The sequence below is a fragment of the Pedococcus sp. P5_B7 genome (genome assembly GCF_054049895.1).
This window is the reverse complement of record NZ_JBFULM010000004.1, coordinates 113,711-170,743: the sequence shown is the minus strand read 5'-3', so window position 1 is coordinate 170,743 and position 57,033 is coordinate 113,711. Positions and strand designations below refer to the sequence as shown.

The 57,033-nt window shown below is 70.8% G+C and carries 51 protein-coding genes, 1 tRNA gene and 1 riboswitch (2 of these 53 only partly in view); of the genes, 31 read left to right on the top strand and 21 right to left on the bottom strand.

Annotated features, from left to right (window positions below; genetic code table 11):
* From ACXJKD_RS11390 to ACXJKD_RS11380, 3 genes are all read left to right on the top strand, one after another.
* Positions 1–653, top strand: the 3' portion of a protein-coding gene (locus ACXJKD_RS11390; RefSeq protein ID WP_457254667.1) for an iron dependent repressor, metal binding and dimerization domain protein. 46 nt of this gene lie to the left of the window's left edge; 653 of the gene's 699 nt are visible here — the last part of the coding sequence; its start codon lies beyond the left edge, outside the window; it ends in the stop codon at positions 651–653.
* A gap of 240 nt (positions 654–893) precedes the next feature.
* A riboswitch (cyclic di-AMP (ydaO/yuaA leader) is annotated at positions 894–1,096 on the top strand.
* A 2-nt stretch (positions 1,097–1,098) separates the two neighbouring features.
* Positions 1,099–1,827: a C40 family peptidase gene (locus ACXJKD_RS11385; protein WP_457254666.1), complete on the top strand. Its 729-nt coding sequence runs from the start codon at positions 1,099–1,101 to the stop codon at positions 1,825–1,827.
* A 256-nt stretch (positions 1,828–2,083) separates the two neighbouring features.
* Positions 2,084–2,803, top strand: a complete 720-nt coding sequence (locus ACXJKD_RS11380; protein WP_457254665.1) for a DsbA family oxidoreductase — start codon at positions 2,084–2,086, stop codon at positions 2,801–2,803.
* 43 nt (positions 2,804–2,846) lie between these two features.
* Here ACXJKD_RS11380 and ACXJKD_RS11375 read toward each other — a convergent pair whose 3' ends face one another.
* Entirely contained in the window at positions 2,847–3,383 is a 537-nt protein-coding gene (locus ACXJKD_RS11375) for an O-acetyl-ADP-ribose deacetylase (protein ID WP_457254664.1), read from the bottom strand.
* Positions 3,384–3,469: 86 nt separating this feature from the next.
* On the bottom strand, positions 3,470–4,612 hold the full coding sequence (locus tag ACXJKD_RS11370; RefSeq protein ID WP_457254662.1) for a calcium:proton antiporter: 1,143 nt from the start codon (positions 4,610–4,612) through the stop codon (positions 3,470–3,472).
* 53 nt (positions 4,613–4,665) lie between these two features.
* Here ACXJKD_RS11370 and ACXJKD_RS11365 point away from each other — a divergent pair, with 53 nt between their 5' ends.
* Positions 4,666–5,493 (top strand): DUF1028 domain-containing protein, encoded by an 828-nt coding sequence (locus tag ACXJKD_RS11365; RefSeq protein WP_457254661.1) that lies wholly within the window; start codon positions 4,666–4,668, stop codon positions 5,491–5,493.
* Positions 5,494–5,513: 20 nt separating this feature from the next.
* On the opposite strand, the gene ACXJKD_RS11360 is transcribed toward ACXJKD_RS11365, so the two are convergent.
* The 3 genes from ACXJKD_RS11360 to ACXJKD_RS11350 all read right to left on the bottom strand — a co-directional run bounded on the left by ACXJKD_RS11360 (position 5,514) and on the right by ACXJKD_RS11350 (position 9,300).
* Entirely contained in the window at positions 5,514–6,020 is a 507-nt protein-coding gene (locus ACXJKD_RS11360) for a PLDc N-terminal domain-containing protein (protein WP_457254660.1), read from the bottom strand.
* 71 nt (positions 6,021–6,091) lie between these two features.
* A complete protein-coding gene (locus tag ACXJKD_RS11355) occupies positions 6,092–7,810 on the bottom strand; it encodes a glycoside hydrolase family 13 protein (protein ID WP_457254659.1) in 1,719 nt (572 codons plus the stop codon).
* Positions 7,811–7,947: 137 nt separating this feature from the next.
* Positions 7,948–9,300, bottom strand: coding sequence for a DUF222 domain-containing protein (locus ACXJKD_RS11350; protein WP_457254658.1), 1,353 nt, complete (start codon positions 9,298–9,300; stop codon positions 7,948–7,950).
* A 117-nt stretch (positions 9,301–9,417) separates the two neighbouring features.
* On the opposite strand from ACXJKD_RS11350, the gene ACXJKD_RS11345 reads away from it, so the two are divergent.
* Positions 9,418–9,636 (top strand): hypothetical protein, encoded by a 219-nt coding sequence (locus ACXJKD_RS11345; protein ID WP_457254657.1) that lies wholly within the window; start codon positions 9,418–9,420, stop codon positions 9,634–9,636.
* An 11-nt stretch (positions 9,637–9,647) separates the two neighbouring features.
* Here the strand turns inward: ACXJKD_RS11345 and ACXJKD_RS11340 are convergent, their stop codons facing one another.
* The gene (locus ACXJKD_RS11340; RefSeq protein WP_457254656.1) at positions 9,648–10,130 is read right to left on the bottom strand and encodes a MarR family winged helix-turn-helix transcriptional regulator; all 483 of its coding nucleotides are present in this window, start codon (positions 10,128–10,130) and stop codon (positions 9,648–9,650) included.
* An 87-nt stretch (positions 10,131–10,217) separates the two neighbouring features.
* Here ACXJKD_RS11340 and ACXJKD_RS11335 point away from each other — a divergent pair, with 87 nt between their 5' ends.
* Positions 10,218–10,403, top strand: a complete 186-nt coding sequence (locus tag ACXJKD_RS11335; RefSeq protein WP_457254655.1) for a hypothetical protein — start codon at positions 10,218–10,220, stop codon at positions 10,401–10,403.
* Here the strand turns inward: ACXJKD_RS11335 and dacB are convergent.
* The 3 genes from dacB to ACXJKD_RS11320 form a co-directional block, all read right to left on the bottom strand.
* The gene (dacB, locus tag ACXJKD_RS11330; protein ID WP_457254654.1) at positions 10,397–11,716 is read right to left on the bottom strand and encodes a D-alanyl-D-alanine carboxypeptidase/D-alanyl-D-alanine endopeptidase; all 1,320 of its coding nucleotides are present in this window, start codon (positions 11,714–11,716) and stop codon (positions 10,397–10,399) included. The two genes, ACXJKD_RS11335 and dacB, sit on opposite strands and share 7 nt — an antisense overlap.
* 197 nt (positions 11,717–11,913) lie before the next feature.
* Positions 11,914–12,201 (bottom strand): DUF1905 domain-containing protein, encoded by a 288-nt coding sequence (locus ACXJKD_RS11325; protein WP_457254653.1) that lies wholly within the window; start codon positions 12,199–12,201, stop codon positions 11,914–11,916.
* A 29-nt stretch (positions 12,202–12,230) separates the two neighbouring features.
* The gene (locus ACXJKD_RS11320) at positions 12,231–14,585 is read right to left on the bottom strand and encodes a TIM-barrel domain-containing protein (protein WP_457254652.1); all 2,355 of its coding nucleotides are present in this window, start codon (positions 14,583–14,585) and stop codon (positions 12,231–12,233) included.
* Positions 14,586–14,727: 142 nt separating this feature from the next.
* On the opposite strand from ACXJKD_RS11320, the gene ACXJKD_RS11315 reads away from it, so the two are divergent.
* Complete coding sequence (locus ACXJKD_RS11315; RefSeq protein WP_457254651.1) at positions 14,728–15,171, top strand: SRPBCC family protein; 444 nt, start codon at positions 14,728–14,730, stop codon at positions 15,169–15,171.
* A 47-nt stretch (positions 15,172–15,218) separates the two neighbouring features.
* On the opposite strand, the gene ACXJKD_RS11310 is transcribed toward ACXJKD_RS11315, so the two are convergent.
* The 3 genes from ACXJKD_RS11310 to ACXJKD_RS11300 are packed head-to-tail and all read right to left on the bottom strand — an operon-like array spanning position 15,219 to position 17,333.
* Entirely contained in the window at positions 15,219–15,974 is a 756-nt protein-coding gene (locus ACXJKD_RS11310; RefSeq protein WP_457254650.1) for a YqjF family protein, read from the bottom strand.
* Positions 15,975–15,983: 9 nt separating this feature from the next.
* Positions 15,984–16,670 carry a maleylpyruvate isomerase family mycothiol-dependent enzyme gene (locus tag ACXJKD_RS11305; protein ID WP_457254649.1) on the bottom strand — a complete coding sequence of 229 codons (687 nt, stop codon included), beginning with the start codon at positions 16,668–16,670 and terminating at the stop codon, positions 15,984–15,986.
* A 30-nt stretch (positions 16,671–16,700) separates the two neighbouring features.
* Entirely contained in the window at positions 16,701–17,333 is a 633-nt protein-coding gene (locus ACXJKD_RS11300) for a mycothiol-dependent nitroreductase Rv2466c family protein (protein WP_457254648.1), read from the bottom strand.
* Between the two features lie 74 nt (positions 17,334–17,407).
* On the opposite strand from ACXJKD_RS11300, the gene ACXJKD_RS11295 reads away from it, so the two are divergent.
* From ACXJKD_RS11295 to ACXJKD_RS11270, 6 genes are all read left to right on the top strand, one after another.
* The gene (locus ACXJKD_RS11295) at positions 17,408–17,842 is read left to right on the top strand and encodes a MarR family winged helix-turn-helix transcriptional regulator (RefSeq protein ID WP_457254647.1); all 435 of its coding nucleotides are present in this window, start codon (positions 17,408–17,410) and stop codon (positions 17,840–17,842) included.
* Between the two features lie 176 nt (positions 17,843–18,018).
* Positions 18,019–22,377, top strand: a complete 4,359-nt coding sequence (locus tag ACXJKD_RS11290) for a patatin-like protein (protein ID WP_457254646.1) — start codon at positions 18,019–18,021, stop codon at positions 22,375–22,377.
* 231 nt (positions 22,378–22,608) lie between these two features.
* Positions 22,609–23,322, top strand: coding sequence for a hypothetical protein (locus tag ACXJKD_RS11285; RefSeq protein WP_457254645.1), 714 nt, complete (start codon positions 22,609–22,611; stop codon positions 23,320–23,322).
* A gap of 211 nt (positions 23,323–23,533) precedes the next feature.
* Positions 23,534–23,836 (top strand): putative quinol monooxygenase, encoded by a 303-nt coding sequence (locus tag ACXJKD_RS11280; RefSeq protein ID WP_457254644.1) that lies wholly within the window; start codon positions 23,534–23,536, stop codon positions 23,834–23,836.
* 41 nt (positions 23,837–23,877) lie between these two features.
* A complete protein-coding gene (locus tag ACXJKD_RS11275) occupies positions 23,878–24,630 on the top strand; it encodes an AraC family transcriptional regulator (RefSeq protein WP_457254643.1) in 753 nt (250 codons plus the stop codon).
* 37 nt (positions 24,631–24,667) lie between these two features.
* Entirely contained in the window at positions 24,668–25,183 is a 516-nt protein-coding gene (locus ACXJKD_RS11270) for an SMI1/KNR4 family protein (protein ID WP_457254642.1), read from the top strand.
* 629 nt (positions 25,184–25,812) lie between these two features.
* On the opposite strand, the gene ACXJKD_RS11265 is transcribed toward ACXJKD_RS11270, so the two are convergent.
* The 3 genes from ACXJKD_RS11265 to ACXJKD_RS11255 form a co-directional block, all read right to left on the bottom strand.
* Positions 25,813–26,481, bottom strand: coding sequence for a potassium channel family protein (locus tag ACXJKD_RS11265; protein ID WP_457254641.1), 669 nt, complete (start codon positions 26,479–26,481; stop codon positions 25,813–25,815).
* A gap of 94 nt (positions 26,482–26,575) precedes the next feature.
* The gene (locus ACXJKD_RS11260; RefSeq protein WP_457254640.1) at positions 26,576–27,043 is read right to left on the bottom strand and encodes a hypothetical protein; all 468 of its coding nucleotides are present in this window, start codon (positions 27,041–27,043) and stop codon (positions 26,576–26,578) included.
* 152 nt (positions 27,044–27,195) lie between these two features.
* A tRNA-Arg gene (locus ACXJKD_RS11255) sits at positions 27,196–27,271 on the bottom strand.
* Between the two features lie 202 nt (positions 27,272–27,473).
* Here ACXJKD_RS11255 and ACXJKD_RS11250 point away from each other — a divergent pair.
* The 9 genes from ACXJKD_RS11250 to ACXJKD_RS11210 all read left to right on the top strand — a co-directional run bounded on the left by ACXJKD_RS11250 (position 27,474) and on the right by ACXJKD_RS11210 (position 42,981).
* Positions 27,474–28,382, top strand: coding sequence for an SDR family oxidoreductase (locus ACXJKD_RS11250; protein WP_457254639.1), 909 nt, complete (start codon positions 27,474–27,476; stop codon positions 28,380–28,382).
* Between the two features lie 560 nt (positions 28,383–28,942).
* Positions 28,943–29,521: an OsmC family protein gene (locus ACXJKD_RS11245; protein WP_457254638.1), complete on the top strand. Its 579-nt coding sequence runs from the start codon at positions 28,943–28,945 to the stop codon at positions 29,519–29,521.
* A gap of 62 nt (positions 29,522–29,583) precedes the next feature.
* Positions 29,584–30,870 carry an NAD(P)-binding domain-containing protein gene (locus tag ACXJKD_RS11240; protein WP_457254637.1) on the top strand — a complete coding sequence of 429 codons (1,287 nt, stop codon included), beginning with the start codon at positions 29,584–29,586 and terminating at the stop codon, positions 30,868–30,870.
* A complete protein-coding gene (locus ACXJKD_RS11235; protein ID WP_457254636.1) occupies positions 30,867–32,090 on the top strand; it encodes an NAD(P)/FAD-dependent oxidoreductase in 1,224 nt (407 codons plus the stop codon). The genes ACXJKD_RS11240 and ACXJKD_RS11235 overlap by 4 nt, the downstream gene beginning before the upstream one ends.
* Before the next feature lie 29 nt (positions 32,091–32,119).
* Positions 32,120–35,287, top strand: coding sequence for an ATP-binding protein (locus ACXJKD_RS11230; RefSeq protein WP_457254634.1), 3,168 nt, complete (start codon positions 32,120–32,122; stop codon positions 35,285–35,287).
* Positions 35,288–35,482: 195 nt separating this feature from the next.
* Positions 35,483–36,241 (top strand): matrixin family metalloprotease, encoded by a 759-nt coding sequence (locus ACXJKD_RS11225; RefSeq protein WP_457254633.1) that lies wholly within the window; start codon positions 35,483–35,485, stop codon positions 36,239–36,241.
* A 392-nt stretch (positions 36,242–36,633) separates the two neighbouring features.
* A complete protein-coding gene (locus ACXJKD_RS11220; protein WP_457254632.1) occupies positions 36,634–37,167 on the top strand; it encodes a hypothetical protein in 534 nt (177 codons plus the stop codon).
* 216 nt (positions 37,168–37,383) lie between these two features.
* Positions 37,384–38,736: an MFS transporter gene (locus tag ACXJKD_RS11215; protein WP_457254631.1), complete on the top strand. Its 1,353-nt coding sequence runs from the start codon at positions 37,384–37,386 to the stop codon at positions 38,734–38,736.
* A gap of 9 nt (positions 38,737–38,745) precedes the next feature.
* On the top strand, positions 38,746–42,981 hold the full coding sequence (locus ACXJKD_RS11210; protein ID WP_457254629.1) for an AAA domain-containing protein: 4,236 nt from the start codon (positions 38,746–38,748) through the stop codon (positions 42,979–42,981).
* A gap of 75 nt (positions 42,982–43,056) precedes the next feature.
* On the opposite strand, the gene mscL is transcribed toward ACXJKD_RS11210, so the two are convergent.
* From mscL to ACXJKD_RS11185, 5 genes are all read right to left on the bottom strand, one after another.
* Positions 43,057–43,416, bottom strand: a complete 360-nt coding sequence (gene mscL / locus ACXJKD_RS11205) for a large conductance mechanosensitive channel protein MscL (RefSeq protein WP_457254628.1) — start codon at positions 43,414–43,416, stop codon at positions 43,057–43,059.
* 88 nt (positions 43,417–43,504) lie between these two features.
* The gene (locus ACXJKD_RS11200; protein ID WP_457254627.1) at positions 43,505–44,251 is read right to left on the bottom strand and encodes an SAF domain-containing protein; all 747 of its coding nucleotides are present in this window, start codon (positions 44,249–44,251) and stop codon (positions 43,505–43,507) included.
* 10 nt (positions 44,252–44,261) lie between these two features.
* Positions 44,262–45,095 (bottom strand): S-methyl-5'-thioadenosine phosphorylase, encoded by an 834-nt coding sequence (locus ACXJKD_RS11195; protein WP_457254625.1) that lies wholly within the window; start codon positions 45,093–45,095, stop codon positions 44,262–44,264.
* 119 nt (positions 45,096–45,214) lie between these two features.
* Positions 45,215–45,529, bottom strand: coding sequence for an FmdB family zinc ribbon protein (locus ACXJKD_RS11190; RefSeq protein ID WP_457254623.1), 315 nt, complete (start codon positions 45,527–45,529; stop codon positions 45,215–45,217).
* A 106-nt stretch (positions 45,530–45,635) separates the two neighbouring features.
* Positions 45,636–47,324: a potassium/proton antiporter gene (locus ACXJKD_RS11185; RefSeq protein ID WP_457254622.1), complete on the bottom strand. Its 1,689-nt coding sequence runs from the start codon at positions 47,322–47,324 to the stop codon at positions 45,636–45,638.
* 47 nt (positions 47,325–47,371) lie between these two features.
* Here ACXJKD_RS11185 and ACXJKD_RS11180 point away from each other — a divergent pair, with 47 nt between their 5' ends.
* From ACXJKD_RS11180 to ACXJKD_RS11170, 3 genes are all read left to right on the top strand, one after another.
* Positions 47,372–50,020: a penicillin acylase family protein gene (locus tag ACXJKD_RS11180; RefSeq protein ID WP_457254621.1), complete on the top strand. Its 2,649-nt coding sequence runs from the start codon at positions 47,372–47,374 to the stop codon at positions 50,018–50,020.
* A gap of 242 nt (positions 50,021–50,262) precedes the next feature.
* Positions 50,263–50,790, top strand: a complete 528-nt coding sequence (locus ACXJKD_RS11175) for a hypothetical protein (RefSeq protein ID WP_457254620.1) — start codon at positions 50,263–50,265, stop codon at positions 50,788–50,790.
* Positions 50,790–51,077, top strand: coding sequence for a hypothetical protein (locus ACXJKD_RS11170; protein WP_457254619.1), 288 nt, complete (start codon positions 50,790–50,792; stop codon positions 51,075–51,077). The genes ACXJKD_RS11175 and ACXJKD_RS11170 overlap by 1 nt, the downstream gene beginning before the upstream one ends.
* Before the next feature lie 73 nt (positions 51,078–51,150).
* Here the strand turns inward: ACXJKD_RS11170 and ACXJKD_RS11165 are convergent, their stop codons facing one another.
* On the bottom strand, positions 51,151–51,723 hold the full coding sequence (locus ACXJKD_RS11165) for a 5-formyltetrahydrofolate cyclo-ligase (RefSeq protein WP_457254618.1): 573 nt from the start codon (positions 51,721–51,723) through the stop codon (positions 51,151–51,153).
* 29 nt (positions 51,724–51,752) lie between these two features.
* Here ACXJKD_RS11165 and ACXJKD_RS11160 point away from each other — a divergent pair, with 29 nt between their 5' ends.
* From ACXJKD_RS11160 to ACXJKD_RS11135, 6 genes are all read left to right on the top strand, one after another.
* Complete coding sequence (locus tag ACXJKD_RS11160) at positions 51,753–53,165, top strand: UTP--glucose-1-phosphate uridylyltransferase (protein ID WP_457254617.1); 1,413 nt, start codon at positions 51,753–51,755, stop codon at positions 53,163–53,165.
* Positions 53,162–54,382 (top strand): molybdotransferase-like divisome protein Glp, encoded by a 1,221-nt coding sequence (gene glp, locus ACXJKD_RS11155; RefSeq protein WP_457254616.1) that lies wholly within the window; start codon positions 53,162–53,164, stop codon positions 54,380–54,382. Before ACXJKD_RS11160 ends, glp begins: the two co-directional genes overlap by 4 nt.
* Positions 54,383–54,507: 125 nt before the next feature.
* Positions 54,508–54,939 carry a cyclic pyranopterin monophosphate synthase MoaC gene (gene moaC / locus ACXJKD_RS11150; protein WP_457254855.1) on the top strand — a complete coding sequence of 144 codons (432 nt, stop codon included), beginning with the start codon at positions 54,508–54,510 and terminating at the stop codon, positions 54,937–54,939.
* Positions 54,936–55,505, top strand: coding sequence for a MogA/MoaB family molybdenum cofactor biosynthesis protein (locus ACXJKD_RS11145; protein WP_457254615.1), 570 nt, complete (start codon positions 54,936–54,938; stop codon positions 55,503–55,505). Before moaC ends, ACXJKD_RS11145 begins: the two co-directional genes overlap by 4 nt.
* Positions 55,505–56,167 (top strand): GNAT family N-acetyltransferase, encoded by a 663-nt coding sequence (locus ACXJKD_RS11140; RefSeq protein ID WP_457254614.1) that lies wholly within the window; start codon positions 55,505–55,507, stop codon positions 56,165–56,167. The genes ACXJKD_RS11145 and ACXJKD_RS11140 overlap by 1 nt, the downstream gene beginning before the upstream one ends.
* Before the next feature lie 10 nt (positions 56,168–56,177).
* Positions 56,178–57,033, top strand: partial view of a hypothetical protein gene (locus tag ACXJKD_RS11135; protein WP_457254613.1) — the 5' portion only. It continues 116 nt past the right edge of the window; only the first 856 of its 972 coding nucleotides appear in the window; it begins with the start codon at positions 56,178–56,180; its stop codon lies beyond the right edge, outside the window.

The window sequence follows — 57,033 nt, the reverse complement described above, 5'->3', positions numbered from 1 at the left end:
TCGAGCTCGAGGAAGAGGGCATCACCCCCCTGCGCGCCCGCATCGCCGAGCGGCTGGGCCACTCCGGCCCGACCGTCTCGCAGACGGTGGCCCGCATGGAGCGCGACGGCCTGCTGAGCCTCGCGGGCGACCGCCACCTCGAGCTGTCCGACCACGGCCGCCTGCTCGCCACGCGGGTCATGCGCAAGCACCGGCTCGCCGAGCGGCTGCTCGTGGACGTGATCGGGCTCGAGTGGGAGTACGTCCACGACGAGGCCTGCCGCTGGGAGCACGTCATGTCCGAGCGGGTCGAGCGCAAGATCCTGGCCATGCTCAAGGACCACCACGACTCGCCCTACGGCAACCCCATCCCCGGGCTCGACGAGCTGGGCGACGAGGAGCCGACCGAGGGCTTCCGCACCGGCCTGCAGACCCTCACCGAGCTTGCCGGGGAGTTGCCCGAGACGGTGCTGGTCCGCCGGATCGGTGAGCCGGTCCAGGTCGACCACGAGGCGCTCAGCCTGCTGACCGTCGCCCGGCTCCTGCCCGGCGAGCGGGTGCGGGTCCACCGCGCCGACGGCCGCGTGGTTGCCGTGCGCGAGGGCGCCCCCGAGTCGACCGGGGTGTCCCTGCCCGACGAGGTCGCCCAGCACGTCTTCGGCGCCCTGGTCTGACCCCGCGTGTCGCGCCCTGTTCGGCGCGTCGCCACTGCCCGCTCATCTGAGCGCCACCGCTGGCTGGCCGCAGGCCTCTGACCTGCGGTTTTGAGCACGGCGGCTGGGGTGTGCCTGACGTCACCTTGGGGTTTCTTGGGTGGGCCGTGACCTCAACGTGACTTTCGCAGGAGCCTTGTGTACGGTGGCTGCGGTTCCCTCGCCCCCTGGGGGGACCGGCTCGATGTGGAAACGCCTAGTCCTGTCACCACGCCCGAGTCATTCAGTACAAACCGCTTGGCAGGAGCGGGGGACCCAACTTTGGGCCTTCTCTTCACGAAAAGGTCCTTGGGGTTAAGTCTCCACGTACGCGCCCGCAAGGTCGGGTGACAACCGTGGAGGCCGGGTGATCTACCTCCATCCGAACCCGACAGCTCACCTCGTAGGCGCTGGAGGTTCATCCATCGTGGCTTCACACAGTTCTGGCCGCCACCGCGCGCCGGGCCGTTTCAACCCCGTCTCCGAGTTGTCCGGCATCGTGGCCAGCGCCGCGCAGCCGGCCGTCAAGACCTCTGCGGTCATCGCCGCTTCCGGTGGTCTTGTCGCCTCGTTCGCCCTTCCCGCCTCTGCCGCCAGCGCCGCTCCGGCCCCGGCCGCCAAGGGCGCCACCACCGCCGCGCCGGTCGCCGTCCAGGCCCCCGAGACCGCGGCTCCCGCGGCCTCCAGCGCCTTTGGCGTCATCGGCTTCAAGGCGACCGCCAAGCCGAAGCCCAAGCCGGTGGTCCGCGTCGTCCCCGACCGCACCGTCCAGGCTGCCAGCCGGTCCACGGCTCGCAAGGACTACACCAGCCTGAAGCCCGCCGCCGGCGGCGTCCTGGCCATCGCGGCCCAGTACGAAGGCCTGATGTACTCCTACGGCGGCACCAGCCCGTCGACCGGCTTCGACTGCTCCGGCTTCACGCAGTACGTCTTCGGCCGGGTCGGCATCAGCCTCCCGCGCACCGCCGACGCCCAGCGCGCCGCCACCACCCGCGTGTCGAACCCGCAGCCGGGAGACCTCGTCTTCTTCGGCAGCCCCGCCTACCACGTGGGCATCTACGCCGGGAACGGCATGATGTGGGACTCCCCGCGCAGCGGCAAGGCCGTCGCCCTCCGCTCGATCTGGTCCTCGAACGTCACCTACGGTCGTCCCTGACCCACGCTGAGCTCGTCGCACCACTGGTTGAGCCACGCACCGCAGGCCCCCTCCGCTTCGGCGGCCGGGGGCCTGCGGCGTTGTGGGGGTATGCCGCGGGCTCGCCCGGGTGCCCCGTGCCCCATTTGCGCCCTCGTGTGAGGATGGAGCGATGAACGTGGGTCAGACGAACGTGGACGAAGCGACGAACGTGGACGAAGCGACGAACGTGGATGAGGCGCTGAACGTGGACCAAGCGACGAACGTGGATGACGCGATGAACCAAGCAACCCGATCAACCAGCGACGCAACACCCTCGACCAATGCAGTGGAGATCGACGTCTGGGCCGACGTGGTCTGCCCGTGGTGCTACCTCGGCAAGCGGCGGCTCGAGCTCGCCATCGCCGAGAGCGCGCACCCGGCCGAGGTAACTGTCACCTACCACGCGTTCGAGCTCGACCCGAAGGCCGCGCACAGCACGGGGGAGACGGTGCTCGCCTGGCTGGCCCAGCGCTACCGCACCGACCTCGACGGCGCCCGCGAGATCGCCGAACGACCGGCGGTGATGGGTCGCCCCGACGGCGTGCACATCGACGTCGACAAGCAGCTGCGCGCGAACTCGTTCGACGCCCACCGGCTCGTCGCACTGGGGCTCGCCCAGGGTGGGCCGGCCCTCCAGGCGGCCGTCCTCGAGCGGCTCTACAGCGCCCACTTCTCCGAGGGCAAGGCCGTCGACGACATCGAGACCCTCCAGCGTCTCGGCGCCGAGGCGGGCCTCGACGGACGTCGCGTCTCGGCGGTCCTGGCCGGCGACGAGTTCGCCGACCACGTGCGCGCCGACGAGGCCGCAGCGATCGACATCGGCATCACCGGCGTGCCCTTCTTCATCGCCAACCGCCGCGTGGCGCTCTCCGGCGCGCACACCCCCGAGGTGATCGGCCAGCTCATCGAGTCGGCCACCAACGGCGACCACGAGTCGATGAGCGCCGGCGCCTGACCCTGAAGTCGCCTGACCGACCCCAAGGGACTCCTCAAAGAACTCAGGAGGAGGGGGCGAGGGCAGCCTCGAAGTCGATCAGGGCCGGCCGGCTGAACAGCACGAAGCGCACCAGCTCGATCCCGCCGGCCGCACCCTCGCCGTCGAGTTCTGACCGGACGGCGTCGACGGCGATCCGGGCCACGTCTGCCGAGTCCCAGCCGTAGACCCCCGCGCTCACCGCCGGGAACGCCACGCTCTTCGCCCCCACGTCCCGCGCGACCTGCAGGCTGCGACGGAAGCACGACGCCAGCAGGGCCGGGTCGGTCTGCCCTCGGTGCTTGTTCGGCCCGACGGTGTGGATCACCCACTGCGCGGGCAGGTCGCCTGCCGACGTCGCCACGGCATCCCCGACGTCGAGTCCGTCGGGGTGGGTGGTGTTCCGGATCCGCCGGCACTCCTCCAGCAGTCGCGGCCCGGCCGCAGCGTGGATCGCCCCGTCCACCCCGCCTCCGCCAAGCAGCTGCGAGTTCGCCGCGTTGACGATGGCGTCGACGGGTTGGGTCGTGATGTCACCCAGGACGGCTTCGATCGTGGCCATCCACCCACCGTAGGACGCGCGCCCAGCCTGGCCCAGCGGCATACCCACGAAGTCGAAGCCAGGAAAGTCGCAGCGGGAAGCCGACGCTAGGGATTGACCGCGAGGAACACGAACGCGGCGAGGAGCACGAGGTGCACGCCACCCTGCAGCCGCGTCGCCCGCCCGGGCACCACGGTCAGGACGCTGACCACGACGGTGAGGGCGAGCAGCACCATCTGCACCGGTCCGAGGCCCAGCAGCAGCGGACCGTCGAGCCAGATCGAGGCGATCGCGATCGCCGGGATGGTCAGGCCGATGCTGGCCATCGCGGATCCGAGCGCGAGGTTGAGGCTGGTCTGGATCCGGTTGCCACGGGCAGCGCGGGCGGCCGCGAGCGTCTCGGGCAGCAGCACGAGCAGCGCAATGACGACCCCGACGAAGGACTGCGGGAAGCCAGCTGCCGCCACGCCCGATTCGATGGCCGGCGACTCGACCTTCGCGAGCCCGACCACCGCGACCAGCGAGACGAGCAGGAGTCCGAGGCTGGTCCAGGTCTCGCGGTTCGTGGGCGGGTCGGCGTGCACGTCGTCGAGGGGCTCACCGTCGTGGGCGACCGGCAGGAAGAAGTCGCGGTGCCGCCGGGTCTGGGTCGACACGAACATGCCGTAGAGCGCCAGCGAGATCACCGCCGCGAACACCAGCTGCGAGCTGGAGAACTCCGGACCGGGCGCGCTGGTCGTGAAGGTCGGCACCACCATCGTCATCACCGCCAGCGTCGTGACCGTGGCGAGCGCAGCTCCGGTGCCCTCCGCGTTGAACGAGATCAGCCGGTACTTCACCGCCCCGACGAAGAGCGACAGCCCGACGATCCCGTTGCAGGTGATCATCACGGCGGCGAAGACGGTGTCGCGGGCCAGCGACGCGGTGTCCTTGCCACCGCTGATCATCAGCGTGACGATCAGCGCCACCTCGATGATCGTCACGGCGACGGCCAGCACCAGCGAGCCGAACGGTTCCCCGACCCGGTGCGCGACGACCTCGGCGTGGTGCACCGCAGCCAGCACGGCAGCAGCCAGCGCCGCCGCCACGACGATCACCGGAATGGTGCCCAGGTGCCGACCCCACGTCAGCACGAGCGCGACGATGGCGACCAGTGGCGCGAGGGTGGTCCAGGTGAGCAGCGTCCCGGTCAAGCTCGAGGGGTTCAGATTGGTGCTCTTGGAGGGGGTCCTGGTCGTTTTCGCGGCCATGCCCCATTCTCGCAGGTGAGCGTCATGCCCTCCCCATCGCTACGGTCGAGCGCATGACCTTCTCGATCGTCGGCCAGGTCGGTGACGCGTTCGGCGTCGCCGTCGCGAGCAGGTTCCCGTTCGTCGGTGCCGTCGTGCCCGAGGTGCGGCTGGGGGTCGGCGCCGTCGCGACCCAGGCCATGGCGCGGGTCGCCTACCGCTCGGTCGCCCTCGACGCCCTCTCGGGAGGCGCCGACGCGCAGGGGGCCGTCACCGCCTGCACCACGCCCGACGCCGACCGCGCACACCGACAGCTGGGCGTCGTCGGCGTCGACTCGCAGGCCACCTACACCGGCGAGTCCTGCATGGACTGGGCCGGCGGGGTCTGCGGCCGCGACTCCACCGGGGGCTACGCCATCCAGGGCAACATCCTCACCGGGTCCGACGTGGTCGCGGAGATGGAGGCGGCCTGGCTGGCCTCCGCGGGCCACTCGCTCACCGACCGGCTGATCGCCGCCCTCCTCGCCGGCGACGCAGCCGGCGGCGACTCGCGGGGCCGCCAAGGCGCTGCCCTGTATGCCGTGCAGCCCGGCGCGGGGTACGACCACTGCGGGGTCCTCGCCGACCTCCGCGTCGACGACCACGAGGACGCGCCCCAGGAGCTCGCCCGGCTGCTGCGGATGAACGACCTGATCTTCGGTGGCCCCGAGGACGTCCGCCCACTCGAGGGCGAGCTGGCCGACGAGGTGGCCGTGCGGCTCTCGTCCCTGGGCTACTCCGGCGAGGTGTCCAGCGCCCTGACGGCCTGGGCCGGCGAGGCCAACTACGAGATGCGCCTGAGCCCCGACGGCATCGACGCCAAGGTCCTGGGAGCACTCCGCGACGCCACTCCGGACGCCTAGCGGAGAAACCAGCGGAGAGTTCAGTCGCTGGTCGGGTTGGGGTCGGCGGTGGGGTCCGGGCTGGCCGCCCGGTCCGGGTTGGCCGCGGGGCCTGGGTTGGTCGACGGGTTGGCGTTGCCCTGCTTGCGGCGCTGGCGCTCGCGCTCGATCTGCTCGGCCTCCAGACGCTCACGCTCGAGCCGCTGCCGCTTCGCCTCCTGGGTCTGCGCCTCGGCCCGCTCACGCACCTTCCGCAGGAACTCCGCGTCGTCGTCCGGGTTCGTCGGCACGAACCTCCCCGGCCGCTCGTACTCCGGGTACGCCGAGCCGGTGTTCCCCTTGTACGGCAGGCTCCGCTGCGGCGTCTGCGGTCGACCAGCCACCAGCCACGCCACGGCCCCCACCAGCGAGGTGATGAGCACCACGAAGATCCAGGTCGCCTTGGGCAGGTTCCTGATGCGGGACTCGTCGGTCATGATCACGTCGAAGAGGCAGTAGATCCACAATGCGGTCCCGAGGATCCCCAACCCAAGTTCTGCTCGAATCACGCCGCGATAGTGGCACAGCAGCGACGGTTCGGAAGGCAAAATCGGTGGATCTCCACCGAAAGAGGCAGCTCTCAGCGCTTCAGGATGCGGGCTTCCCAGGGGCGGAGCGTGGCGGTCGGCGAGGTGGGGTCGCCGAGGTTGCCGAGCAGGACGGTGGCCGACTCCCAGCCGTCGAGATCGAGCGTGCCATCCAGGCCGGGGCCGGTGAGGTCGAGGTCGTCGCCCGAGAAGTTGGCGAGCACCAGCAGCTCAACGCCCTTGTACGACCGCGTGAACGCGTACAGCGTCTCGTGGTCGGGTGCGTGCAGGTGGAAGTCGCCATGCGCGATCGCCGGCTCGGTGTGCCGCAGCTCGATGACCCGGCGGTAGTGGTGGAACACCGAGTCGTCGTCGGCCACCGCGGCTGCCGCGTTGACCTCTCGGTAGTTGGGATTCGTTGCGGCCCAAGGGGTCCCGCTCGTGAACCCCGCGTTCGCGCTGTCATCCCACTGCATCGGGGAGCGGGCGTTGTCGCGACTACCGAGCCTCAGGTTGGCGAGGATCGCCTCGACGTCACCACCCGCGCCGGACGCCAGGCGGTAGTAGTTGACCGACTCGATGTCGAGGAAGTCGTCGGCCGAGGCGAAGGGCACGTTCGTCATCCCGAGCTCCTCGCCCTGGTAGACGTACGGCGTGCCACGGTGCAGGTGCAGGACCGTGCCGAGCAGCTTCGCCGACGCGACCCGGTGCTCGGGAGCATCGGACCCGAACCGCGACACCGCACGCGGCTGGTCGTGGTTGTTCCAGTAGAGCGAGTTCCAGCCGACCTCGGCGAGGGCGTCCTGCCACCGGCCGAGCGACGCCTTGAGGTCGCGCAGGTCGACCCGGCTCCGGTCCCACTTGTGCGCCCCGATGTCGAGCCCCACGTGCTCGAACTGGAACACCATGTCGACCTCGTGTCGCTCCGGGTCGGTGTAGAGGATCGCGTCCTCGACGGTCACGCCCGGCATCTCGCCGACGGTCAGCAGCTTCTCGGTGCGCCCCTCGAACACCGCCGCGTGCATCTCCCGGAGGAACTCGTGGATGCGCGGCCCGTTCAGGAAGTGCGGCGTGCCGTCACCCAGGTAGGGCGTGGCAGGCAGGGGCTCACCATCGGGCAGTGAGGTCACCTTGGAGATCATGTTGATGACGTCCATCCGGAACCCGTCGATCCCGCGGTCCAGCCACCACCGCATCATCGCGTAGACGGCCTCGCGCACCTCCGGGTTCTCCCAGTTGAGGTCGGGCTGCTTCCGGCTGAACAGGTGCAGGTAGTACTCGCCGGTCGCCTCGTCGAGCTCCCACGCGGGCCCGCTGAAGAACGACTCCCAGTTGGTCGGCTCGGCGCCCTCGTCCCCAGCGGGGTGGCCGTCGCGGGCGGTCCGCCACCAGTACCAGTCGCGCTTCGGGTTGTCCTTGCTCGACCGCGACTCCACGAACCACGGGTGCTCGTCGGAGGTGTGGTTGACCACGAGGTCCATGACGATGCGTATGCCGCGGGCGTGCGCCTGCGCGACCAGCTCGTCGACGTCGGCGAGGGTGCCGAAGGTCGGGTCGATGTCCTGGTAGTCGGCGATGTCGTAGCCGTTGTCGTCCTGCGGGCTCGTGTAGATCGGCGACAGCCAGACCACGTCGACGCCGAGCTGCTGGAGGTAGTCGAGCCGGCTGATGATGCCGGGCACGTCACCGATGCCGTCACCGTCGGAGTCCTGGAAGCTGCGCGGGTAGATCTGGTAGACGACGGCTTCGCGGAACCACTGGTCATCGGTCATGCCCGGAGTCTTCCGAGCGACGGAGTCGTCGGCAAGCGGGGCTCGCGCGGGCACGCCGGAGCGACAGCACCAGCCCCAGTGGCAGGCGCGTCGGAGATGATGGGCACGACGGTGCGCGGGGCAAACCTCACGGCACGCTAGGTCCGTCGGTGGATGGTGACTCGTTTGCGTCCGCCGGGGTCGTGGGTGATCCGGTGGCGGAATCCGGGGTGGTGGATGCGTCGGTGGTGGAACCCGCAGAGTGGGACTGCGTTGTCGAGGTTGGTCAGCCCGCCGGAGGCCCAGGGGTCTTGGTGGTGGTGCTCGGTCCAGGCGTAGGGCCGGTCGCAGTCCTGGGCGGCGCAGGTGTCGTAGGTCTTGGCGAGGGCGACCCGCTGGGCTTCGGTGAAGAACCGTTGGGTCCGGCCGAGGTCGAGCGGCTGCCAGTCACCGTCGAGCACGGCCGGGACGAGGCCGGCGCCACAGGCGAGTCGGCGCGCTTCGGAGGCGGAGATGTCGTGGCCGGTGTCGAGGTGGGCCGCGCCGAGTGACGTCTTGAGGGTGTCGTGGTCGAGGGTGACCAGGACGGTCGCGGCGACCTTGCCGGAGAGGTGGTCGGTGGGCAGGTGCTCGAGCAGCTCCACGAAGGCCCGACCGTACTTCTGGGACCAGTCGAGGTCCTCGGCCCGGAACGCGTCCCAGGTCGCCTCGGCCACCTGGTCGGCGGTCAGCGACCCACCCTGCGACCCGCCCTGGGCTGCGGCCCGTTCGCGGGCGTCGCGGGCCGCCTGCTGGGCGAACCGGCGCGGAGAGGCGATCTGCTGGATGACCTTGGTCAGGATCTGCCCGGCCAGGGTGGGCACCGTGAAGTGTCCGGTGGTGGTGCCGTCGTGGTTGTCGTGCAGGGTCAGCCTGGTCGCGGCCAGGGCACGCTCCTCCTCGCTGCGCAGCACCGCGTCCTCGTGCGCGTCGACCTCGGCCTGCGACCGCCGCGCGGACTCCAGGGCCCGGCGCGCCTTGCGGCGCAACGCCGCCGGGTCGACCCGCTTGCCGACCGCCACCAGCGACTGCTCGATGGCGGCCCGCTGCGTGTCGTCCAGCCCGGCCGGCAGCTGCTGCGCGGTGGTGGCGATCACCAGCGCGTGCTCGGTGCTCAGGTCGCCCACGCTCAGCGCCTGCCGGGTGGCCGGGAGACCGCCGTCGAGCGCGGTCGCCAGGCGTACCTCCCGGGCCGTGGAGGCCCCGTCGCGACGGGACCGAGCGGCGAGCCAGACGGCGGTGCCCGTCATGCCGGCGTCGGAGGCGACGTCGGACTTGTCCACCACCGCCGCCAGCGACAGCTTCAGCGCCGCCATCCTGGCCATCGCCCGGTCCAGCTCGACGACGAGGCTCGACGCGGCATACCCGGAAAGCTCGTCGACAGGCCCGACGCGGTCGAGCACCTCGTGCACCTGACGCACCCCCTCGGCGGCCGTCAGAGGCGGCGCCGGATGGATGGGTGCGATGGCCATGGTCCATGTTATTCGAACACCTGTTCGAAGATCAACCCATGAAGATGGTCAATTCTGGGAACTCGTTGACCCGTACCCGTCCATGCTGGACGATCAACCCAACAGCGAGGGGGAGTCGTGAACGAGTGGATCTTCGGGAGCCTGCTCATCGGGGTGTTCGTCATCGGAGCGGTGGCGATCGTGACCCTGATCGTCGTCGGCATCGTGCGCCGCGTCGGTGACAAGCGCACCCCCGAGGAGCGACGCGCCGACGAGTACGGCGACATGGCGCCCGGCACGTTCAAGATCACGCCCGGCATCGGTGGCGACGTCGACGGTGGCACCGGCGCGGTGTGAGCCCCGCGCTCTCAGGTTGAGGGTGGTGCGGCCGCCTCGATGAGGCGGGTGAGTCCGTCGCGCATGGCTTCGAGCTCGGCCAGGTCCATGCCGAGGCGGTCGATGATCGCAGGGGGGATGCGTTCGGCACGCTTGCGCGCGGCGGCTCCCTTGCGGGTCAGGGAGACGGCCAGGGCGCGATCGTCGAGCGGGTCGCGCCCACGGGTGACCATGCCGCCGGCTTCCAGCCGCTTGAGCAGAGGCGAGAGGGTGGCGGGCTCCAGGCTGAGTCGCGAAGCCAGCTCGCTGACCCGCAGGGGCGAGTCCTCCCAGAGGGCGAGCATGACGAGGTACTGCGGGTGGGTCAGCCCCATCGGCTCGAGCAGCGGCCGGTAGAGCGCGATCACGTTGCGCGACGCGACCGCCAGTGCGAAGCAGACCTGGCGATCGAGCTGGAGAAGGTCGGCCGCTTCAGCGGGCGGCGGGCGGCGAGCACCCTTCGTCGATGCAGTCACGATTTCGAGTCTAGCCCGACCGGGGCTATCGTTAGTGCAGAGATAGTTAGGCCACTAAGCAATATGGATGCAGATCGAGGAGAGCAGATGAGCAAGGCCGATCACGAAGGACTGTCGTGGGGATACCGCCTCGGCTACCGGATCAAGTGGCTCGGGATGCACCTGTACGGCCCCGCGCAGCTCGGTGAAGCCGAGGACCCGCACCGTCGGCTCGAGCGCCAGCGAGCAGCCCGGGTGGCTGCGGCCAGGCTGGCTCGCGAGACAGGTCAGTAGCAGCCGTTGACCGTGGCGGCGAGCATGTCGATGTTCTGCCGCATGACCGTGGTCGAGGTCGGTTTTCCGTTGATGATGAACGCGAACGCCTTGATGCGTCCGTCCTTGCCGATCGTCCAGCCGGCCAGCGCCACGGCGTCGCTCAGCGTGCCGGTCTTCGCGTAGACCTTGCCGACGGCGCACTTCGACGTGCTCGCGGTGAACCGGTCGTAGGACGCCTTCAGCGTGCCGGTCATGCCGGCCCGGGGCAGTCCCGGGCTCGACCGCAGGATCCGGAAAGGCTCCTTGTTGGCCGGCTCGAACGTGTTCTTGACCATCTTCGCGAGCTGGATGCTGGTCAGCCGGTCGCTGCGGGACAGGCCCGATCCGTCGTAGATCGCCGTGGCGGCGAGGCCTTCGTAGGTCAGGCCCTTCTTGGCAGCGGAGCTCGCCGCCGACCAGGTCTTGCCGGCGCCGGATCGCACGCCGACGAGCCGGTGCAGCGCCTCTGCGTGCTCGTTGTCGGACTCCATCATCATCCGCGTGACGATCTGGTCGATCGTCTGGCCCGCGGACGTGGCGAGCACCGGGTTGGCGGTCGACGCGGTGCCGCGGGTCACGCTGGCGACGGTGATGCCGTAGGTCTTGAGCTTCGCCGCGAAGATCTTGGCCGCGTCGATGGTCGTGTCGCTGACCAGGCGACCGTCCACCACGAGCGCGCGCAGCCAGGTGGTCTCGTCGGGGACGTACGTCGAGGGCCAGCCCGTCGCGAGGCTCGGTGCGGCGAAGAGGGTGTCATCGGCATACAGGCGCACGCGCGGCTGGCCGTTGGCCTTCATGGCATAGGCGGTCTGCTGGGCCAAGGACACCAGCTGCGCGGACGAGAGCGCGGGGTCGCCGGAGCCGATGAGGACGACCTGGTCGGCCTGGGTGCCGCGACGGACCGTCGTGGTGAAGCGATAGGTGGGACCGAATCGCCGCAGCGCGTTGGTGGCGGCGACGAACTTGATCGTCGACGCCGGCTTGAGCGCGGTGTTGCCGTTCTTGCTCCACAGCAGCGTGCCCGTGCGGGCGTCCATGACCGCGCCGCTGAACTGCGTGCCGAACTTCGCGGTGGTCGCGCGGGCGGTCAGCTTGCTGACGATGCGGGCGTCCGCAGCGGACTTCGTGTATGCCGTGGCGAGCGTCGGTGCGCTCACGGCCGGGGCCGCGGTGGTGACAGTCGTGGTGACCGCCCCGGGGGCTGCCGTGGCGTTCGGCGCGACCAGCGCGGTGGCGGCCAGGGCTGCGACGACGGCGGAGGAGGTCAGGAGGGAGCGCGCGCGTGTGGTCATGCCAGTCCTTGGTGAGCGTGCCGCATCTGGGGAGGCTGGGGCGGGTCTGCCGTGGGGGTGTGGCGAAGGTACTGCCCACCACGGCCCAGTGGGGGCTTTCGACCGATTTTCACAGCGTTTCTGGCCGTTCGCCCGAGGTTGGTCTTCGCCTACCAGCAGGCCCCACTGGCATCCGGTCGCGGGCTCCGGCGCGGCTCTCAGACGTCGACGAAGAGCTGGATGGTCGTGGTGGCGCCGACCTCGAGCCCCTCGGCCCGTCGCACCGCGGTCTTGAGCGGCACGATGTAGCGACCGTCCTTGGGCCACAACGACGTGGTCCAGTCGGTCTGGCCGATGCTGACGCGCACCGGGATCATCCCCCAGCCGTAGCTGACCAGCCCGGCTGTCGCATCGAGCGCGTCGCAGAGCTCCTCGGGCACGGTGACGAAGTGGAACGGTGACGGGCCTCTCCAGTGCCAGATCTCCCCGCTGAACTGCAGCTCCATGCCGCACAGGATAGGCAGTGGCCCCGACGTCAGTAGTGGGCCAGCGCCAGCTCCAGCAGCGCCGCCTCGACCTCGCGGTCGAGCTCGAGCCCGCGCAGGCGTGCGGCCGCGTCCGTCGGCCCGTCAGCTGCATTGACGAGGTCGTATGCCGTGCGCTTGAGGTTGTGGTCGATGCGCGCTCTGTCGAGCACTCGGCGCAGCTGCTCGACGGTCCGGTCCCAGCCGAACGGTCGGAGCTCGCCGACCGTGGCCGTGGTGCCTGTAGAGGTGGCGACGTCGCCCAGGTCGAGGCGGATGCCCGTCTCAGTAGGGGTGGATTCAGAATGCGAGGAGCCCTGTGCGCCAACGGTTTCGGCGCCGAGGATCATCAAGGACCAGGTGCGTGAGCTCGGAAGGATGTCAGTGGCACCGGTCGCCGGAGCGACGGTGAGCTTGCCCGCAGCGTCGTCCCAGGTGATGGTCGTGACAGCGGTCTGGGGGTCGGTGTTGCCGTCGTCCTCGACCAGGTCGAACCGGCCGTCCACCCCAGGGGCGAGCACCAGCTCGATGTGCCGGGGGAGCTCGGTGCCGACGCTCGCGTCCTCGGCGCCGGACAGGGGCAGCAGACCTCCCGCCCGCAGCAGGACGGGCAACGTCTCCATCGGCCGGTGCAGCCGCACCTGTCGTCCGCCGCGGTAGCGGGTCCCCGTGAACAGGTCGGTCCAGTCGCCCTCGGGCAGCCAGGCCTGCACGCTCCCGAGCCCGAGGGTCTGCTGCTGCGGGCTGGTGATCGGGGCCACGACGAGCTCGGTCCCGAAGCGGAACTGGGTCGGCACGTCATACGACTCGACGGCGCTGGGGTCCTCCCAGTACATCGGCTCGACGAGCGGTGCCCCATCGTGCGCTGCGCGGGCGTTCATGGTGTGCAGGTAAGGGATGAGCCGGTGGCGCAGGCGGAGGAACGCGTCGATGGTGGCACGCGGCTCGGCGGGGAAGTTCCACGGCTCCTTGCGGATGAAGGGGTGCAGCGACGAGTGCAGTCGCATGATCGGCGAGAAGACGCCGAGCTGCACCCAGCGCACGGTGAGGTCGTCGTCGCGGCTGCCGTACCAGTGGCCGCCGATGTCGTGGCTCCACCAGCCGTAGCCGATGTTGGAGGCGCTCGCCGTGAAGTACGGCTGGAAGTCGAGAGAAGCCCAGGTGATGTGGGTGTCGCCGGAGAAGCCGACGGGGTAGCGATGGCTCCCCGGACCGGCATACCGGGAGAAGGTCAGCGGCAGCTGGCCTCGGCGGGCCGAGTCGTTGAAGTGCTCGATGTTCAACAACCACAACGGATCCACCCCGGGTGTGCGGCTGAAGGACCCCTGCTGCCAGTCCAGCCACCAGAAGTCAACGCCCTCGTCCTCGAGCGGGTGGTGGAGCCGGGTGAAGTAAGACTCCATGAAGCGGGCGTCGGTGGGGTCGAAGGGGATCGGCCGCTCAGTGGCCGGGTCGACGCCCATGTCCTCCGCCACCTGCTGGTAGGCGTCCTCGAAGGCTCGGACGCCGTCGGCGGGGTGGACGTTGAGCGTCACGGCGAGTCCCCGGCGGTGCAGCTCGGCGAGGAAGGCCGGCGGGTCGGGGAAGAGGTCGCGGTTCCAGGAGTAGCCGGTCCAGCCGACGCCGAACCGCGGGTCGATGTCGACCCAGTGCCAGTCCATGTCGATCACGGCGACCGACAGCGGCACCTCCTCGGCCTCGAAGGTGTCGAGCAGCTCGAGGTACTCGGCGGCGGAGTAGGGGTGGTAGCGGCTCCACCAGTTGCCCAGCGCCCACCGGGGGAGCATCGGCACGTCGCCCGACACCGCATAGAGGTCGGCGACGGCGGCGCGGTAGTCGTGTCCGCGCGCGAAGATGTAGAGGTCGGTGGTCCCCTTCGTGCGAGGGGCCGGCGCACCGTCCTCGATGAGGAACGACTCGGAGTCGTCGATCACCGCAATACCGTTGCGCGACACCACTCCCGGGCCGAGTTCGATCGCCCCGTCGACCTCATCGAGGGTGCGGGCCGTACCGCCGAGCCCGTCGGCCGCTTCGCCGAACCGCCACTCGACGGTGTGCGAGCCGGGCATCGGCGAGGTCGCCTGCACCACGAGACCACTGGGACTGAACGGCATACCGTCGTAGGAGAGGTGGAGGCAGCCGGTGGTGAGCTCGACGCGTTCGCCGTCGCGGTGGACTTCGACGTCGGGCTTGGGAAGCGCTCGGTTGACCGCGAAGGTGCTGGCCCGGTCCTCGAAGGCGCCGTCGTCAGCCCACTCGAGGCGCAGGAGCCCTGGAGTGAGGACGGTGATCCGCCAGTGCTCGCCCTCGACGATGGAGTCGGGGTCAGCGACCGGGTTGCCTGGGACCGTGAGTCGAGAGGCCACGGGAGCCGTCCTTCGCCATCGAGGGTGTGGGATGCATGCGGCTCCAACGCTATCGACGCGGTCCCCAGCCGCAAGAGGTGTGCCCACTCCGGATGGCTACGCTGGTGAGGGGTTGGCGTCTCATGGTCTTGGAGGCAATCGAATGAGTGCGCTCGAGTACACGATCTGGATCGAGGCAACGCCTGAGCAGGTGTGGCTCGTGTATGCCGATCCGGTCAGGATCCCCGACTGGCAGACCGGGAAGCCGGTGGTGGCGATGGTCCAGGGTCCTCCGGGCGTGCCCGGCTCCACGTACGTCTCGAGGCGAGGGCCGCTCGCAGCGCGCACGACGGTCCTGAGCGCCAACCCGCCACACGAGCTGGTGACGCGGACGGACGCATACCTCGGCTTGAGCGTCGAGGTGAGCTCCCGACTCATCGGGCATTCGGGCGGCACCGACCTGCGACTCCACGCCACAACGCAGTGGCGCCGCCGGCTGGGTCCTGTTTCCAGGATCGTGGAGATGGCGATCCTCAGCCCACGTGAAGCGCGCAAGGAGCTGACGAACTTGAAGGTGCTGGTCGAGCGGCAGGCGGACTCAGTGTGAGCGCCCAGGGTCTCCTACGCCATGGTCACTTCGATGGCGTCCGCGCCCTAGGGACGTCGGGGACGAGCAGCGTCCCCGGGGAGCCCGAAGACCGTGCGCACCCCGGGACTGAATGCCACGTGGTCGGGCGGCCGAGCAGTGAGGCCGGGCAGGCCTGCCGAAGCGACCAGATCGTCGTCCAACGCCAGGACCTCCGCGTCGTGCACTGGCCAGGGCTCGTGGTGGTTGGGGACGTAGAGGGTGCGGCCCCACCAGTGCACGTGCAGTCCCCAGCGCGCGCTGAGGAAGTCGTCGAGCTCGGTGCTCTGACGACGTGCGCCTGCACGGACCGCCACGTGGCTGGCAGTGGGCGTGCCAGCGCGACGGATGCGTGCGGCATACGTGTGCACGTCACTGCTCGCCCGGTAGCTCATCCGCGCCCAGCGGTACGGCAACCCGAACGTCAGCCTGGCGCCGACCACCACGGCCGCCCGGTCGGCGTCGAGGCTCAGGAACACGATCCCGCGGCGGCCGGTGTCGTCGACCGAGTAGAGCCGCACGTTGGTCTCCAGGAACGAACCCAGGTAAGGCACGCCGGGACCCCTGCCAACACCGGCGCCGACCATCCGGAACGGGATGAGGCCGACGTAGGTGAACCCGTCGAGGGTGTCCGGGTGGACGCCGGGCGGCATGAGGTCTGCGACCGCTTCCGGTCTCACCGCCCAGTGCAGGAAGGTGAGATCCCGCCAGCTCTGGGTCATCAACGTTGGCCCCGACAGCATCGGTGCCTCCGATGAGACCGGCTCGATGCCTGCGTGGCTCACTCTCCCAGCCTAGGTGGACCTCCCTACGCTCAGGCGAAGGGCGGCCGCACCCTCGCCGGTGAGCTGATCGAGGGCCGCGGGTCTTCCGGTGAGCAGGAGCAGGATCGCGCCCATCGGCCCGGACACCTCAGGTCCATCGCCGCGACTCCACTCAGTGTCGGTGGCGCTGAGCCGGCAGGTGGCCCACGGCAGTCGGCGGTTGACGTTGGCGAGCCACGTGTTTCGGGTGTCCCACCGACGGGTCGCAGCCAGGGCGCTGAGCCACGGCCGTATGGGGAGGTCCACTCCGAGGGGGATGGCGATGTCCTGGCCGTGGACGAGGATGTCGGTCAGCGTCTCCAGGGGCGTGAGCCCGGCATTGTGGCGACGTGACCCGATGCCGGCCCTGATCCCCGCGATGATCTGCTCCGTGGACAGGGCCTGCGCCTGCACGACTCCGGCATCGTGGATGAAGGTGTTCAACGGCATGCTCCGCAGGAGCCGGGGATGGCGGACGAGGAAGCCCAGGGCATCCCGCACGCGCTGCTGCTGCATGGTGAGGTGGGCAGCGACGTGTCGCACGGTCCAGCCGTCGCAGAGCGACGAGTGGTCCCACCGCTCGGGGGTGAGACCTTCGAGCAGTGCGGCGGTCCTGGCCCGCTGGTCGTCGATCCCAGCCCACAGGGCGTCCGCTTCGGTGGTCGTCAGGGTTGCCATCACGTCTCCTTCCAGTGAACCCCGGCGCCCTCAGGTGAAGACCGGGGGCTGCAGGCGGGTGCGCTTGAGCTCGAAGAACTGCGGGTATGCCGCGAGCGAGCGTGCACCCTCGAACACCTGGAGCGCGTGCTCGCCACGCGGGATCGCGTTGAGGACCGGACCGAAGAACGCAACCCCGTCGAAGGAGGTGATCGGCGTCCCGACGTCGCCTCGTCCCACGAGCGCCACTCCCTCGTCGTGGCTGGCCTGCATGGCATCGTCGTGCGCCTCGGACTCCATGGCGTCCTCCAGCTCGGCTGGCAGCCCCACCTCCGCGAGGGCAGCCCTGATCACCTCGTGATACTCCGCCGAGGTGGGTCGGCGCCATACGTCGAAGACGCGCTTGCCGAAGGCGGTGTAGAAGTCGGCGAGCGCCTCGATCCCGCGCCGCGCCACCACCGCGGTGGCCACCTTGGCCGGCCCGCGGCTCGCCCCGATGTTGCTTCGGTACTCCGGCTCGATGTCCGTGCGGTCCTGGTTGAGCAGGTAGAGGCTCAAGACATGGTGACGCACCGTCACCTGCCTGAGTCGGCCCACCTCGAGCAGCCAGCGGGAGGCCGTCCATGAGTAGGGGCAGACCGGGTCGAACCAGAAGTCGACCACCGTGTCGCGGGTCGCGTCCATGAGGCCTCCGTGACTAAACTAGTCCTATCGACGAACTACTATAGTTCGATGATAGGACTTTGTGAACGGATGCCATGGAACGCGAACTGCCGGCCAGCCTGTTGATGTTCATCGCCTCGCGGTCGGCTGCCAACCGCATCTTCGAGGCGCTGCAGGAGCGCGGCTTCGACGACGTCACCATCGCGCAGAGCCGGCTCATGATGGGCATCGACCTCGAAGGCACCCGCCTGAGCGTGCTCGCCGAACGCGCCCAGATCGCCAAGCAGACCGCCACCGCCCTGGTCGACAAGCTCGAGCACGCTGGTTACGTCGAGCGGGTTGCCGATCCCACCGACGGCCGGGCCCGCCTGGTGCGCATGACTTCTCGAGCCAAGAAGGCGATCCCGTACGCCCGGGCCGAGGAGGAGCGCATCGAAGAGGAGTGGCGGGCCCACCTCGGCCCCAAGCGCATGCAGCAACTGCGCGACGCCCTCACCGAGCTACGGAAGGTCACCGACCCCTACGCCTGACGACAAGCCTTGGAGGTATGCCGGCGTGGCCCAGACCGCGGGCGAGTGGCCCCGGGAACACCCCGGACGGTCGTGCGTCCATGGGGAACGGCTCGGACGTCCGATCGTTTGGGCCTGACAGATGGGGCAGTTCGCGGGACCATCGAAGTTCGGGAGTACGGCTCTAAGGGGTCACCATGACGAACGACGTTCCCGGGCTGGCGGGCCATGTCGACTTGAAGGACGTCCCGCGCGAGGAGGTCCGGTTCGGCGTGGTGCTGAACGGTGGGGTCAGCCTCGCGGTGTGGATGGGTGGCACGGTCACCGAGCTGGACCGGCTCGCCAAGGCCGACCCCGACCGGCCGGACAGTCCCTACGCCTTGATGCTGCGACTGGCTGGGTGCGTCGCGCGGGTCGACGTCATCGCGGGCACCTCGGCCGGTGGGATCAACGGCGCCGCGCTCGCCTTGGCCCAGGTGAACCAAGCCGCCCGGATCGCCACCCTGCGTGACCTGTGGATCGAGCAGGGCCAGCTGGAGACGTTGCTCCGCACGCCGTTCGTGGGTTCTCCCTCCTCGCTGATGCGAGGTGACGAGTACTTCCTGCCCGAGCTGAGCAAGGCCCTGGGGGCGCTTGCCTGGCCGCTGAAGACGACGACAGCGGCGCAGGCGCCGATCGACCTGACGATGGCCACGACCGTGCTGCAGGGCAACCAGCTGGTCACGACCGACGCCCTCGGCCAGCCGTTGCCGCAGGCGCTGCATGCGGGCCGGCTGCGCTGGAGCCGATGGCCCACGCCGGAGCGCGATCCCGGCACCGACAAGCCGTTGCCCGACCCGTTCTCGCCGGACCGGATCCGGGCGACCGCTTCGGAGCTGGCGCTGGCAGCCCGTGCCTCCGCCAGCTTCCCGGTGGCCTTCGAGCCGACCTTCGTGCCGGTGGGCGAGGGCCGACGACCGGCTCAGCCCGGGCAGCCGGCGTCGCAGGTCTCGGCGCGATCGGCGGACGACAGGCGAGTGCGCCCCGACCTGGAGTCGGTCGTGGCGTCGTGGGGGGAGGTCCGACGCAGCCGCGACCGGTCGCGCTTCACCGTCGACGGCGGCCTGTTGGCGAACACCCCGACGCACTACGCCTTGCGGGCGATCCAGGCGATGCCCGCCGATCGTCCGGTCCGACGGGTCATGCTGCTGGTCTACCCGCATGCGCCGATGCCGGGGGAGGACCCGGCCGACGCCCTCGATGCGCCGCCAACGCTGCGCGAGACCTTGACCGGGGTGCTGTCGTCGCTGTCCGCGCAGGGGGGCCGGACGTTCGTCGAGGAGATCGAGCAACACAACCGCGCCGCTGCCGGGCGACGGGGGACCCGCACCGACATCCTGCTGACCATCGCCGAGGCGCAGACCGGGACCGGGCGCGGCGAGGAGGAGGCCTACCACGGCGCGCACGCGGCATACCAAGGCACGAAAGCGGCGACGAAAGACCCTGCAGCGCAGACGAGTTCAGCCGATGCGGTCCCGCGCCGCGAAGACCGGCAGACCGTGGAGTCGCTCGCGCGCTCGCTGTTCCCGCACTATCGGCGGCTGCGCAAGTGGCGGGCCGCTCGCGACCTGGCCCGTCGGCTGCTCGATGCGCGGGCCGCCAACATCGACCTGGCCAGTGCCGAGGTGTCGGCGTGGAGCTACGAACGCGTGCGACAGGCGGCCCAGAACGCACAGCGAGCGCTCGACGATCCCGGCAACATCGGCATGCCCTATGTGCCGGAACGCATCCCCGACGCGGCGCACCCGGATCGCGGGCCGGGTTGGGCCTGGGGCAACAGCGGCGCCGAGCGGATCGCCGAAGCAGCCATCGACCTGATCCGCCGCCTCATCTGGGTGCTGGAGCCCGGCCCGGCGTACGAGAAGGTGGCCAACGCGTTCCGGGTCATCTCGGAGGAGTCGGTCCGCCTCACCGACTGCCGCGCCCTGATCGACGACGACTGGGAGACCGACGAGGTGCTCGTGACGCTGGAGCCGAACCAGTCCTACTGGGAGTTCCGGCTCGGCTGCTATGCCGTGCTCATGCTCGGGGTCGAGCCGGCCGGTCTAGACCAGCAAGCCAAGGACCTGGCCGCACGTGAGGGCGCCCTCGTGCGGACACAGACCGGCGCGCAGGCCCCGGCGGACGCGCGGGCGGCAGAGGTGCTCCGCGCAGTGGAGAAGCGGCTGGCCTCGGTCCGTGAGGACCCGGGCCACGTCGGGCGGACGGTCCGCAGCCACGTGCAGACCGTGGTCGACTGCCTCGTGGGGATCGTGCCCTACCTCCCGGCGTCGCAGGACGCCGACGGATGCATGACCCCGGACGACGGGCTGCTCGCCTGGCACGACTTCCTGGTGCCGGAGGCCGAGAGGGGCGGCCAGGCGCTCGACGCGGAACAGCTGCTCACCCGGCTGCTGCAGCTGGAGGTCGCCAGCACCGCCCTCGGCGACGAGACCACGGACGGCTCGACCGTCGCGGTCGACCTCGTGCAGCTGTCGGCGCAGACCGCGAATGCCTTTGCCCGACACTCGATCACCGCCGACGACAAGCTCGGTGGGATGTCGGTCCTGAGGTTCGGTGGCTTCCTGAAACGGTCGTGGCGCCTCAACGACTGGATCTGGGGCCGCCTCGACGCTGCCTCCGTGTTGAGCCTGACCGTGCTGGACCCCTCGCGGGTCCGTCGCGCGGCTGAGCTCTCCGGGTACCTCGTGACCGGGCCGCCGGCCACCCTCGCGGAGCAGACGGTCGACGGCCTGGTGGCGTCGCTATTCGGCGCGGGCTCCGCTCTCGTGGCGGACGATCCGAGACTCAGCAAGCTCCGGGAGGAGGCCGTCGCCGAGCTGACCGTCACGTTCAATCCCGACACCCCGCCTGGTGACCTGCCGCCGTCGATGCCTGCACTCGCAGCACTTTTCGCCTGGGCCATCCACCTCGACGTGGTGCCGGAGGACCTGCCGGCCCTGCTCGGAGCGATCCGTGGCGACGAGGTCGACGGTGCCAGCACCCGCTCCCGGGGCCAGCTCCTCGTCAAGGCTGACGCGGCCTTCCTCGACGGGGTGTCCACCAAGGTCCGTGACGGGAGCCCGCTCACGCAGGCGGAGAAGGTCGAGACCCTCGCCGCGTTCGACCGAGCGGGCGTCGGGCGGGAGACGTTGGCGTCGGAAGTGAGCAGCGACCTACTGATCCGCTCCGTGACGACGGCTGCCGCCGTCGCCGCCACGACCCTCGACTCCCCGCGTTCCGGCCTGGGTGCGCTCCGTCTGATCACCCGCACCCTGCGCGGGCTCATGCTCGTGATCTATTGGGGCGTCGTCGGGCTCACGAGCCGCGGCGTCGCGCGCGCGCTGGCGACGCTCGCGCTGGCGTTGGGCGGCGTCCTCGTGGTGCTGTCTCTCTTCGGCGCACTGCCGGCGGCGGTGTCGGGGCCGGCCACGGCGATCGGGTTCGGAGTGCTGATCCTCGGTTTCAGCTACGGCGCCATGCGCTCGGGCACGGTGCTGCACGGACTCGTGCTGCTGACCCCGCTCGTGCCACTGGTCGCGGAGGCGGTCACCCAGGCACGGGAGGACGCCACTGCGGCCGGCGGCGCGATCCAGGGCGCCACCGTCGTCATCGCAACGGTGGTGCTCTCGCTGGGGCTCATGCTGCTCGGGTCGATCCCGGCGGTGATGGGCAGCCCGTATGCCGCGCTGGGTGGCCTGGCGATCCGGGCCGGCGTGCTGCCCCCCGAGCAGCCGAGCTCGAACACGTGGGGGCACCTTGGCGAAGGCATCTGGTGGCGGCTCCGAGGCGTCTCGCGATACCTGGACCTTGCCCTCATCCGACTGGCGCTGGCGGTGGCGCCCTTCGGGCTCGCCGTGTGGGTCACTTCGTCCGGGTGGGACCGCGTCTTCCGAACCCTCCATGCCCACTGGACGCTCTGCCTGGTCGTGGGCATCGTGCTGTCCGTCAGCGGCATAGTCATCGCGGGGGTGACCGCGTTCGCCTTGCAGCAGCTGGCCGAGGACCGCAGCAGCGACCGGGTGAGCTGGGCGTTCGGGCGGGTGGCGCACCCGGTGGGCGTCCAGGTGGGCTGGTCGGCCCTCTACGGGATCGGTTACACGGCTCTCGCGCTCGCCCTGATCCGCGACTCCTGGGGCTGGCAGTCACGGACGTGGGCGCAGGCTCTGTGCGCCTTCGCGATCGTGGCGGGGATCCTGCTCACCGTCGTCGTCCCGATCGTGTTGCCGTTGTGGGCGATTCGCGCGGCGGCCCGGCTCGAGTACGAGCGAGCCAGGACGACTGCGGCGTTCGTCGCAGTCGCGGCCGACTTCGGCGTCGAGGGGAGCAGCGAGGCCACCATCAGTGGCGCGAGGTCGTATGCCGTGGACCTCCTTCGCCGCGACCGGTCCTACCGGTGGTGGGTCAGGTATCCACCGCCCAAGCACATCACCGACCCCGGTCCGTCCCTCAAGCGACGGGGCACCAAGCTCCTCGAACGCGTCGAGCAGGAGCGCGCCGCCGTGGCGTCGCGAACCAAGGGCAGCTCGGGCGAGTAGCCGACGACGCATCGGGCGTCGCCTGAACCAGGTTCGCCGGGCCAGGTTCGCCTGGGCCACGCTCGCAGGGTCCGTGTAGATCGGAAGCGTCACAAAGCGCCATACTTGGTAGCAAACCCAGCGAATTGATGGAAGGCTGGGTCATCCAGAGGGCCGTACCGGAAAGAGGGGTCGCCCGTGCTTGGACTGACACCGCAGGTTCGGGCCAAGGTGAAGCTGGAACGTGAGGTCGTGACGACCGAGGCCATCGCGGCCGCGCTGGAGCACCGTGTCTACGGGCCTGACGTTGGCCAGGACCAAGTCAGGCAAGGTTGCGAGTACGCCCTCGAAGTCGGCGTCGCCGCGGTCGTGTGCCGGCCGGACCAGTTGGCCATCGTTGCCGGGCAGCTCGCGGGGACCCCGACGGCGACCGTCACCGCACTGGCGTTCAACGACAGGTCGCGGCAGCACGATCCTGCAGAACTCGCGGCGGAAGCTCAGGAGCTGGTGTCGGCCGGCGCCGCCGAGGTGGCGTTGATCGTGGCACCCGGGCTCGACGGTGCGGGCTGTCTGCACTTGGTCCGTGAGCAGCTGACGGCTGTCGTCGAGGCCGCGCAGCCCCAGGGCGGCAAGGTCCGTGTGCTACTCGACACGACCTTGGCATCCAAGGACCAGATGAAGGCCTGCACGGCTCTCGTCGGTGCCGGAGGGCCGACGCTCGTCCAGGGCGGAACCTATAGCGGCGACCGTGCGAGCTTCTCGCAGATCGAGGCCATGCGTCACGCGCTCCCCGCAGAAGTCCTGCTGAAGTGGACCCAGCCGTTGAGATCAGTCGAGATGATGCTGGTCTGCCTGTCCTTGGGCGTCGACAGGTTCAACGGCGACATCCCGACGCTGTTGAAGTCGGCCGAGCGCAGTTCGCAGCTCGCACCACTCATGCTCCCGATCCACGGCGTCGACTTCTGACCCTTCGCCCGTCGCGACGGGCGGTCGGAGACGGGGCACTCGCGTGCGTGAAGTTCACGAGTATCGGCGTCGATCGGCGCATAACGGGGATTCACAGCGACCCCTCAGGGGTGTCCGGTGGACGCGTAGATGGGTCCGCTGCGCGGAGGCGCGCTGTGGCCCCGTCGGGTGAGGCTGGATCCACCATCCACACCAGGCACCAGGAGACATCGTGTTCATCGCCATCCTCGACTTCTCGACCGCCCCGGCGGACCGCTCTCGCGCCTTGAGCCAGCTCGAAGGCGAGCGGCCACTGGTCCGCTCGATGCCCGGCAACCTTGCCTTTCGCGTCTACGCGTCTGGCGAGGACGACCGCACCGTCACGGTGGTGCACGAGTGGACTGACCAGTCGTCGTTCGTCGCCTACCTGGCTTCCGACGCCTTCGCCCGGTCCAACGGCATACTGCGACCGTTGATCACTGAAGGACCGGTGAGCCGGCGCTTCCGCGCGGAACTCGTCGAGTCCGTGGCTTGACGGGAACGGCGTCCCTACGATCGGTGCGTGAGAGTTCACCCGTGACCCGCGAGGCGTTCGCCTTCACCCGGTCGTTCGCGCCGACCCCGCCGACCGAGCTGGTCGTCGACCGTCACTACTTGCTGTGCGCCTCGAGGGGCGCACTACGGCTGGAGGCCGAGGGACAGCGTTGGCTGCTGCCGCCGGCCCGGGCCGCCCTGCTGACCGCGGGGCGGCCGGCAACGGTCACCATTCCGCAGCCGGCCACGACCGCCTCGGTGCTCTTCCACATCGATTTCGTCCCACCGCCCCGGCAGGGGCTCACGGTCTTCGACCTCGACCCGCTGGCGCGCGCGCTGGTCGCCGAATGCGGCCGATGGCAGGAAGCAGAGGAGCCACTCCCGCCCTACGCCCGCGCCATCTTCGCGGCCCTGGCCGCAGTGGCGTGGCGGCTGGCCGAGCTGCCCAGCCCTGTCGTCATGCCCGCCGGGCGTTCGGCTGAGGTGCGGACTGCGTTGCGGCTCACCGAGGAACGACTCGCCACTGAGATCCGGTTCGAGGACGTCGCGGCCCAGGTCGGACTCGCACCCCGCTCTCTGGCGCGCCGGTTCGAGGCTGAGGTCGGGATGACCTGGCGCGCCACGCTCCGGCGGATGCGGGTCCTGCGGGCTGTCGAGCGGCTCGCCGCAGACGACACCCCCGTCACGACGATCGCGCACGAGGTGGGCTACGGCTCGTTGTCGGCGTTCAACGCCGCCTTTCGTGAGCTGACCGGTGCCACGCCATCGGACTACCGCGCCACCTTCACCCGCTGAACCGGCTTGCTTGGGCGACCCCCTTCATACTGGTGTCGTGACAGACGCAGGGTCTCTGCCGGAGAGCTTCTGGACCTCGCCGGCCTTTGCCAAGTACGTCAAGCCGCCGTTGACTCCTGAGGTGCTGCGCATCTTCGAGGACGAGTTCCGGGTCCGGCTTCCGGCGTCACTGGTGCGGCTGCTGGAGGAGCAGAACGGTGGCTACACCGACTGGACCTTTCCCTCCGAGGGTGCGCCAGATGTGGTGCACGAGATGGTCCGTGGGATCGGACCCGGGTTCCCGCGGCTGGAGCAGCAGGCCTGGTGGCAGCGCGACGAGGACAACACCTGGGTGCCAGCCGACCCGACGGGTCTCATCCCCTTCGACGGGGACGGACACTGGGACCTGTGCCTCGACTACAGGGGAGCGCCACGTGACCAAGGTGGGTATGGCATTTCGCCGAAGGTGACGGTCATCGACTGCGAGCTGCGGCGAGAGGAACCGGTCGCCGACAGCTTCGACGGCTACCTGGCTCGTGTGGTGCACCGGTCGACGCTGGAGGATCCGGCCTAGCGTGGAGGCCCCGGGCGTGGCCTTCAAGCAAGGTTTGGGCAGTGATGCGCGTCCGGTCGTTCTGGCTGTTTCAGACCCTGCGGGTACCTCTGAGGTACTTGAACGGCCCGTATTGCCTGCCGTGGCGAGCGGCACGAGGGCATGGGTGCCGGTCCGTCGTATCCGGCGTCAGCGGTGACCACGGAGATAGCATGCGACCGCTGCCAGGGTCACCCCTTGGATGTCCTCTTGTACGTGACTTCGTAGACGCTTTCGAGGCAGCCAATTCTGCAGACGCGGAAGACCCGAGTATCTCGTGCTCTGCGACGATCTCAGGTCAGGATCTACAGGCCGGGGAGAAGATCGGTGACTTCGTCCTGGGCTTTGGGGTGGGCGAGTGGGGGCCAACCGTCGTTGCCGTTGATCCCGGTTTGATTCGTGACGTCCGGGCAAGGCAGGGTGACCTGGCTGGTCAGGGGTTGCTGGAGAGGGGGCTGGCTGGCTTTCCAAGTCCGCTGGCTGCCGCGGACCAGAGGCGGACCACATCATCGACCGTCACTTCTGGGACGAGGCGGACATCACCAAGTAGGCCGGGTCGGAGGCCAAGTGGTGACGGGCGAACCGTGGCCAAGGGGTCTCGGGGCTTGGCTTCAGCGACGTTCGTCGGTGACGAAGTCTGGTTCGTTGGCGCTCGTTCGCTTCTCCCGGTCGAGACTGGTTACGAACCATGCGGCGATGGAGGCGGTGATCGCTCCAACGAGGGCAATTCCGACGACCATGAGGGTCACGGCGATGACCCGCCCCGTGGTGGTCACCGGATAGCGGTCGCCGTACCCAACGGTGGTCACTGTGGTGGCGGCCCACCAGAGGGCGTCGCCGATGCTGGTGATGTTGGCCTTGGGGGCGTCTTGCTCGGCGTCGAGCACGGCTACGGCTCCGAGACCTACAGCCATTACGGCGGCGCCAATGACGTAGGTAGTTACCCGGCCGGCGAGGTTGCCTGCTGCACTCCTGTTCAGGATGCGGAGGAAGGCCAGGAGGCGAAGCAATCGCAGTGGTCGCAAAACCGGGAGGGCGATCAGGGCGACGTCGTACCAGTGGTGAAGGGCGTATTGGGCACGGTTTCGGGCTAGTACGAGTCGGACCAGGAAGTCGATCGCGAAGGCGGCCCAGACGGTCCAGCTGATGTAGTCCAGGAACGTGTTAAGCGTCGGGTCGATCCTGGGATCGAGCACTGGCCACGCGTAGGCCACGAGGAAGGCGAGGGCGAGCAGGAGTAGGGGAACCTCGGCTCGGCGTTCCCAGCGCAAGACGGACATGGTCGTGAGGCTATGACGTCGAGCGCTTTCCTGTCCGGTGGTTGTACGCGGGGTGCGGTGGGGTGCGCGTAGGGCCCGAAGCGCCCGAAGCGCGTTACCTCTCAGGTACCGAGGATTCCCTGTCGTCCTGTGGCGAGTAGGCCGCGTATCGACGCGTTCTTCGCAGGCGCCACGGCCAGGGCAGGTGCATCCTTCCCACGCTCATGGGTCCCGCTGCCGTGTCGACGATCGCGAATGCATCTTTGCGGGGTCCGGCCTCGACGAAGTGGCCGCTGAATACAGCGCTGAAGAGCAACTCCACCTGTTTGGCGAGTTCGTCGGGCTCGTCGTCCCACATGTAGACGTGGGTGCCGCCGAACCCGAGCACGATTTCATCTCCACCGATGTGACTGAGGTACGCCTTCGCCGCTCCTGGTCGTCGCGGGGTGATGTCTACACACCAACTGATCGGTCCACCGTGCTCTTCCTCCAAATCGGCGGATGCGGGCCCGTGGCATGCCAGCGCGTTCCCGACTGCGGCCCGCAAGGCGTAGTGGTAATCCTCGTCGGTGCCGCTCCTCATGGGGCACAAGGATGGCATTGGATGGCCGGCCGAGTCAGCCACGGCCTCCCCAGGACGCCTGAGCGACAACTCAGGGACCTCAGCGGGTTGGCGGGCGTTCAAGCGCGAACCAAACGAGCCCCGAAAAGGCTTCTGACCTGCGATTTTGGTAGTGGTGCCCTCGGGCAGATTCGAACTGCCGACACCCGCTTTAGGAGAGCGGTGCTCTATCCCCTGAGCTACGAGGGCGGGGCAGGGCTGGAACCCTCGCTGTCACGGTCACTGCAACCGAGAGCACTGGAAGCCCTGCGACAGGAAGGGTAGCCCAAGCCCGGCACTGCCCGTCTGCCGGTCAGGAAGCCCGGACCTCCCGCGCCCATTGACCGTGGTCGCTGCGCAGGACGATCCTGAAGCAACCGGGTGACCTCGCCCGGGATCCTGGGAGGGCGCGATGATCCTCGTGGTGGGTGGCACGGGTGACCTTGGCGGCCGGGTCGTGCGCCGCCTCCTCGACGCTGGGCACCGGGTGCGTTGCCTGGTGCGGGCAGGCTCGGACGGGTCTGCCCTTCGCGCCGCTGGTGCCGAGCTCGTCCGGGGCGACCTGACCGATCCGGCCTCCCTCCGAGCGGCGTGCCATGAGGTGGACATCGTGGTCGCGACCGCAACGGTCATCGGTCGACGGTTGGCCGGCGTCAAGGGGCCCACCATCCGTGCGGTCGAGGAGCGGGGGATGGCCGACCTCATCGACGCCGCGGAAGACAGCAAGGTCCAGCGGTTCGTCTACGTCTCCTACGCCGGCCTCGACGAGTCGCCCCCTATGCCGATGGCGCGGGCCAAGGCCGCCACCGAGCGCCGGCTCGCGAGCTCCCCGATGCGACGAGTCGTCGTGCGGCCCGACGCGTTCCAAGAGGTGCATGTCGCGGCCGTCGGGCGCTTCGATATTCAGGCTGGCCGGGTCGCCACCTTCGGCAAGGGAGACACCAAGCACCGGTGGGTCGCCACCGAGGACGCCGCAGCCCTGGTGGCAGCGGTCGCCACCGAGCGGAACCCGCCCGAAGTGATCGTGTTCGGAGGCCCGGAAGCCCTCAGCCGCAACGAATGTGTGGCTGTCGCCGAGCGCGCCACCGGCCGGTCGTTCAAGGTCCAGCGCGCACCCCTACCGGTGGCGCGACTCGTCATGAGGGTCCTGCAGGTGAGCGGTCGTGGCGACGCCATGGCGAGCATCGTCGGTCTCGGCGTCACGATGGACGAGTCCGAGATCAACTGGGACGACGCCCCGTTGCGCGAGCGCGGCATCACGCCCCGCTCGGCCACCGACTGGATCAACCAGCAGGCCGCAGCGCTCGCGGCCGAGCGATAGCCCCTGTCGCCGACGTCCCACCCGCCTGCCGATGCGGCGCCGCCCCTCACTGAGGGGCACGGCATAGCAAGGCGGGCGCGTCGCCGGGGTTGCTCCCCGAGACGCGCCCGCTCCGTGCAGCGCATCTCAGCATCCAGCGCTGAGAGCTGCTTCACGCCTGGCTGACACGGTCCGCCGTGATCGGAACTGCGACCAGCGGGCACGGCGTGCCTGCCGCTTCTCGAGTGCGAGGTCGTACGCCATCGCGTGGACTGGGTGCTGGGATTCCAGCGTCGCCACCTTGTGCACGGCCCTCGCCATCGTCGTCAACTCACTCATGTCGTTCTCCTTGGTCAGGCCAAGGAGCCGATCTCCTTGGTGCCTGCCAGGAGGTTGACCGAGCGACCTTCCGCAGACCTTCCGCGCCGCCGCCCGCGACCTTTCGTGCTGCCCCATTCCTTTCGCGCCGGCCGGGAGCCCCACCCGCGGCCGAAAGGTCGCCGAAAGGTGCCCTTCCTACGGTCCTCTCCATCAACCACAACCGCCGGGACCACCGGCACTTCCGAAGGAGAGCTCCACCCATGAGCAACACGGCATACGCAACCCCCGCATCCCTGAACGGCGTGGACGTGGCAACGCTGTTCGCCACCCTCGACGCGGTCAAGGGGCAGAACGAGATCGCCAAGTTCCAGTTCCGCGCCGAGAACACCTGGCAGACCGGCACCCACAGCCAGTCGCGCATCCACGGCTTCTACGGCGCCGGCCAGGAGCTGACGCACACCCACGAGACGGTGCTCGACGCCGACCACCCGGTCGTCCTCACTGGCGCCGACAAGGCTCCGACGCCGGTCGAGTACCTGCTCCATGCCCTCGCCGCCTGCCTCACCGCGGGCGTCGCCAACATCGCGTCGGCCAGGGGAGTGACGCTCACCAAGGTCACCTCGACCGTTGAGGGCGACATCGACCTGCTCGGCATCCTCGGGCTGTCCGACGGCTCGGTCCGCAACGGCTACCAGGGCATCCGCGTCACGTTCCACATCGAGGGCGACGCCGACGACGAGACCCTGCGCGGCATCGTCGAGCAGTCGCGCCGCCGCTCCGCCGTCTACGACGTCATCACCAACCCCACACCCGTCTCCGTCTCCGTCGTGACCGGCTGAGCGAAACCAGGCGCGTCCCCGTCCGGCGATCCCGGACGGGGCGCACCAGAAGGAGCACCACCATGCCCGCCATCGACACCGTCGTCATCGGTGCCGGCCACGCAGGCCTCGCCGTCAGCCGACTGCTGACCCTCGAAGGCCGCGACCACATCGTCCTCGACCGTGGTCGCGTCGCCGAGAGCTGGCGCACGTCCCGCTGGGACTCCCTGCACCTGCTCACCCCCAACTGGATGGCTCGCCTCCCCGAGTGGGCCCACACCGGCCCCGACGCCGACGGCTTCATGAGCGCCCCCCAGTTCGTCCGATACCTCGAGAGGTATGCCGCGAGCTTCAGTGCGCCGGTCCTGGCTGGTGTGCGCGTCGAGGAGGTGAGTGCCGTTGGTGACCGCTACCGCGTCGTCACCGACTGCGCGACCTGGCTGGCTCGCCACGTCGTCATGGCCACCGGACCCGGCGCCCAGCCGCGGATCCCGGCTGCCCTCGAGGGCCTCGGCCCGGACGTCCACCTGACCACCTCGGCCGACTACCGCAACGCCCGGCAGCTCGCCGAGGGCGGGGTGCTGGTCGTGGGGGCCTCGGCCTCCGGTGTCCAGATCGCCGACGAGCTGGCTGCTGCCGGCCGCGACGTCGTGGTGGCCGTGGGACGGCACAACCGCATGCCACGCGAGTACCGGGGCATGGACATCTACTGGTGGCTCGAGCGCACCGGTCGCACGGCCCGCACGATCGACGAGGTGCGCGACGCCGAGGCGGCTCGACGGGAGCCGTCGATGCAGCTGGTCGGCCGGAGGGGTCACGGCCAGTCCCGAGAGCTCGACCTGCGCACGCTGCAGGCCAGGGGAGTCCGGCTCGCCGGTCACCTCCTGGGTGCAGACGGCCAGCAGGTGAGCTTCGCCGACGACCTGGCCGACTCGGTCAACAGCGCCGACAACCGGATGCACCGGTTCCTCGACGCCGTCGACCGGCACATCGACCAGAGCGGACTGACCCGTGAGGTCTGGGCGGCCGAGCGGCCGAGAACCGTTGCGGTGCAGGGCGCGCCGGCATCCCTGGACCTGGCGGCTGCGGACATCCGAACGGTCCTGCTCGCGACGGGCTACCGCCAGAGCCATCCGTGGCTGAAGCTCCCGATCACCGCAGCGGACGGGTCGATCCGCCAGCAGCGCGGCCGGACCGAGGCCCCGGGGGTCTACGTCGTGGGCCAGAGGTTCCAGACGCGCCGCGACTCGGGGATGGTCGACGGTGCGCGGCACGACGCGGCCCTGGTGGTCGCCGACCTCATCGACTCGGCCCGATCCCAGACCGAGCATGAAGCGCTCGACGAGCGGCTCGAGGGGAAGGCGTCATGACCACCTACGACGCCGTCGTCGTCGGCGGTCGCGTGGCCGGCGCGTCCACCGCGATGCTGTTGGCCAGGGCCGGGGCCAAGGTGCTGCTCCTCGAGCGGATGCCCTACGGCGCCGACACCTTGTCCACCCACGGACTCATGCGCGCCGGGGTCCTGCAGCTCTCGCGATGGGGTCTGCTCGACCACGTCGTCGCAGCCGGCACCCCGCCGGTGACGCGGACCCTGTTCCACTACCCGGGCGCCAGCCCCGTCCGCATCTCCATCCGCGCCAGCCAGGGCGTGCCGGCGCTGTTCGCACCGCGCCGGCACGTCCTCGACCGGATCCTCGTCGACGCAGCGGCGGCGGCCGGGGTCGAGGTGCGGCACGGAGCCTTCGTCACCGACCTGCTCACCGACGCCGATGGGCGGGTGACCGGGGTGCGCGGCATCGACGGGGCCCACGGCTCGTTCACGGCACACGGGAGGACGACGATCGGTGCGGACGGCATCAGGTCCACCGTCGCGGCTGCCGTGGCGGCGCCGGTCGAGCGCTCGACGGCCACCGAGGGTGCGGTGCTCTACGGCTACTTCGACGGCTTTCCGACCGAGGGATACGAGTGGGCCTACGGCTCCGCGACCGCGGCCGGCCTCATCCCGACGAACGACGGGCACACCTGCGTCTTCGTGGGCACCACTCCCGAACGGCTGAAGCTGGCGCGGCGGCAGGGCGCAGACGCTGCGTTCGCCGAGCTGTTCGCCCAGGCTGCGCCCGCCCTGCGGCACCGGCTGGAGGCGGCGACCAGGGTCGGCCGGCTCCGTGGCTGGTCCGGTCAGCCCGGGCACGTGCGGCGCTCGCACGGTGCGGGGTGGGCCCTGGTCGGCGACGCGGGCTACTTCCGCGACCCCATCACGACGCACGGGATGACCGACGCCCTGCGCGACGCCGAGCTGCTCGCCGACGCCTTGCTCGCGGCGTGGGGCGGGGACCAACCGGAGGCGATGGCCCTCGCCGGCTACCAGGCCAAGCGGGATGCGTTGTCCGCACAGCTGTTCCAGGTGAGCGGTCGCATCGCCGGCTACGACTGGGGGCCAGGTGAGATCCAGCAGCTGCTGCGCGAGGTCAGCTCGGCCATGAGCGACGAGGTCGGTCTGCTCCAGTCCCTTCCGCCGCGACCGCTTGGTCCGGTTGCGACCGTTACGGGCGGTCTTGTCTCGGCTGACATGCCCGGTGCCGGTCGCTAGCGTTGAAGACACTCACCTTGAGATCGGCGATGACGATGGATGCGCGCGTCAGCCTCCTCGGAGGCTTCTCGGTAGCAGTCGGCGGCTCCGTGGTCACCGATCAGCAATGGAGCCGCCGCAATGCCAGCATGCTCGTCAAGGTGCTCGCCCTGGCCAAGGGACGGCGACTGCACCGCGAGCAGGTGATCGACCTCCTCTGGCCGGACCTGTCGCCCGAGACCGCCGCTCCCCGGCTCCACCAGGCCGCGCACTACGCGCGGCGGGCGCTGGCAGATGCTCCGGGCCACGGTGTCGTCCTGCGGCACGACTTCGCCGAGCTCCTGCCCGACTGTGACGTCATCGTCGACGCCGTCGAGTTCCGGGCGGCTGCCGAGGCGGCGCTCGCGGGCTCGGACGGCGGAGCAGCAGCAGCCACGGCTGCCCTCGAGCTGTACGGCGGGGTCCTGCTTCCCGACGACCTCTACGAGCCGTGGGCCCAGGACGACCGTGAGTCGCTGGCCCTGCTCCACCGCGAGCTACTGCGGGTCACCGGACGCTGGGAGGAGCTGGTGGCGGCGGACCCCGCCGACGAGCAGGCGCACCTCACGCTGGCGCGGGCCCATGCCGACCGGGGTGACGTCAGGGCGGCCCTGCGTCAGCTCGAACGGCTCGAGCTGGTCCTGCGTCGCGAGCTCGGCACGGCGCCGGGTGTCGAGGCCGAGTCGCTGCGCGCCGAGCTGATGGCCCTGGGGACCGAGTCCGCCCCGACCGAGACCGCACCCACCGAACAGCGTCGACTGGTCGGCCGGCGAGCGGTGGGCGATGCCCTCCGCGAGCGGATCGCCGTGGCCCAGGGTGGGCGCGGCGGAGCCGTCCTCGTCACGGGCCCACCGGGCGTCGGCAAGTCCAGCGTGCTCGACCTGTCGGAGGTGCTGGCCACGAGGGCGGGCTGGCGCACCGGCCGTGGCACGGCCTCAGCGGTCGAAGGACCGTGGCCCTACGCCCCGGTGCTGGAGGCCCTGGGCGACCTGTGTCGCCGGCACCCGGCCCTGCTGGACGGGCTGGACGACCGCTACCGCGAGGAGCTGGACCGAGCCCTCTCGGAGCGTCAGGTCAGCTGGTCGGGGGAGAGCGCCCACCAGCGGCTCTTCGTGGCGGCGGCGGAGCTCCTGCGACTGGGCGCGGCCGGCCGTGGCCTGCTGCTGGTCATCGACGACCTCCACGAGGCCGACGAGGCGTCGCTGCGACTGCTGCACTACCTGGCGCGCTGCGCCGCGTCGGACCAGGTGCTGTTGGTGCTGGCGCACCGCACGACCCACAACGCGGCCCTGGCGGAGGTCCACACGAGTCTGGTCGCGCGGGGGATCGGGTCGCGCATCGACGTGGCCCCCCTCAGCAAGTCGGGCACCTTGCGGCTGCTCGGGGAGCGCTTCCCCGGCCTCGACGAAGCCACCCGACAACACATCTGGGCGGTCAGCGGTGGGTTGCCCTTCACGGCCCTCGAGCTCGGAGCGGCCACAGCGACCGGGCGCGAGCCGGCGACGCTCGCCAGCGTCCCGCCGGAGACCCTTCGTGCCCTCCAACGCGCCGCCCTGCTCGGGCTGTCCTTCACCACCGATGAGTTCCTCGCCGTGGCGGGCGTCAGCGAGGCCGAGGCCTACCAGCACCTCGAGACCGCCCAGGCCGGCTTGGTGGTGGAGTGGTCGGAGACCGGGTACCAGTTCCGGCACGCGTTGGTGCGTGAGGCCGTGCTGGACAGCATGCCACCTACCGCACAGAGCGCCGCCCGGGTCGAGGTGGCGCGGGAGCTGGCCCGGCTCGGGGCGTCCCCGGCCCGGATCGCCCACCAGTACCTCGCCGCGGGACAGCCGCGGCAGGCGATCCCCTACGTCCTGCCGGCGGTCGAGACGGCCGGGGCCCTCGGTGCCTACCGTGATGCCCTCAACCTCGTCGACGCCGTGAGCTCCTTCGCGACCGACGAGGTGCTCGGCCACCTCTTGGCGCGTCGCGGTGACCTCCTCACGGCACTCGGCGACCCGGCCTCCATCGCGAGCTACCGCGCCGCGGTGCCCCTGACGAGCGGGGTGGAGCACCGGCTGGTGCGCGCCCGGCTGGCGCGCTCGGCCTGTTTCGCGAGCGACTTCGACACGGCGCGATCGGCCCTTGCTGGGCTGGAGCTCCTGGGCGACGACGCGGACGGACCGATCTTGCTGGCCCGCGGCAACCTCGCCTACTTCAGCGGCGACATCGACGGGGCGTGGGACCTGGCGGTGGGGGCGCGCCAGTCCCTCCTCACCCTCAAGGACCCGTGGCGCTACGTCGACCTGATCGCGCTGCAGGGGATGATCGCGCACCAGCGTGGGGAGTGGTTCGAGCGGTTCCGCATCGAGCTCCGGCGCTCACTCTCCGACACGGGCCTCACGACCGCGCTCTTCGACGCGCACCTCTGCGTGGCCGAGTACCTGCTCTACGGCGGTGTGCCCTATCCCGAGGTCATCGAACTGGCCGGGGTGCTGCGCCGGCGCTCGCAGGCGTACGGGGCGCTGCGCGGGGTGGCCTTCTCCACCGCGCTGATCGGCGAGGCCGCCCTGCTCATGGGTGACCTCGACCTCGCCGAGCGCGAGCTGCAGGAGGCCGTCGACCTGCACCGCGACTCCGACGCCCCGGCCGGGGAGTCGCACGCGCTCCAGCGCCTCGCCGAGGTCCGTCTCGCCCGGGGCGACCGAGAGGGCGCCGCGCGGCTGCTCGAGCAGGCGTTGCCCCTGGCCCGGTGGTCCGTGATCGGCAGGCACCTCCTGCAGCGGATCCACGGGACGATGGTGGTCGCCGCTCCCGACCCCGTCGCGGCGCGGGTGGTGGTCGAGCGGGCCGAGGCCACCATGGGGGACACCGACTTCTGCCCGTTCTGCGCCGTGACCTTCGAGGTCCCGGCCGCCATCGCGTGCGCTGATGCGGACGACCTCGGCGCAGCCCGCCGCCACCTTGCTGCCGCCGAGCGCTCGGCAGCCAACTGGGAGGGCACGGCCTGGCCGGCCGCGGTGCTCGAGGCGAAGGCCCACCTCGCCGCTGCGCTCGACGACACTGACGGCGCCGCGGGCCTGTTCGCCGAGGCGGCGGACCTGTTCGCCCGTGCCGGTCAGGTGCTCGATGCCGCCCGGTGCGCCTCCCAGGCCTCGCAGCCAGTCCAGGCCCGACCGGCCAGCTCCGCGAAGGCGTGAGGAGAGCCCGATCCGCCCCGTTCACTAGGGACAGTGAACGAGGCACAACTGGAGGCAAACGGCCATCGCCCCACCTGGTCAGATGCGGATCACCCGAAGGGACGAGTCGCGCGCCAATCTGGGCACGAAAGGGGCCAGACGCGGCATACCCTCTGGTTTCAAGCCCCGGCCGCCCCCCGAGCCAGAGGAACCTGCATGCCCAAGCCACTCGCCGTCGTCGGCGCCACCCTGGTGCCACTCGCACTCGCGGTGACCTCGATGGCCACCACGCCGCTGGTCGCCGACGGCGCCGTCGCAACCTACAAGCTGACCTACGCCAGCCTCCCCAACGGGACCAAGCAGGTCGTGCGCTGGAACGGCTGCCAGACGGGCATCACCTACAAGGTGAACCTCGGCGCCGTGCCGAGTGCCCAGCGGGCGACGGTCCTGGCAGACACGCAGAAGGCGCTGGTCCAGGTGCAGAACAGCACCGGCTTCCGGTTCGTCTACAAGGGCAGCACCACCGAGGTCCCGCGGGTCGGGTCGATGGCCAAGCAGACCGCCGAGCTGGTCGTGGCGTTCACGTCGCCGACCAAGACCGACTACGCGCTCTCCGGATCCACCCTCGGGCAGGGCGGGCTCTACTACGGCTGGGTGGCGCGCACGGTCGGCGGCACGACCACCTACACCGTCGCCGCGCAGCGCGGGTTCGTCGTCATCGACACCCCGCAGATGCTCAGCCAGCTCAAGGGCGGCACGGGCACGGGGCTGCGTCGCCAGAACCTGCTCTCCCACGAGCTCGGCCACGCCGTGGGGCTGCAGCACGTGGACGACACCCACCAGCAGATGTACCCCAGCCTGCGCACCACCTCGCCGCAGTTCTTCTACACCGGCGACCGCACCGGCCTCACCAAGGTGGGCAAGTCGAGCGGCTGCATCAACACGGCCTACATGCCCCTGGCGGACCTGAACTAGTCCGCCCTCCGCCCCGAGAGGGGCCGCCCGAAGCCCGTTCGCCAGTCCGGCGAGCGGGCTTCGTCGTGCCCGGACCCTCGTGGCGGCCAGTGGCGGGTGGCCGACCACGCCCCGACCGCAAATGGTCGATTACTGGCCAAAACGGACAGAAGCCATACACCATGCCACGCAATGCCCGCAGGTTCTTGACCAAACCTAGAGCCAATCGGGGGGTTTCTTGCCCAACTAAAGACAGTCTTGCGTGACTTGACAGAGGATGTGGCGGTGCGGTGGCGACGGCAAGTATGCACAGAGCCACCACCGGGCGGCAGGCCGCCCACAGCAAGCCCACCAAGGCCCAGCCAGGCAGCAAGCCCAGGTACGACCGCATGACCGACCCGGGAGATGAACCCATGGCCACCACACCACGCCAGCGCCGCAACCTTGCGGTCGTGATCGGCGTCGTCGTGATCCTCGCCCTGATGGGCGGTTGTGGCGTCCGGATGACCCGTGACGAACCCGCTCCCCGGGACGGCGCGCTGAAGCTGGTGCTGGGTAACGGCAGCGCCGTCGCCGCTGACGCCCCCGGCCACGCACCGTTCGCTGCCGTCAGCGCCGTCAACGAGCTGCGTCCCGGTCAGATGAAGACCCTCTCGGTCACGGTGACGAACCCCGACCAGGTCGCCTACCGGATCCTCGAGCTCACCGCGACCCCGAAGGACGCGAACCCTTCGTGCGCCGGCTCGACGAACCTCGTCGTCAGCGGCTATGAGGCGACCAGGCCCGGCGCCGTCACCTACGTCGTGCCGCGCAACTCCTCGATCAGCATCCCGCTGACGGTCATGATGCTCGACACCGCCACGTCGCAAGATGGCTGCAAGAACGTCTCGTTCCCGCTCGCCTTCGGTGGTCTCGCCACCCAGGGCCAGGGCAACGGCAGCTCGTGACCGCTCGCCAGCGCTGGACGCGCCGAGTCGTCACCGCGGGCACCGTCGCCCTCCTCATGCCCAGTGGCACCGCGTATGCCGCGTGGTCCCAGACCGGGGCCGGCTGAGCCACCCGCCGGCGGGCTGGCAGGTCCCAGCCGGCGGGTCCCCCGGCCCGGTCCGCATCCCGCGGGCCGGGCCGGTTCCCGTGTCTGGGCCGCGCGGCATACTGGCCGGATGCCTGCCGACCACGCGCCCCACTACTTCCGCACGGTCCAGCGGCAGACGGTGTCGACCCTGATCGTCACCCAGGTGCTCGTCGGCGTGGGGGTCTCCGCCGGCGCCGGCGTGGGGGCGCTGCTCGCCGAGGACGTCGGCGGGTCAGCCGACCTCGCCGGGCTCGGCGGCACCTTCCAGGTGCTGGGGGGCGCGCTCATCGCGATCCCGATGGCCCACGTGATGGCCGCGCGTGGCCGCCGCTGGGGGCTGCTCCTCGGCTACGCCCTCGGCATCACCGGAGCGCTGACGATGATCATCGCGGGCGCGATCCGCAACTTCCCGCTGCTCCTCGCCGGGGCAGCGCTCTTCGGCGGCTCCAACGCCGCCAACAGCCAAGCCCGGTATGCCGCGGCCGACCTCGCCGACGAGTCCCACCGCGGGCGGGACCTCTCGACGGTGGTGTGGGCGACCACGATCGGCGCGGTCTTCGGTCCCAACCTCGCGGGTCCGGGGGAGCCGATCGCCGAGTGGCTGGGCATCCCGCCGCTGACCGGCCCCTACGTGTTCTCGCTGCTCGGGCTCATCCTCGGGGCGGCCGTGCTCTTCCTGATGCTGCGGCCGGACCCCCTCCTGCTCGCGCGGGAGCGCGCCGCCGCCGCCGCGACCGAGCCGCTGGAGCGCCAGCACGGGTCGATCGTCCGCGGGTGGCGCACGCTGCTGGCGCATCCCGGTGCGCTGCTCGGCCTCGTGACGATGGCGCTGGGCCACACCGTCATGGTCAGCGTGATGGTGATGACCCCGCTGCACATGCACCACGGTGGGGCGAGCCTGCGGGTCATCGGCCTGGTCATCAGCATCCACGTGCTGGGGATGTTCGCGTTCTCGCCGCTCACCGGCCTGGCGGTCGACCGTTGGGGCGGACGGTCGTGCGGTCTGGCTGGCGCGATGATCCTCGTGGTCGCGGGCGTGCTCGCCGCCCAGGCACCGATCGGGTGGTCGGCGGGACTCGCGATCGGGCTCTTCCTGCTGGGTCTCGGCTGGTCGTTCACGCTGGTCAGCGGCTCGACCCTGGTCGTGAAGTCGGTGCCGCTGGCCGAGCGAGCCGGTGCGCAGGGCGCCGCCGACCTGGTCATGGGTCTTGCAGCGGGTGGCGGAGGAGCGCTCGCGGGCGTGGTCGTCGGCCAGCTCGGCTACTCGGTGCTCGGGGCCTGCTCGGCCGTCCTCGCCGCGATCGTCGCCCTCGCGTCGCTGCTGATCCGCGTCGACACCACCACCCCGACCGACGGTGTCGCGGGCCACACCTCGGTCACCCCCGACCCCGTGCTGCCCGACACCGTGTTGCCTGACCGCGAGGGCGACCAGGTTGGTTAGCCTGCTTGGGTGACCCCGCCGACCGACGAGACCCCACCCGTGCCGACGGCGACGCCTGACGCGAGCACCCCCGACCCGACGTCGCGTGCCGTCCCGAGCGCGGATGCTCCCGCCCCGAACGGGCCCGACGCCGACCCGCGCGGTGCGCGGGTCGCCGAGGCGGTCAAGGCCTGGCAGCGGCACCTCGTCGACCTCGGTGGCCGCAACACCCTGCTCTGGTACCGCGACCTGCCGAGCGGCACCCTCGACCTCACCACCGCGCACCCCGGTGGCCTGGCCATGCTGCTGGCCGGCCGACCGACCCGCCTGTCCGACCTGGTCCGCGAGCCGGCGGCCCTCGACGAGGCCCGCCGCCGGGCCCGGGTGATCCGCGCCAAGACCCTCGAGCTCTCCGAGGAGCGCGGCATCGCCGCCGGGTTCATCGCGATCGGCATGGCGAGCTGGACCGTCCGCGGCGCGTCGCGAGCCCCCGCCGCGCCCGTGCTGTTGCGGTCCTGCGTCCTCAAGCCCACCGGCGCAGCCCGTGAGGACTTCGACCTCGACCTCGGCAACGACGTGGAGTTCAACCCCGTCCTCGAGCACTACCTGCGCTCCGAGCAGGGTCTCGATCTCGACACCGCCGCCCTCGAGGAGCTGGCCAACGCCAGCGGCGCCTTCGACCCGCACCCCGTCTACCTCGAGCTGGCCCGCCTGTGCGAGTCGGTCCCCGACTTCAGTGTCATGCCGCGGCTCGTCGTCGGCACTTTCTCCTACGCCAAGCTCCCGATGGTGGCCGACCTTGCGGCACAAGGGGATTCGCTCGCCGACCACGATGTCATCGCGGCCCTGGCCGGCGATCCCGGGGCGCTGCGAGCGGTGCGCACCTCCGTGCCCGAGTCGCCCGCCGACTCCGACCCGGCCCACGAGCTGCTCATCCTCGACGCCGACTCGACCCAGCAGGCCGCGATCGACGCGGTCCGTTCCGGCGCCCACCTCGTCATCAAGGGCCCGCCCGGCACCGGCAAGTCCCAGACCATCGCCAACCTCATCGCGAGCCTCGCGGGCGAGGGCAAGCGGGTGCTCTTCGTCGCCGAGAAGCGCGCCGCCATCGACGCGGTGCTGTCGCGGCTCGACGGCGTGGGGCTCGGCGACCTCGTCCTCGACGCCTACGACGGCGCGAGCAACCGGCGCCGGCTGGCCCAGCAGTTCGGCGCTGCCCTCGAGCGCGGCAGCCAGGTGCAGGACCCCGACACCACCGAGATCGAGCAGGCCCTCGTCGACCGGCGAGCCACCCTGGTGCAGCACGCCGCCGCCCTCCACGAGGTGCGCCAGCCCTGGGGTGTCTCCGCGCACCAGGCGCAGGAGGCGATCGCCACCCTCGGCAGCCGCGCCCACCCGCCGACCTCCCGGGTCCGGGTGCGGGGCGAGCAGCTCGCCGGCCTCGACCGGCAGCGCGTCCAGGAGCTGGGGCGACAGCTGACCGAGGCCGCCAGCCTGGGTGCCTGGTCGACGCAGGAGGGGACCGACCCCTGGTTCGGCGCCCGCATCGCCACGTCCGAGGAGGCCGTGCGGGCCCGCGACATCACCAGTCGCCTCAGCCAGGGCGGGCTCCAGGACGTCGAGCAGACCATGCACGACGTCTTCTCCGACGTGAGCCTGCCGCAGGCCGAGCGCACCGGTGACTGGGGCAACGTCCTCGACTCGGTCGGCCGGGTGCGCGACACCCTCGAGGTATTCCGCCCGGAGATCTTCGACATCCCGCTGGGCGAGCTCGTCGCGGCGACCGGCAGCAAGGCCGAGCGTGAGGCGAACGGCGTTGCGCTGGGCTGGTACTCGCGCTGGCGGCTGCGCCGTCAGGCCCGCTCGCTGCTGCGTCCCGGACCGCCGCCGGCCGACCTGCACGCGGCCCTGCTCGATGCCCAGACCCAGCGCCTCGCCTGGCAGCAGATGGCCGGCGCGGGCGGGCGCCCCGAGATCCCGGTCGACCTCGACCGGGCGCGCACGGCATACGAAGCGCTCTCGGCCGACCTCACCTGGCTGGGCGAGCGACTCGCCGGCACGCCCGGTGGTGGCGACCTGTTCGGGGCCACGCTCGGGCAGCTGCGCGAGCGGATGGCCGAGCTCGACGCCCGACCCGACCGCCTCACGGTGGTGCCGCAGGTGCTCGGCACGCTCGACGCCCTGCGCGAGTCCGGCATGGGAGCGCTGCTCGACGACCTCGCCCGTCGCGGCGTCGAGCCGGACGACGTCGCGGCCGAGCTCGACTTCGTCTGGTGGACCTCGCTGTCCGAGGACCTCATCGTGCGCGACCCTCGCTACGGCGCGCACGACGGCGCCCAGCTGCAACGCGTCGCCCGCGAGTACGTCGCCGCCGACCACGCCCACCTGCGCGTCAGCGCCGACCGGGTGCGGGCCGGGGCCGGGCGTCGGCTGCGCGAGGTGCTGGCCGACCACCCCGACCAGGAGGCGCTGGTGCGCGCGGAGGCCGGCAAGGCGCGCCGCCACCGCCCCTTGCGCGACCTGCTGCCCAAGGCCGCCGAGACCCTCACCGCTGCCAAGCCCGCCTGGGCGATGTCGCCCCTGGTGGTCGCGTCTGTGTTGCCGCCCGGGCGCTGGTTCGACGTGGTGATCTTCGACGAGGCCTCGCAGATCCCGCCGGCCCAGGCTGTTTCGGCCATCTCGCGCGCCCACCAGGTCGTCGTGGCCGGTGACGAACGCCAGCTGCCACCGAGCAGCTTCTTCACCGCGGCGGTCGACGAGGACGCCGCGCCCGAGTCCGAGGCGCTCACCGAGGGGTTCGAGTCGGTGCTCGACGTGCTCACCGCCGCGCTGCCGACCCGCCGCCTGTCGTGGCACTACCGCTCGCTCGACGAGCGCCTCGTCGCCTTCGCCAACCAGGAGATGTACGACGGCTCGCTCGTCACCTTCCCCGGCACCGGCACCGACGCGGTCGTGCGCCTCGAGTCGGTCGAGGGCTCCGGCGTGGTCACGCCCGGCGAGGAGGCCATCGAGTCGACCGAGGCCGAGGTCGCACGGGTGGTCGAGCTCGTCCTCGACCACGCCCGCAGCCGGCCCCACGAGTCGCTCGGCGTCATCGCGCTCGGCATCAAGCACGCGACCCGGCTCGACGACGCCTTGCGGCGCGCCCTCGCCACCGACGCCGCGGCCGGGGTGGGCGACTTCTTCGACGAGGACCGGCCCGAGCGCTTCTTCGTCAAGAACCTCGAACGCGTCCAGGGCGACGAACGCGACGCGATCATCCTGTCGGTCGGCTACGGCAAGACCCCGCACGGTCGGGTGCTGCACCGGTTCGGTCCGCTCAACCTCGAGGGCGGCGAACGTCGCCTCAACGTCGCCATCACCCGCGCGCGCCGGCGCATGACCGTCGTCTCGTCGCTGCTCGCCGGTGACCTCGACCCCGCTCGCCTCAAGGCGCGCGGCGCGGTCATGCTCCGAGACTTCCTGGCGTATGCCGCGGACGGCACCTTCCCGGCTGCGCCCACCGCCGAGGCGCCCAGCCCGAGCCGGGAGCCGCGCGCAGCGGACCCGCTGCGGGCGGAGTTCGCCCGTCGGCTGCGCGACACCGGACTCGTCGTGCACGAGGCCTACGGGTCGGCCGGCCAGCCGATCGACCTCGCCGTCGAGGACCCCGACCACCACGGCACCGTCCTCGTCGCCGTGGAGACCGACGGCGCGTCTTATGCCGCGATGCGCAGCAGCCGCGATCGCGACCGGCTGCGGGGCGAACAGCTCGGCCGGCTCGGCTGGATGCACGTCCGCGTCTGGTCCACCGACCTCTTTCGCGACCCGGCCCGCGACGTCGCCCGTGTGCACGCCGCCGTGCAGCAGGCCGTGGCCAGCCGCGCCGCCGCAGTGCCCGTCGCCGAAGAGCCCACCGCTCCGCACGCGACTGCTCCGGAAGCGACCGCGTCAGAGGCGCATGCTCCCGACGCGAAGCATGGCGCGTCCGCGCCCTCGCTGTTCGACGACGTCCACCCTGACCAAGCGGATGTGTCGGCCGAGCCGATCGTCGATGAGTTCATGCCCGCGTCCGACGAGGGAGCCCGCGCGCGTCGGGTGCGGGGGCGCAAGGCCAAGCGGGTCATCGCCCCGGCAACCTCCGACCAGCCCGACGCCCCGACGCTGGACCTGCCGACCCAGCAGACCACGGACGACACCGACGCAGGGTGGGGCGAGAGCCACGACGAGTCGGCGCACGACCGGTGGCTGCGCGAGCAGCGTCCACCGCACTGGGGCTCCGACTGACCGCCGAGCTCTCTTCCCGTTCGAGGTGAACGCGCCGGTGATCACCGGCGCGTTCACCTCGAACCGGGAGCTCGGTCAGGCGCGGCCGCGGAGCGAGTCGCGGATCTCCCGCAGCAGGACGATGTTCTCGTCCGGGGCAGCGTCCTCCTCGACCTTCGCGTAGCGAGCCTTGGCCACCTCGTACGGCTTCACCACGAAGAAGTAGACGACGAAGGCCAGGATGAGGAACGCCACCAGTGCCGTCAGGAAGATGCCGACGGGCAGGCCTGCGGGCTTGTAGGTGCTGAAGTCGGGCTTCCCGCCGGCCTTGCCGATGATCCCCATCAGGAGGTCGGTGAAGGTCTTGACCACCGTGCCGAATGCGCCGGCGATGATGAAGGCGACGGCAAGCTCCACGAGGTTGCCCCGCATGACGAAGTCCTTGAAACCCTTCATGGGTGTCGCGACCTTTCCCTAGTTGTCTGTCTGACGCGCTCCACGCTAGCGACTCTGGGGCTGGCGGCACGGGTGTGACGCGAGGGTTTCAGCCCACCCGCGGTCGGTCGCGGGTGAGCACCACGGCGAGCTGGGTGCGGCCGAGGGCGTCGTCAGGGACCGAGAGGATGCGGCCCACGACCTCGTGACCTGCTGAGACGACCATCCCGCCGCCGTCGACGTCGTAGCCGCTCGACGACCCCTGGCCCTGGATGACCGCGCCGAAGTCGGTGGTCCAAGAATTGTCCACGCTCAACACGAGCACCGAGCGCGCCACGAGGCCGTCGGGCCCCCATAGGTCGACCCGGTCACCCGCCGAGACCATCGCCAACGCGCCCGGATCGGGCACTGACACGTGCACCGCCACCATGTCGACCGGCTGGCCGAGCAGCAGGCCGCCGCGGGTGACGCGCGTGCGGGTGAGGGGTTCGCCACGACCGAGCGGCACCGAGAGGGGACGACCCAGCACCGCGCCGAGGTCGTGGACGCTGGCCTCCGGCACGAGGTCGGCCGGCCACCAGACCTCACGCAGCGCTGCCGGGGTCGCGATCTCCCCGACGGCCAGCGGGCGCACCGCGACGACGACCCGCTCCATCGGTCGCGGGTCTGCCGAACGCGCGATCCCGACCAGCGCGGCGGCCGCGGCCACCGCGCACACCACGGCCAGGCCACGTCGGACCACCCGCCGACGCCACTGCCGGCGCCGACCCGGGCCGCGCAGCCAGCCGACCGCCCCGCGCAGACGGCCCGCAGGGCGCGCCCCTGCAGGCGCACTCCGGTCGAGGGTCGCAGGCATGGGAGCTCGCCTAGCTCGGGAGCTCGAACGGCAGGGTGATCCCGCCGAGCGCGCGACGACACGCACAGACGGCGGTGTCGTCCGGCTCCTCGGCCGGCATCGCCCCGAGCGCGGACCGCAGCACCTGCTTGAGCCCGTCGACGTTCTTCGCGAAGACGGCGAGCACCTCCTCGTGCGTGACCGCCGCGCCGCCGTCAACGCCGGCGTCGTGGTCGGTCACGAGGGCGACGGTCGTGAAGCACATCGCCAGCTCGCGGGCGATGGAGGCCTCGGGCATGCCGGTCATGCCGACGATCGTCCAGCCCGCCTGTTGGTGCCAGGCGGACTCGGCCTTGGAGGAGAACCGGGGGCCGTTGACCACGACGAGCGTCCCTCCGTCGGTGACCGGCTTGCCTGCGGCTTCGGCGGACCCGAGGGCCACGGCGCGCCCGCGCGGACAGTAGGGGTCGGCGAACCCGACGTGCACGACTGGTCCCTCCGCGGCATACACGGTGTGCTCGCGACCCCAGGTGCGGTCGACCACCTGGTCGGGCACCACGATCGTGCCCGGCCCGAGCTCGGGCTTGAGCGAGCCGACGGCGCACGGCGCGAGGACCTGGCGGACCCCGACCGAGCGCAGCGCCCAGAGGTTCGCGCGGTAGTTGACCCCGTGCGGCGGGAACCGGTGGCCCTGGCCGTGGCGGGCGATGAACGCCACCCGCCGACCGTCGACCGCACCGATGACGAGGTCGTCGCTCGGGTCGCCGAACGGCGTGGTCACGCTCACCCGCTCGGCCGCCTCGAAGAACTCGTAGAAGCCGGAACCGCCGATGAGGCCGAGGTCGGCGCGAGGGGTCGAGGTCATGCCAGCAGCCTACGCAGCGGGCTGGCGGCCGCACCTCCCGCGCGGGGGCCTGTGGACGCGCCGACGACGACGCCCGCCCTGTGGACGGGGCGGGCGGTGCAGGTATGCCGCGTGGCGCGTCAGGCGGCCGAGCCGTCAGCCTTGGACGGGGTCGACTTCGCCGAGGAGGACGAGCCGGAGTCCGAGGACGAGCTGGACGAGCTGGACGACGACGAGGAGTCGCTCGAGCTGGCGGCCGGCACCGAGGAGGACGAGCCGCTGCGGGAGTCGGTGCGGTAGAAGCCGCCACCCTTGAACACGACGCCCACGGCGTTGAAGACCTTGCGCAGCCGGCCCTGGCACTCGGGGCAGACCGTCAGGGAGTCGTCGCTGAACGACTGCACCGCGTCGAAGCGGTGGTCGCACTCGGTGCAGGCGTAGGAGTACGTCGGCACTGTTCCTCCAAGGGGCGTCCTGGCCGGCTCGCACACGAGCCGTGGCAGGCACTGTGTGGGCTGGCACTGTGATGGTTCGACTGCCAACTATAAGGCCGCGCGAGGGCTACTTCTTCCCGCTGCCGCCGTCGCGGCGGCTGCCACCGGCCGTACGCAGCCGGGCGCCGGCGTCGCGCAGGCGCCCGCCGCGACCCCGGACCCGAGGGGCCGGGTCGCGCCAGCCGGCCAGTCGGCCGTGCTGGCTCACTGACCTGACCCGCTTCTCAGCCAGGGTCTTCACCTCGGCGGTGGAGACGACGAGCAGCTGGTCGCCGCGCCGGAGCACCGTGTTGTTGCCGGGCACGAACCCCTTGCCACCCCGCACGACCAGGGTGACGTTCGCCCCCTCGGGGAGGCGCAGCTCGAACACCTCGACCCCGTGCAGCTTCGATGCCGGACCCACCGTGACCTGCATGAGCTCGGCCTGCAGCTCCTCCAGGGGGGTGGCCTCCACCGCGAGGTCGAGGCTGCGGTAGTCCTCGACGATGCCGAGGCGCCCCGCGACCCAGGGCAGCGTCGGCGCCTGCACGAGGGTGAAGATCACGACGAGGACGAAGACCAGCTCGAAGATCCAGCTGACGTTGCGGGCGCCCACCGTGAGCGGGACGGTGGCGAGCACGACGGGCACGGCCCCCCGCAGCCCGGCCCACGACAGGAAGGCCTGGTCGCGCCAGCCGAGCCGAAACGGCGAGACCGACACCAGCACCGACAGGGGTCGCGCGAAGAGCAGCAGCACCAACCCGATCACGATGGCAGGGACGATCTGGCTGCCCATCTTGCTCGGCGAGGCCAGCAGCCCGAGCAGCACGAACAACCCGATCTGGGCCAGCCAGCCGAGCGCGGTGGACAGGCCGAGCACGGCGGGCCCGTGCGGCAGCTTGAGGTTCCCCAGCACCAGGGCCGCCAGGTAGCACGCGATGAAGCCGCTGGCGTGCACGCTGGCCGCCGCGGCATACGCGAGGACGGTGAGGGCCACCACCCCGATGCTGAACAGACCCGACGCACCCGAGGCGGACCGGCGCATGAACTGGCCGCCCGCCCAGCCCACGGCGAGGCCGATGGCGGCACCGGCGCCGAGCTCGGCGACCGCCTTGAGCGCCAGGGTGAACCAGCCCTCGGCGTCGGCCGGGTTGGCCGACCGCGCGGCGAGGGCGGTCACGAGGATGACCACGGGGGCGTCGTTGAAGCCGGACTCGGCCTCGAGCATGCCGGTGATCCGTCGGGGCAGCGGCACCCGGCGCAGCACCGAGAACACGGCGGCGGCATCGGTCGACGAGAGGATCGCGCCGACGAGCAGGGCGGTGTTCCAGTCGAGGTGCAGGACGAACCGGGCGGCCAGCGCGACCACGGCCACCGACACGATGACCCCGACGGTCGACAGGACGGCGGCCGGTCCGACCGAGCGGCGGATGCCCTCCCACCGCGTGCTGAGACCGCCCTCGCTGAGGATGAGGATGAGCGCGGCGTAGCCGAGCACCTGGGTCAGCTCGTTGGAGTCGAACCGGATCTGGAGGAACGGTCCGGCCTCGCCGATGGCCAGGCCGATGCCGAGGTAGATCAGCAGGGAGGGGAGCCCGGACTTCAGCGACAGGCGCACTGCGGCCACCGAGACCAGCAGCACCAGCGAGCCGATCAGCAGCGCCGGCGTGAGGTCGCGGAGGGTGAACGCGTCGGACGACCCGACCCACCGAAGCGTGCTCGGAATCACCCCCGAAAGCACCTCGGGAGCCACACCCGGGAGGATCGCAGCGCGCACGGCCCGTCACGTCCTTTCCCTTGGTGTGGTGCGGATAGTCTCGCAGGGTGTCTCGCGCCATTCTCGCCCGCCGCATTGCTGTGGCCGTGGCAGCTCTGCTCGTCGTCGTCCTCGGAATTGTCGCGGTTCTCGCGGTCACGTGGGTGCGGCGTCCGTTCCCGACGACGGAGGGCGAGATCCAGCTCCCGGGCCTGTCCGGCAAGGTCAGCGTCCTGCGCGACGACCGCGGGATCCCGCAGATCTACGCCGACAGCGCCGACGACCTGTTCAAGGCCGAGGGCTTCGTCCACGCGCAGGACCGGTTCTTCGAGATGGACCTGCGCCGCCACATCACCGCCGGCCGCCTGTCCGAGCTGGTCGGCGAGGGCGGCCTCGAGACCGACCGCGTGATCCGCACGCTCGGCTGGCGCCGCGTCGCCGAGGCGGAGCTGCCGACCCTCAAGCCCGAGACCCGCCGCTACCTGCAGGCCTACGCCGACGGGGTCAACGCCTACATCAAGCAGCAGGGCGACCCGGCGAAGATGTCGCTCGAGTACGTCGTGCTGGGCCAGAAGGTGACGGACTACCGCGTCGAGGAATGGACGCCGGCCGACTCCCTCGCCTGGCTCAAGGCGATGGCCTGGGACCTGCGCGGTGACTACAGCGCCGAGCTGATGCGGGCCCGCCTCGCCGGCTCGATGCCGATCAACCAGATCAACGAGCTCTACCCGGCCTACGACTACAACGCGAACAAGCCGATCCTCTCCGGCCAGGACTGGTCGCCGCTCACCTCCTCAGCCACGTCCGCCAACTCGGCCGTTCCCGGCAGCGCAGGCGCGAAGGCCAGGGCCGCAGTCAAGGGCGAGCTCGCCGCCGAGACCACGCCGGGCGCCGAGCGTGCGTATGCCGTGGTGCAGCGTGCGCTGAACGCCGTCCCCGTCACGATGGGTCGCGGCGACGGGATCGGCTCGAACTCGTGGGTCGTGGGCGGCAACCGCACCAGCACCGGCAAGCCGTTGCTGGCCAACGACCCGCACCTCGGGGTCTCGATCCCGGGTATCTGGTACCAGGTCGGTCTGCACTGTCGGTCGGTGGGCAGCTCGTGCCCGTTCGACGTGGCCGGCTACTCGTTCTCCGGGCTGCCGGGCGTCGTCATCGGCCACAACCAGTCGATCGCCTGGGGCTTCACCAACCTCGGCCCCGACGTCAGCGACTTCTTCCTCGAGCAGGTGCGAGGCAACACCTACCTGCGGGATGGCAAGCAGGTCCCGCTGACGATGCGCACCGAGACGATCAAGATCGGCGGCGGTGGGGGAGAGCAGACCATCACGGTCCGCAGCACCGTGCACGGCCCGATCCTGTCCGACGCCATCGAGAACGTCGCCAACGCCGGTGACCGACCACCGGTCAACGGGCGTCCCAGTGCTGGGTCCTACGAGGTCGCGCTCCAGTGGACCGGCATCGAGGTGACCCAGACCGCCGACGCGATCTTCGGTCTCAACACCGCCCAGAACTTCGAGCAGTTCCGCACGGCCGCAAAGGATTTCGCGGTGCCGTCGCAGAACCTGATCTACGCCGACACGGACGGGAACATCGGCTACCAGGCGCCCGGCCGGATCCCGATCCGCAGCCGCTACATGGAGGCCGCCCCGGGCTTCTGGATCCGCCCGGGCTGGGTCTCGTCGTGGGACTGGAAGGGCTACGTGCCGTTCGAGGAGATGCCGCACACCTACAACCCGCCCGAGGGCTTCATCGTCGCGGCCAACCAGGCTGTCACCGAGAGCGGGACGCCGTTCCTCACGACCGAGTGGGACTACGGCTACCGCAGCCAGCGGATCAGGTCGCTGGTCGAGAAGGAAGCCAAGATCACGCCGGCGATGATGTCGCAGATCCAGGGTGACACCCGCAGCCAGTTCGCACCCACCTTGGTCAAGGCGCTGCTCAAGGTCGACCTCGGCAACGACGACTTCACCAAGCAGGCGCAGGACCTGTTGCGCGGCTGGGACTTCACCAACCCGGTCGGTGACAGCGAGTCCGGCGCGGCGGCCGCCTACTACAACGCCGTGTGGGCCAACCTGCTCAACCTCACGTTCAACGACGAGCTGCCGAAGGACCTGCGCGCCGACGGCGGTGACCAGTGGATGCGCGCGATGACGGTCCTGCTCACCAAGGAGGGCTCCGCGTGGTGGGACGACAAGCGCACGCCCGGCGTGGCTGAGGGCCAGTCGGAGATCCTGCGCAAGGCGCTCGTGGCAGCACGGCTCCAGCTGACGAAGGAGCTCGGCAAGGACGCCGCCGACTGGCAGTGGGGGCAGCTGCACCAGCTCACGCTCACCCACCAGGTGCTCGGCGGTGACGACGTCCCCAGCGTCGTCGCCAAGCTCTTCAACCGAGGCCCGATCAACATGCCCGGCGGGTCGGCGATCGTGGACGCCAACGGCTGGGACGCCAGCGTCGGCCTCGACGACGAGGACTCCGACAAGGCGTTCGACGTCGACTGGGCGCCTTCCATGCGGATGGTCGTGGACCTCTCCGACCTCGACAAGTCGCGCTGGGTCAACCAGACCGGCAACAGCGGCCACACCTACGACGCCCACTACAGCGACCAGACCGACGCCTGGGTCAACAACGAGCTCTACGACTGGCCGTTCAGCGAGAAGGCGATCCGCGACGCCGGTGGCGACGAGCTCACCCTCGTCCCCGGCGCGACCAGCTGACCTGCGCACCCCCTAGCGCCAGTTGTTCGGAAGATCCGCCGAGCCAGGACACGGCGGATCTTCCGAACAAGTCGATCTCCGGCGTCGGCCGCGGCCCGTGACTGGGCTGGCCGTCCCCTGACAGTTCAACGTGCAGCGATGTATCCCCGATCGGCGGCTTGTGCCCGGCGGCGTCACCCTTTTGGAGATCAGACGTCTCAATTCTGAGGCCACCGCATGCGTCGGCGGCAAAGGGGATCACCATGAAGCGTCTGCTAGTACCCGCCGTCGCCCTTCTGCTGCTCGCTGTCCTGGGGGCTCCAGCTTCAGCCGCGCAAACACCGACGGACCGGGACTGGAAGTCCGCCGTCGTCGGCACCGACGACGGCCTGGACTACGCACCGACGCCCGACGTGAACTTCGCCCTGTCTTCCGATGCACGCCTTTCCGGCGCCGCAGTCGCCGGGGGTTGTCACGGGCATGCTGACACGCCAACCTTCAATGGTTCAGCGAGGACCATTTACGTCCAGGGATACATTGAGTGCACGGAGCCCGCCGATATCGACGTCCTAACCCGTCCGCAGATCTACACGAAGGTAAGCGGCGTCTGGAAATGGGTAAACGCCGGACCGTACTTCTATCAGCACCGGATTGACTGGAGGGTGTGGTCCATGGGTGCAATGTCCTGCACTTCCACCTCCTACCGCCATTGGCGGACTCTCTCGTACGGCCATGTGAACGGGGTGGCCACGCGGGTAGCCACGAGCATCGACATCACGATTCCCTGCTGATGGTGCGGATCATCCACGACGCACCAGAGGCACAGCCCCCGGGCACGGAGGGGATCTTCGGATCGATCGTGGTGCGGGGGGATATCGCCCACGCCCTCCTGGTCGTGCACGACACCGAACCGCCGAGTGTCATGCGTCAGGTCCGCGTCGAGGCCCTGGTGGGGGACCGCTGGGTGCCTTGCATGGTGGTGAGCGTCGGCGGCGGAGCGGGAAGCGACGGGCTCAGCGCGCTCGCCCTCTCCTGGCGAGCCATCCCGCAAGCATCGAAGTACGCCTGCACGTTCTGACGCGCGGCGGCCAGACGCCCGACAAGTCTCGACAGTCCATCAGGTCAGCAACCCTCCGGCAGCCGTCTGCGGGTTACGGTGCCTGACGTCCCGTCAGGTCGACGACACCCAGGTCCGCGGCGATCGCCGCCTGGACGGGGCGGTCGTGCGGCTCGCGCGGCAGCTCCTCGTCGAGCACCTCCCACGGGTGCACGACAGCGACGACCACGGCGTCCGTGCGGGGGAGCACCCGGTCGTAGCAGCCCTTGCCCTGCCCGATCCGCGTCCCCGACCGGTCCACTCCATGGGCCGGCACGAACACGACCGAGGCCCGCGCGATCGCCGACGTCCCGAGCAGCTCGCCGGTGTCGTCCCCGACCGCAGCCACCTCACGCCAGTCCAGGTCCCAGTCCTCGAGCGTCACCGGCACCATGACCCGTATGCCGCGTGCCACCAAGGCGGCGACCAGCGCCTCCGTGGGTGGTTCCAGGGAGGTGGCCTCGTAGGCGGCGACCCAGTCACCGGGAGCCAGCCCCGCGGCATACCCCACCTCGAGGGCGGCGAGCTCGAGCTCGGCACCGTCCCTGGCGCGGTCGCGTCCTGGGACGCGCTCGCGGCGCAGCTCGCGCAGTCGTTGTCGCACGGCTGTCTTGGTGTTCAGGGGCACGCCCAGATCGTCCCACTAGGCTGCCGCTCATGAGCAAGGACGGGCTGGCGCAGGCAGTCGAGCGCATGACGCAGCGGGGGGTGGACCCCTTGGCGGTGCACGTCTTCGAGGACGCCTATGCCCAGCTCGAGGCGGGCAACACCGGCCTCATCCCGGAGTCCGACATCGAACCGCTCACCGACGTGCCACGGCTCGAGGACCTCACCAGCGATGCCGAGGAGCAGGCCCGGGCGCTGGCCCAGACCGCGGTCGTGAAGCTCAACGGCGGGCTCGGCACGAGCATGGGCTTGTCGGGTCCGAAGTCGGTGCTGGAGGTGCGCGACGGGCTGACCTTCCTCGACGTGGTGGCCCGGCAGGTGCTCGCGCTCCGGGAGCGACACGCCGTGCGGGTGCCGCTGGTGCTGATGAACTCGTTCCGCACGCGGGAGCAGTCGCTCGAGGTGCTCGCGGCGTATGACGACCTCCCGGTCGACGGGCTGCCGCTCGACTTCCTCCAGAACGCCGAGCCCAAGCTCCGCGCCGACGACCTCACCCCGGTCTCCTGGCCCGACGACCCCGACCTCGAGTGGTGCCCTCCCGGCCATGGTGACGTCTACGTCGCCCTCGCCGCGAGCGGGGTGCTCCAGGCGTTGCGCGACAAGGGCTTTCGCTACGCCTTCCTCTCGAACTCCGACAACCTCGGGGCGACCTGCGACCCGGCGATCCCGGCCTGGATGGCCCGCGAGTCGATCACCTACGTGTCCGAGGTCTGCGAGCGCACGGTCAACGACCGCAAGGGTGGCCACCTGGCGGTCCGTCGTCGTGACGGCCGGGTCGTGCTGCGCGAACGGGCGATGGTGGCTCCGGAGGACGAGCAGTACTTCGAGGACACCGACCGGCATGCGCTCTTCCACGCCAACAACCTGTGGGTCGACCTCGACGCACTGCACGAGCAGCTCGAGGCGCGTGACGGGGTCCTGGGGCTGCCGATCATCATCAACCGCAAGACCGTCGACCCCAGCCGCTCCGACTCGACTCCCGTGATCCAGGTCGAGTCGGCCATGGGCACGGCGATCGAGGTGTTCGACGGGTCGCGGGCCGTGCACGTGCCGCGTCGGCGCTTCCGGCCCGTCAAGACCACGAACGAGCTGCTGCTGCTCCGGTCCGACCTCTACGGCTTCGGCGACGGCCACGAGGTCGTCGCGCAGACCGACCGACCGGACCCCCCCGTCGACCTCGACGAGCACTACACGCTCATCGACGACTTCGACGCGCGGTTCCCGGAGGAAGCGCCCTCGCTCGTCGAGTGCACGTCGTTGGCGGTTCGTGGCGACGTCACCTTCGGGGCCGGCATCCGGTGCGTGGGCGACGTCGTGGTCGAGGCCGACGAGCGGCGGAGCATCCCTGACGGCACCACGCTCAGCGCGACGAACCTCCCCACGACGGCGATGGCGACCCCGTGATCAGCGTCGAGCAGCACCTCGAGCGAATCCTGGCCACCGTCAAGGTGATCTCGCCTTTCGAGCTCGGCGTCCTCGACGCCCAGGGCTGCGTCCTGGCCGTCGACGTGGAGGCGCGCGGCTCGCTGCCCGGCTTCACCAACTCCGCCATGGACGGGTATGCCGTGCACGCGGGGGACGTGGCGACGGCCAGCGCCGAACACCCCGTCGTCCTTCCGGTCGTCAACGACATCGCCGCCGGCAACACCAAGGCCCTCTCGCTCGCTCCCGGCCAGACGATGCGGATCATGACCGGTGCGCCGATGCCGCACGGTGCCGATGCGGTCGTGCCTGTCGAGGCGACCGACGGCGGCGTCGTGAAGGTCCAGATCCGCGAGGGCCGCGGCGTCGGAGCCCACGTCCGCGAGGTCGGGGAGGACGTCGAGGCGGGCAACGTCGTGCTGCGCCGCGGCACCCTGCTCGGCCCCGGACAGATCGCCCTGCTCGCGGCGGCCGGCATCTCCCGCGTGCGGGTCGTCCCCCGGCCGCGGGTGGTCGTGGTGTCGACCGGCGACGAGCTCGTCGAGGTCGGCCGCACCCCGGGCTTCGGCCAGATCGTCGACTCCAACTCGGTGATGCTCACCGCCGCCGTGACGGCAGTGGGGGCCACGCCGTTCCGGGTGGGGGGCGTGCCGGATGACGCCCGCACCCTGCTCGACACCCTCGAGGGCCAGCTCGTCCGCGCCGACGTGATCATCACGACCGGTGGGGTGTCGATGGGCGCCTTCGACACGGTCAAGGAGGTGCTGTCCCGCGTCGGGACGGTGCAGTTCGACAAGGTCGCCATGCGCCCGGGCATGCCGCAGGGCTTCGGGGTGCTCGGCGAGGACAAGGTGCCGGTGTTCACGCTCCCCGGCAACCCGGTCAGCGCCCTCGTCTCGTTCCACGTCTTCGTCGCGCCGGCCCTGCGCGCGATGGCTGGCCGGCCCGAGCCGTCGTACCCGCCGGGCTACGTCCCCGCCGTCGCCGCCGAGCCGTTCAGGTCGGTGCCGGGCAAGATGGAGTTCGTGCGAGTGGTGCTCGACGACGATCGCGCCCGGCTGGCGGGTGGCCAGGGGTCGCACATGCTCGGCGCCCTCGCCGCGGCCGACGCGCTGGCCGTCATCCCGGCCGACGTCTCCGAGGTCGCCGCGGGCGAGGAGCTGATGTGCCTGCCGCTGCTCGGGAGGGAGGGCCAGTGACCATCGACCCCGCCGAGCGCGCCCCCGACCCCGCCGAGCGCCCCCCCGACCCCGCCGAGGGCCCCCCCGACCCCGCCGAACGCGCCCCGGGCCTCACCCACGTGCGACCCGACGGCTCCGCCCACATGGTCGACGTCTCGGCGAAGGCGGTCACCGCCCGCCAGGCGTCAGCCGCCGGACGGGTCCTGCTCTCGGCTGCTGCGGTTGCCGCTCTGCGTGACGGCACGGTGCCCAAGGGCGACGCGCTCGCGGTCGCCCGCATCGCCGGCATCCAGGCGGTGAAGCGGACCCCGGAGCTGATCCCGCTGGCTCACCCGGTCGCGGTCCACGCGGTGGAGGTCGACCTGGTGGTCGCCGACGACGGGGTCGACATCGGCGCGACCGTGCGCACCGCCGACCGCACCGGCATCGAGATGGAGGCGCTGACGGCGGTGTCCGTCGCGGCGCTCGCCCTCATCGACATGGTGAAGGCGGTCGACAAGCACGCCCGCATCACCGACGTGCGGGTGACGGCCAAGTCAGGCGGTCGCTCGGGCGACTGGGTGGAGGAACCATGAGCCAGCCGGGCAGCGCGACCAGCGACACCAGCGACACCCGCGACACCCGGGACACCCGGGACGCGCCGGACGCAGGGGAGGCCCCCACATCGGCCGGCCGGGCGATCGTCATCACCTGCTCCTCGCGGGCCGCCCGTGGCGTCTACCCCGACCGTGGCGGCCCCCTCATCGTGGACACCCTGCTGAAGTGGGGTTTCGAGGTCGGTGACCCGCTCGTCGTGCCGGACGGCCCGGAGGTGTCCGAGGCGCTCGAGGCGGCGCTGGCTGCGACCCCCGACGTGTTGGTGACCACCGGGGGCACCGGTCTCTCGCCCACGGACCGCACCCCGGAGGCCACCCGAGAGGTGCTCGACCGCGAGGTGCCCGGCCTGGCCGAGGCCATCCGCGGCGCCGGACTGGCTGCCGGAGTGCCGACCGCCGCCCTCTCCCGAGGCTTGGTCGGGATCGCCGGCAGCACGTTGGTGGTCAACCTGCCCGGCTCGACCGGCGGGGTCCGTGACGGGCTGGGGGTGCTCGAGGCGGTCCTGCCGCATGCCCTCTCGCAGATTCGCGGCGGCGACCACTGATGGCCACCTGGCCCGTCGTGCTCCGGGGCGAGACTCCGGGCGGAGAGCAGCTCGTGCTCGGCCCGCTGCGCCGGCGGGACCGGGAAGAGTGGGTCGAGGTCCGCAGCCGCAACCGGCACTGGCTGGGCCCCTGGGATGCGACGTCGCCCGAGCGTGAGCCGACCTACGTCTCCTTCCCTACCCTCGTCCGGCACTACCGCACCGAGGCCAAGGCAGGTCGGATGCTGCCGTTCGTCGTGCGGGTGGACGGCCGGATCGTCGGGCAGATGGTGCTCTTCGGCATCTCCTACGGCTCGTTGCTGTCCGCGGCTGCCGGCTACTGGGTCGACGAGTCGGTCGCGGGCCGTGGGATCGCGCCCACCGCCCTGGCCCTGGCCGGCGACCACGCCCTGGGGTCGATGGGGCTGCACCGGATCGAGGTCAACATCCGCCCCGAGAACACCAACAGCCTGGCCGTGGTGCGCAAGCTGGGCTTTCGCGACGAAGGGGTGCGGGCGGCATACCTGCACATCGACGGGGCCTGGCGCGACCACCGGACGTTCGCGCTGACGACCGAGGACCTCGGGGGTCGATCCCTGCTCGAGCGAATGCACACCAATCACACCAGCCACATTGGCGACACACCGCCCCACGTCCCCGGCGCACCGACTCGGGACACCTAACGTCGTATCCGTGCAGCCCAGCAGTCTCGTCTTCCTCGTCATCATTGCGGTCTGGGCTGCCTATTTCGTGCAGTACTGGGTCCGTCGCCGCGAGCACCTCGCCACCGCGCGCTCGGTCGACCAGTTCTCCGAGTCGATGCGCGTCCTCGAGCGCCGCAGCCCGCTGCCTGCGTCGAACCTCTCGACGCCCCAGCCCCGTTCGTATGCCGTGACGCCGGCTCGCGTCGCACGTCCGCAGGTGCTCGTGAAGCGTGCCGCGACGTCGCCGACCACCGCGACGGCCCCGACCGCGCCACCCGTCGAGCACGGGGCGAGCGCGCCTCGTGCCCTCCCGACGGCCCGGCGCGCCCGGGCCGCCATCATGCTCGGCGCCCTCGCCACGGTCGTCGTGGTGGGCGCCCTCGTCGCCCTCTCGCTCGTGCCGCTCTACGCCGTGGCCGTCCCGGTCGCGGCCGTGGGTGGTGCCCTCGCGTGGTCCCGGGCCGACGCCCAAGCCCAGCGGCGCGCCCGGATGGCAGCCCGCCAGGCGAGTCGCCGCGCCAACCAGCCGCGTCCGGCCGCCGAGCCGCGCACCGCCGAGCGGCGCACCGCCGAGCCTGTGCCGCACACCGCGCCGGCCGCGCCGACCGGCACCGCTCCTGTCGCCGCTGAGGCCGAGATCGCCGACGAGCCCACGTCGGCTCCGGTCCCGGTGCGGGGCGAGCTCTACGACGTGCAGGCCGTGGAGACCAGCCTGCGTCAGCCGTCCACTGCCTCGACCGCCGAGCCGGTCGCCGCAGCGCCCGCCGTCCCCGCCCGGCCGCTCGTCGACGACGACGACATCCCGCTCACCTGGGACCCGGTGCCGGTGCCCCGCCCGACCTACA

Bases quoted from the DNA above. Each gene is read 5' to 3' on its own strand.
- ACXJKD_RS11380 (WP_457254665.1), top strand. From the start codon at position 2,084: ATGAACCAAGCAACCCGATCAACCAGCGACGCAACACCCTCGACCAAT.
- ACXJKD_RS11375 (WP_457254664.1), bottom strand. From the start codon at position 3,383: ATGGCCACGATCGAAGCCGTCCTGGGTGACATCACGACCCAACCCGTC.
- ACXJKD_RS11370 (WP_457254662.1), bottom strand. From the start codon at position 4,612: ATGGCCGCGAAAACGACCAGGACCCCCTCCAAGAGCACCAATCTGAAC.
- ACXJKD_RS11365 (WP_457254661.1), top strand. From the start codon at position 4,666: ATGACCTTCTCGATCGTCGGCCAGGTCGGTGACGCGTTCGGCGTCGCC.
- ACXJKD_RS11355 (WP_457254659.1), bottom strand. From the start codon at position 7,810: ATGACCGATGACCAGTGGTTCCGCGAAGCCGTCGTCTACCAGATCTAC.
- ACXJKD_RS11350 (WP_457254658.1), bottom strand. From the start codon at position 9,300: ATGGCCATCGCACCCATCCATCCGGCGCCGCCTCTGACGGCCGCCGAG.
- ACXJKD_RS11335 (WP_457254655.1), top strand. From the start codon at position 10,218: ATGAGCAAGGCCGATCACGAAGGACTGTCGTGGGGATACCGCCTCGGC.
- dacB (WP_457254654.1), bottom strand. From the start codon at position 11,716: ATGACCACACGCGCGCGCTCCCTCCTGACCTCCTCCGCCGTCGTCGCA.
- ACXJKD_RS11325 (WP_457254653.1), bottom strand. From the start codon at position 12,201: ATGGAGCTGCAGTTCAGCGGGGAGATCTGGCACTGGAGAGGCCCGTCA.
- ACXJKD_RS11315 (WP_457254651.1), top strand. From the start codon at position 14,728: ATGAGTGCGCTCGAGTACACGATCTGGATCGAGGCAACGCCTGAGCAG.
- ACXJKD_RS11305 (WP_457254649.1), bottom strand. From the start codon at position 16,670: ATGGCAACCCTGACGACCACCGAAGCGGACGCCCTGTGGGCTGGGATC.
- ACXJKD_RS11300 (WP_457254648.1), bottom strand. From the start codon at position 17,333: ATGGACGCGACCCGCGACACGGTGGTCGACTTCTGGTTCGACCCGGTC.
- ACXJKD_RS11295 (WP_457254647.1), top strand. From the start codon at position 17,408: ATGGAACGCGAACTGCCGGCCAGCCTGTTGATGTTCATCGCCTCGCGG.
- ACXJKD_RS11290 (WP_457254646.1), top strand. From the start codon at position 18,019: ATGACGAACGACGTTCCCGGGCTGGCGGGCCATGTCGACTTGAAGGAC.
- ACXJKD_RS11265 (WP_457254641.1), bottom strand. From the start codon at position 26,481: ATGTCCGTCTTGCGCTGGGAACGCCGAGCCGAGGTTCCCCTACTCCTG.
- ACXJKD_RS11260 (WP_457254640.1), bottom strand. From the start codon at position 27,043: ATGAGGAGCGGCACCGACGAGGATTACCACTACGCCTTGCGGGCCGCA.
- ACXJKD_RS11250 (WP_457254639.1), top strand. From the start codon at position 27,474: ATGATCCTCGTGGTGGGTGGCACGGGTGACCTTGGCGGCCGGGTCGTG.
- ACXJKD_RS11245 (WP_457254638.1), top strand. From the start codon at position 28,943: ATGAGCAACACGGCATACGCAACCCCCGCATCCCTGAACGGCGTGGAC.
- ACXJKD_RS11240 (WP_457254637.1), top strand. From the start codon at position 29,584: ATGCCCGCCATCGACACCGTCGTCATCGGTGCCGGCCACGCAGGCCTC.
- ACXJKD_RS11235 (WP_457254636.1), top strand. From the start codon at position 30,867: ATGACCACCTACGACGCCGTCGTCGTCGGCGGTCGCGTGGCCGGCGCG.
- ACXJKD_RS11230 (WP_457254634.1), top strand. From the start codon at position 32,120: ATGACGATGGATGCGCGCGTCAGCCTCCTCGGAGGCTTCTCGGTAGCA.
- ACXJKD_RS11225 (WP_457254633.1), top strand. From the start codon at position 35,483: ATGCCCAAGCCACTCGCCGTCGTCGGCGCCACCCTGGTGCCACTCGCA.
- ACXJKD_RS11220 (WP_457254632.1), top strand. From the start codon at position 36,634: ATGGCCACCACACCACGCCAGCGCCGCAACCTTGCGGTCGTGATCGGC.
- ACXJKD_RS11215 (WP_457254631.1), top strand. From the start codon at position 37,384: ATGCCTGCCGACCACGCGCCCCACTACTTCCGCACGGTCCAGCGGCAG.
- mscL (WP_457254628.1), bottom strand. From the start codon at position 43,416: ATGAAGGGTTTCAAGGACTTCGTCATGCGGGGCAACCTCGTGGAGCTT.
- ACXJKD_RS11200 (WP_457254627.1), bottom strand. From the start codon at position 44,251: ATGCCTGCGACCCTCGACCGGAGTGCGCCTGCAGGGGCGCGCCCTGCG.
- ACXJKD_RS11195 (WP_457254625.1), bottom strand. From the start codon at position 45,095: ATGACCTCGACCCCTCGCGCCGACCTCGGCCTCATCGGCGGTTCCGGC.
- ACXJKD_RS11175 (WP_457254620.1), top strand. From the start codon at position 50,263: ATGAAGCGTCTGCTAGTACCCGCCGTCGCCCTTCTGCTGCTCGCTGTC.
- ACXJKD_RS11170 (WP_457254619.1), top strand. From the start codon at position 50,790: ATGGTGCGGATCATCCACGACGCACCAGAGGCACAGCCCCCGGGCACG.
- ACXJKD_RS11160 (WP_457254617.1), top strand. From the start codon at position 51,753: ATGAGCAAGGACGGGCTGGCGCAGGCAGTCGAGCGCATGACGCAGCGG.
- moaC (WP_457254855.1), top strand. From the start codon at position 54,508: ATGGTCGACGTCTCGGCGAAGGCGGTCACCGCCCGCCAGGCGTCAGCC.
- ACXJKD_RS11145 (WP_457254615.1), top strand. From the start codon at position 54,936: ATGAGCCAGCCGGGCAGCGCGACCAGCGACACCAGCGACACCCGCGAC.
- ACXJKD_RS11140 (WP_457254614.1), top strand. From the start codon at position 55,505: ATGGCCACCTGGCCCGTCGTGCTCCGGGGCGAGACTCCGGGCGGAGAG.